This is a genomic window from Streptomyces sp. NPDC002851, from assembly GCF_053591935.1.
The window spans coordinates 56,731-114,401 of record NZ_JBSFUT010000008.1; the positions used below are offsets into that span (position 1 = coordinate 56,731).

Annotated in this window: 43 protein-coding genes and 1 pseudogene (2 of these 44 only partly in view); 21 read left to right on the top strand and 23 right to left on the bottom strand. The window is 70.6% G+C overall.

What is annotated here, in order from left to right; genetic code table 11:
* Positions 1 to 100, top strand: the final stretch of a protein-coding gene (locus tag ACWD10_RS11170) for a response regulator transcription factor (RefSeq protein ID WP_451089681.1). Its footprint begins 539 nt before the window's first position; the window shows 100 of its 639 coding nt (coding positions 540-639); its start codon lies beyond the left edge, outside the window; it ends in the stop codon at positions 98 to 100.
* 81 nt (positions 101 to 181) lie between these two features.
* Here the strand turns inward: ACWD10_RS11170 and ACWD10_RS11175 are convergent, their stop codons facing one another.
* From ACWD10_RS11175 to ACWD10_RS11200, 6 genes are all read right to left on the bottom strand, one after another.
* Positions 182 to 2,143 (bottom strand): ATP-binding cassette domain-containing protein, encoded by a 1,962-nt coding sequence (locus ACWD10_RS11175; RefSeq protein WP_451089369.1) that lies wholly within the window; start codon positions 2,141 to 2,143, stop codon positions 182 to 184.
* Positions 2,140 to 3,855, bottom strand: coding sequence for an ABC transporter ATP-binding protein (locus ACWD10_RS11180; RefSeq protein ID WP_451089371.1), 1,716 nt, complete (start codon positions 3,853 to 3,855; stop codon positions 2,140 to 2,142). Before ACWD10_RS11180 ends, ACWD10_RS11175 begins: the two co-directional genes overlap by 4 nt.
* A 69-nt stretch (positions 3,856 to 3,924) precedes the next feature.
* Complete coding sequence (locus ACWD10_RS11185) at positions 3,925 to 4,047, bottom strand: SapB/AmfS family lanthipeptide (protein WP_451089683.1); 123 nt, start codon at positions 4,045 to 4,047, stop codon at positions 3,925 to 3,927.
* On the bottom strand, positions 3,992 to 6,682 hold the full coding sequence (gene lanKC / locus ACWD10_RS11190; protein WP_451089373.1) for a class III lanthionine synthetase LanKC: 2,691 nt from the start codon (positions 6,680 to 6,682) through the stop codon (positions 3,992 to 3,994). The genes ACWD10_RS11185 and lanKC overlap by 56 nt, the downstream gene beginning before the upstream one ends.
* A 308-nt stretch (positions 6,683 to 6,990) precedes the next feature.
* On the bottom strand, positions 6,991 to 8,715 hold the full coding sequence (locus ACWD10_RS11195) for an acyl-CoA dehydrogenase family protein (protein ID WP_451089375.1): 1,725 nt from the start codon (positions 8,713 to 8,715) through the stop codon (positions 6,991 to 6,993).
* A 95-nt stretch (positions 8,716 to 8,810) separates the two neighbouring features.
* Entirely contained in the window at positions 8,811 to 9,368 is a 558-nt protein-coding gene (locus ACWD10_RS11200; RefSeq protein ID WP_451089377.1) for a PadR family transcriptional regulator, read from the bottom strand.
* A gap of 174 nt (positions 9,369 to 9,542) precedes the next feature.
* On the opposite strand from ACWD10_RS11200, the gene ACWD10_RS11205 reads away from it, so the two are divergent.
* Positions 9,543 to 10,355, top strand: a complete 813-nt coding sequence (locus ACWD10_RS11205) for a phytanoyl-CoA dioxygenase family protein (protein ID WP_451089379.1) — start codon at positions 9,543 to 9,545, stop codon at positions 10,353 to 10,355.
* 210 nt (positions 10,356 to 10,565) lie between these two features.
* Here the strand turns inward: ACWD10_RS11205 and ACWD10_RS11210 are convergent, their stop codons facing one another.
* Genes ACWD10_RS11210 through ACWD10_RS11220 form a run of 3 tightly spaced genes read right to left on the bottom strand, consistent with a single transcriptional unit; the run spans position 10,566 to position 14,115 of the window.
* Positions 10,566 to 12,860: an ABC transporter permease gene (locus tag ACWD10_RS11210; protein ID WP_451089381.1), complete on the bottom strand. Its 2,295-nt coding sequence runs from the start codon at positions 12,858 to 12,860 to the stop codon at positions 10,566 to 10,568.
* Between the two features lie 2 nt (positions 12,861 to 12,862).
* Positions 12,863 to 13,612 carry an ABC transporter ATP-binding protein gene (locus ACWD10_RS11215; protein ID WP_451089383.1) on the bottom strand — a complete coding sequence of 250 codons (750 nt, stop codon included), beginning with the start codon at positions 13,610 to 13,612 and terminating at the stop codon, positions 12,863 to 12,865.
* On the bottom strand, positions 13,609 to 14,115 hold the full coding sequence (locus ACWD10_RS11220) for a PadR family transcriptional regulator (protein ID WP_451089385.1): 507 nt from the start codon (positions 14,113 to 14,115) through the stop codon (positions 13,609 to 13,611). The genes ACWD10_RS11215 and ACWD10_RS11220 overlap by 4 nt, the downstream gene beginning before the upstream one ends.
* 180 nt (positions 14,116 to 14,295) lie before the next feature.
* Here ACWD10_RS11220 and ACWD10_RS11225 point away from each other — a divergent pair, with 180 nt between their 5' ends.
* The 5 genes from ACWD10_RS11225 (at position 14,296) to ACWD10_RS11245 (ending at position 21,076) form a co-directional block, all read left to right on the top strand.
* On the top strand, positions 14,296 to 15,570 hold the full coding sequence (locus ACWD10_RS11225) for an ABC transporter substrate-binding protein (protein WP_451089387.1): 1,275 nt from the start codon (positions 14,296 to 14,298) through the stop codon (positions 15,568 to 15,570).
* A gap of 242 nt (positions 15,571 to 15,812) precedes the next feature.
* Positions 15,813 to 17,441 (top strand): glycoside hydrolase family 13 protein, encoded by a 1,629-nt coding sequence (locus ACWD10_RS11230; RefSeq protein WP_451089685.1) that lies wholly within the window; start codon positions 15,813 to 15,815, stop codon positions 17,439 to 17,441.
* On the top strand, positions 17,438 to 18,763 hold the full coding sequence (locus ACWD10_RS11235) for an ABC transporter substrate-binding protein (RefSeq protein WP_451089389.1): 1,326 nt from the start codon (positions 17,438 to 17,440) through the stop codon (positions 18,761 to 18,763). Before ACWD10_RS11230 ends, ACWD10_RS11235 begins: the two co-directional genes overlap by 4 nt.
* Before the next feature lie 10 nt (positions 18,764 to 18,773).
* Entirely contained in the window at positions 18,774 to 20,159 is a 1,386-nt protein-coding gene (locus tag ACWD10_RS11240; RefSeq protein ID WP_451089391.1) for a carbohydrate ABC transporter permease, read from the top strand.
* Positions 20,156 to 21,076, top strand: a complete 921-nt coding sequence (locus tag ACWD10_RS11245) for a carbohydrate ABC transporter permease (protein WP_451089393.1) — start codon at positions 20,156 to 20,158, stop codon at positions 21,074 to 21,076. The genes ACWD10_RS11240 and ACWD10_RS11245 overlap by 4 nt, the downstream gene beginning before the upstream one ends.
* A 426-nt stretch (positions 21,077 to 21,502) precedes the next feature.
* On the opposite strand, the gene ACWD10_RS11250 is transcribed toward ACWD10_RS11245, so the two are convergent.
* Positions 21,503 to 21,991: a hypothetical protein gene (locus tag ACWD10_RS11250; protein ID WP_451089395.1), complete on the bottom strand. Its 489-nt coding sequence runs from the start codon at positions 21,989 to 21,991 to the stop codon at positions 21,503 to 21,505.
* 220 nt (positions 21,992 to 22,211) lie between these two features.
* Here ACWD10_RS11250 and ACWD10_RS11255 point away from each other — a divergent pair, with 220 nt between their 5' ends.
* Both ACWD10_RS11255 and ACWD10_RS11260 read left to right on the top strand, forming a co-directional pair.
* Positions 22,212 to 23,495: a PP2C family protein-serine/threonine phosphatase gene (locus ACWD10_RS11255; RefSeq protein WP_451089397.1), complete on the top strand. Its 1,284-nt coding sequence runs from the start codon at positions 22,212 to 22,214 to the stop codon at positions 23,493 to 23,495.
* A 167-nt stretch (positions 23,496 to 23,662) separates the two neighbouring features.
* Positions 23,663 to 26,065 carry a SpoIIE family protein phosphatase gene (locus ACWD10_RS11260; protein WP_451089399.1) on the top strand — a complete coding sequence of 801 codons (2,403 nt, stop codon included), beginning with the start codon at positions 23,663 to 23,665 and terminating at the stop codon, positions 26,063 to 26,065.
* Between the two features lie 43 nt (positions 26,066 to 26,108).
* Here ACWD10_RS11260 and ACWD10_RS11265 read toward each other — a convergent pair whose 3' ends face one another.
* Positions 26,109 to 26,309 carry a hypothetical protein gene (locus ACWD10_RS11265; protein ID WP_451089401.1) on the bottom strand — a complete coding sequence of 67 codons (201 nt, stop codon included), beginning with the start codon at positions 26,307 to 26,309 and terminating at the stop codon, positions 26,109 to 26,111.
* Between the two features lie 591 nt (positions 26,310 to 26,900).
* Entirely contained in the window at positions 26,901 to 29,030 is a 2,130-nt protein-coding gene (locus ACWD10_RS11270) for an endo-beta-N-acetylglucosaminidase (RefSeq protein ID WP_451089403.1), read from the bottom strand.
* A gap of 447 nt (positions 29,031 to 29,477) precedes the next feature.
* On the opposite strand from ACWD10_RS11270, the gene ACWD10_RS11275 reads away from it, so the two are divergent.
* Together ACWD10_RS11275 and ACWD10_RS11280 are read left to right on the top strand one after the other, a co-directional pair.
* Positions 29,478 to 30,323, top strand: a complete 846-nt coding sequence (locus ACWD10_RS11275; RefSeq protein WP_451089405.1) for an SAM-dependent methyltransferase — start codon at positions 29,478 to 29,480, stop codon at positions 30,321 to 30,323.
* Positions 30,324 to 30,690: 367 nt separating this feature from the next.
* The gene (locus tag ACWD10_RS11280) at positions 30,691 to 31,587 is read left to right on the top strand and encodes an arginase family protein (protein WP_451089407.1); all 897 of its coding nucleotides are present in this window, start codon (positions 30,691 to 30,693) and stop codon (positions 31,585 to 31,587) included.
* On the opposite strand, the gene ACWD10_RS11285 is transcribed toward ACWD10_RS11280, so the two are convergent.
* Both ACWD10_RS11285 and ACWD10_RS11290 read right to left on the bottom strand, forming a co-directional pair.
* Positions 31,561 to 31,896, bottom strand: coding sequence for a hypothetical protein (locus ACWD10_RS11285; RefSeq protein ID WP_451089409.1), 336 nt, complete (start codon positions 31,894 to 31,896; stop codon positions 31,561 to 31,563). The genes ACWD10_RS11280 and ACWD10_RS11285 overlap by 27 nt on opposite strands.
* A gap of 431 nt (positions 31,897 to 32,327) precedes the next feature.
* Positions 32,328 to 32,750, bottom strand: coding sequence for a VOC family protein (locus tag ACWD10_RS11290; protein ID WP_451089411.1), 423 nt, complete (start codon positions 32,748 to 32,750; stop codon positions 32,328 to 32,330).
* Between the two features lie 242 nt (positions 32,751 to 32,992).
* Between ACWD10_RS11290 and ACWD10_RS11295 the strand changes: the two genes are divergently transcribed.
* Entirely contained in the window at positions 32,993 to 33,760 is a 768-nt protein-coding gene (locus ACWD10_RS11295; RefSeq protein ID WP_451089413.1) for a cutinase family protein, read from the top strand.
* 131 nt (positions 33,761 to 33,891) lie between these two features.
* Here ACWD10_RS11295 and ACWD10_RS11300 read toward each other — a convergent pair whose 3' ends face one another.
* The 6 genes from ACWD10_RS11300 to ACWD10_RS11325 form a co-directional block, all read right to left on the bottom strand.
* Complete coding sequence (locus tag ACWD10_RS11300) at positions 33,892 to 36,858, bottom strand: AfsR/SARP family transcriptional regulator (protein ID WP_451089687.1); 2,967 nt, start codon at positions 36,856 to 36,858, stop codon at positions 33,892 to 33,894.
* A gap of 201 nt (positions 36,859 to 37,059) precedes the next feature.
* A complete protein-coding gene (locus ACWD10_RS11305; RefSeq protein WP_451089415.1) occupies positions 37,060 to 38,094 on the bottom strand; it encodes a 2-hydroxyacid dehydrogenase in 1,035 nt (344 codons plus the stop codon).
* Positions 38,095 to 38,131: 37 nt separating this feature from the next.
* Positions 38,132 to 38,758 (bottom strand): histidine phosphatase family protein, encoded by a 627-nt coding sequence (locus tag ACWD10_RS11310; RefSeq protein WP_451089416.1) that lies wholly within the window; start codon positions 38,756 to 38,758, stop codon positions 38,132 to 38,134.
* On the bottom strand, positions 38,755 to 40,278 hold the full coding sequence (locus ACWD10_RS11315) for an FGGY-family carbohydrate kinase (RefSeq protein ID WP_451089418.1): 1,524 nt from the start codon (positions 40,276 to 40,278) through the stop codon (positions 38,755 to 38,757). The genes ACWD10_RS11310 and ACWD10_RS11315 overlap by 4 nt, the downstream gene beginning before the upstream one ends.
* Positions 40,271 to 41,797 carry an FGGY family carbohydrate kinase gene (locus ACWD10_RS11320; RefSeq protein ID WP_451089420.1) on the bottom strand — a complete coding sequence of 509 codons (1,527 nt, stop codon included), beginning with the start codon at positions 41,795 to 41,797 and terminating at the stop codon, positions 40,271 to 40,273. Before ACWD10_RS11320 ends, ACWD10_RS11315 begins: the two co-directional genes overlap by 8 nt.
* Positions 41,798 to 42,101: 304 nt before the next feature.
* Complete coding sequence (locus tag ACWD10_RS11325) at positions 42,102 to 42,884, bottom strand: DeoR/GlpR family DNA-binding transcription regulator (RefSeq protein WP_451089422.1); 783 nt, start codon at positions 42,882 to 42,884, stop codon at positions 42,102 to 42,104.
* A 290-nt stretch (positions 42,885 to 43,174) separates the two neighbouring features.
* Here ACWD10_RS11325 and ACWD10_RS11330 point away from each other — a divergent pair, with 290 nt between their 5' ends.
* A complete protein-coding gene (locus tag ACWD10_RS11330) occupies positions 43,175 to 44,548 on the top strand; it encodes an MFS transporter (RefSeq protein ID WP_451089424.1) in 1,374 nt (457 codons plus the stop codon).
* Between the two features lie 118 nt (positions 44,549 to 44,666).
* Here ACWD10_RS11330 and ACWD10_RS11335 read toward each other — a convergent pair whose 3' ends face one another.
* Positions 44,667 to 45,347: an NAD(P)H oxidoreductase gene (locus tag ACWD10_RS11335; RefSeq protein ID WP_451089426.1), complete on the bottom strand. Its 681-nt coding sequence runs from the start codon at positions 45,345 to 45,347 to the stop codon at positions 44,667 to 44,669.
* Positions 45,348 to 45,463: 116 nt separating this feature from the next.
* Between ACWD10_RS11335 and ACWD10_RS11340 the strand changes: the two genes are divergently transcribed.
* A complete protein-coding gene (locus tag ACWD10_RS11340) occupies positions 45,464 to 46,393 on the top strand; it encodes an AraC family transcriptional regulator (protein WP_451089428.1) in 930 nt (309 codons plus the stop codon).
* 169 nt (positions 46,394 to 46,562) lie between these two features.
* Positions 46,563 to 47,993 (top strand): amidohydrolase family protein, encoded by a 1,431-nt coding sequence (locus tag ACWD10_RS11345; protein WP_451089430.1) that lies wholly within the window; start codon positions 46,563 to 46,565, stop codon positions 47,991 to 47,993.
* Between the two features lie 37 nt (positions 47,994 to 48,030).
* Here ACWD10_RS11345 and ACWD10_RS11350 read toward each other — a convergent pair whose 3' ends face one another.
* The gene (locus ACWD10_RS11350) at positions 48,031 to 49,014 is read right to left on the bottom strand and encodes an NAD(P)-dependent oxidoreductase (protein ID WP_451089432.1); all 984 of its coding nucleotides are present in this window, start codon (positions 49,012 to 49,014) and stop codon (positions 48,031 to 48,033) included.
* Between the two features lie 75 nt (positions 49,015 to 49,089).
* Between ACWD10_RS11350 and ACWD10_RS11355 the strand changes: the two genes are divergently transcribed.
* From ACWD10_RS11355 to ACWD10_RS11365, 3 genes are all read left to right on the top strand, one after another.
* The gene (locus ACWD10_RS11355; RefSeq protein WP_451089434.1) at positions 49,090 to 52,737 is read left to right on the top strand and encodes a BTAD domain-containing putative transcriptional regulator; all 3,648 of its coding nucleotides are present in this window, start codon (positions 49,090 to 49,092) and stop codon (positions 52,735 to 52,737) included.
* Positions 52,738 to 52,932: 195 nt separating this feature from the next.
* Positions 52,933 to 53,430: a cupin domain-containing protein gene (locus ACWD10_RS11360; protein WP_451089436.1), complete on the top strand. Its 498-nt coding sequence runs from the start codon at positions 52,933 to 52,935 to the stop codon at positions 53,428 to 53,430.
* 220 nt (positions 53,431 to 53,650) lie between these two features.
* The gene (locus tag ACWD10_RS11365) at positions 53,651 to 54,694 is read left to right on the top strand and encodes a nucleoside hydrolase (RefSeq protein WP_451089438.1); all 1,044 of its coding nucleotides are present in this window, start codon (positions 53,651 to 53,653) and stop codon (positions 54,692 to 54,694) included.
* Positions 54,695 to 54,823: 129 nt separating this feature from the next.
* On the opposite strand, the pseudogene ACWD10_RS11370 reads toward ACWD10_RS11365, so the two are convergent.
* Positions 54,824 to 55,014, bottom strand: a pseudogene (locus ACWD10_RS11370) (NAD(P)-binding domain-containing protein); the annotation flags it as partial.
* Between the two features lie 138 nt (positions 55,015 to 55,152).
* Here ACWD10_RS11370 and ACWD10_RS11375 point away from each other — a divergent pair.
* The 3 genes from ACWD10_RS11375 to ACWD10_RS11385 all read left to right on the top strand — a co-directional run.
* Positions 55,153 to 56,022 carry an LLM class flavin-dependent oxidoreductase gene (locus tag ACWD10_RS11375; protein WP_451089440.1) on the top strand — a complete coding sequence of 290 codons (870 nt, stop codon included), beginning with the start codon at positions 55,153 to 55,155 and terminating at the stop codon, positions 56,020 to 56,022.
* A 159-nt stretch (positions 56,023 to 56,181) separates the two neighbouring features.
* A complete protein-coding gene (locus ACWD10_RS11380) occupies positions 56,182 to 57,078 on the top strand; it encodes a universal stress protein (protein ID WP_451089442.1) in 897 nt (298 codons plus the stop codon).
* A gap of 25 nt (positions 57,079 to 57,103) precedes the next feature.
* On the top strand, positions 57,104 to 57,671 hold the 5' portion of the coding sequence (locus ACWD10_RS11385) for an HAD family hydrolase (RefSeq protein ID WP_451089443.1). Its footprint extends 239 nt past the window's final position; 568 of the gene's 807 nt are visible here — the first part of the coding sequence; it begins with the start codon at positions 57,104 to 57,106; the stop codon falls past the right edge of the window.

Consider the following 57,671-nt stretch of genomic DNA (forward strand, 5'->3'; position numbering starts at 1 on the left):
GGGAACGGTCCGCAATCACCTGAACGCGGTCTCCAAGAAGACCGAGGCACGGAACCGTATCGACGCGATCCGGATCGCCCGGGATTCGGGCTGGTTGTAGCGGGGCTGCCCTCGGCCGTCAGGCTCGGCCATCTCCCCGCGGCCGCTCCGCTTCGTCCACTCGTCGGACCGGCGCCGCCGATCAGTGCCGGATGTCGGCCGCCGAGCGGTCCCAGTGGCCGATCAGGTCACGGTAGAGGGTGCATTCGGCCACCAGCTGGTCGTGCGTGCCGAGGCGGCAGCGCGGGCCGTCCATGACGAGGACGAGATCGGCGCGCAGGGCGGAGCTGATCCGGTGGGCGCAGACGATGAAGGTGGCCGGGCGGCAGGCGAAGGCCCGTTCGGCGACCGACTCGGCGGACGGGTCGAGGTGGCACGTGGCCTCGTCAAGGAGGACCAGCCGTGCGGGCGGCAGCAGGGCGCGGACCAGCGCGATCAACTGGCGTTCACCGGCGGAGAGCAGGGCGGGGTTCACCGGCGCGTCGTAGCCGCCGAGGCGCTCGGCGAGCGGGTCCGCGCCGATGGCGTGGACTGCCGCGTCGAGGTCGGGTGTGGTGGCCGTGGGGTGGAGATAGACGAGGTTCTCGCGCAGGGTGCCGGCGAACACGTACGCCTCCTGCGGGATCAGCACACGGGACCGGGACAGCCGTTCGGGGTCCAGAGCCCCGACCGGGACGCCGCCCAGGAGGATGCGGCCGGCCTGCGGGGCGAGCACGCCGGCGATGAGCGCGGCGAGGGTGGACTTGCCCGCTCCGCTGGGACCGACGACAGCCAGGTGGGTGCCCGGCGCGAGAGCGAGGTCCAGATCCCGGACGACCGGTTCGGCGGAGCGCGCGTAGCCGAAGGTGACACCGCGCAACTCGACACCGCCGTCCGCGGGTTGCTCGCCCCCCGGCACACCCGCCACCGCCGTGCGCCACGGACCGCCGTCCCCAGGCTGCCGCGAACCGGCGGCGGTGATCGGGACATCGTCAGGCTCGACACCGCCGTCCGCGGGTTGCTCGCCCCCCGGCACACCCGCCACCGCCGTGCGCCACGGACCGGCGTCCCCAGGCTGCCGCGAACCGGCGGCGGTGATCGGGACATCGTCAGGCTCGACACCGGCGGCTCGGGACGGGGTCGCCCCCGATGCCCCTGCCACCGCCGAGGCCGTCGGCCCTGCCGCCTCCAGGATCCGGCCCAGCGTCACAAGGAGCCACAGCCCGCTCCCGCCCAGCCCCTGCACGAAGCCTTGCAGGGCCGGTTGCAGGCTCTGGGAGATATAGGTCAGCGCGCCCAGGATCGCGCCGGCCGTCACCCCGCCCCGGACCAGCCAGGGGGCCCCGGCCAGGATGAGGACGACCGGGAGCCAGCCGCCGATGCCCAGGGCTGCGGTGCGCAGGGCGGTGAGGCGGGCCAGGGCGCGGGCCGCGGCCGCGGCCTCGTCGATGCGGGCGCCGGTCCGGCCGCGTACGAGGTCCTCGGCACCGCAGGCCACCACGTCCCGCAGGCCGTCGACCACCTCGCTCACCTGCTCGGCGATGGCCTCGTCGGCGAGGACGACCGCCCGCTGGCGGGCGGCCATCGCGCGCAAGGCCAGCAGGAACAGGGTGAGCCCGGCCATGAGCGGCGGCAGTACGAACAGCAGCAGGGCGGGATGCAGGGCGGCCAGTCCAAGGAGCACGCTGACCGCCGTGACCGTGAAGGTCTGCACGAACATCACGACCGCCCCGTACGACTCGCGGGCGATCTCCACCTGTTCGGTCAGCCGTGCCACACCGGCCGAGTCGGCGCTCTGCCCGAGGCGGGCGGAGCGGTGCAGCGTGCCGGTGGTGGCGAGCGTGACCAAGTCGTCGCGGAACGGCTCGACGACGCCGGCCAGTTGGAGCGTGGCCTGCCGGGTGCCCCAGGCGCCGATCAGGAAGGCGCAGGCCATCAGCCCGAGCCAGCCGAATCCCGCGGCGTTGCGGCCGGCGAGGAAGCCGTCGTCGACGGCCCGGGCGACCAGCCAGCCGGACAGCAGCGCGGGCACGGCCTCGACCAGCGACCAGCCGGTGAGCCGGACGAACTCCGCGCGCCGCGTGCGCAGCGTGGAAAGCAGCAGGCGCCGCGCCCCCGGTTTCACCCCGCACCCCCGTCACCGAAGACGGCCCGGTACTCCGGATTCGCCCAGAGGCCGCGGTGCGTGCCTCGCCCCCGGACGTGGCCCGCGTCGAGCCAGACGACCAGGTCCGCGCGGGCGGCCGTAGAGACCCGGTGGGTCACGACGAGTCGCGTACGGCCCGCGAACTCCCCGGCCCCGGTGAGCACCTGGCTGATGTGGTGCTCGGTGACGGTGTCGAGACTGGCCGCCACATCGTCGAGCACGAGCAGCCGGCCGTACGGCAGAGACTGGACGAACGCGCGTGCCAGGCCGACCCGTTGGGTCTCCCCGCCGGACAGCGGGGCCGCGGAGAGCGGGGTGCCGTAGCCCTCGGGCATGGTCCGGATGAAGGCGTCGGCCCGCGCGGCGGCGGCCCCCGCCGGTACCTCCGCGTCCGAGGGCGTCCTCGGCCCGAGGCCGATCGCGTCGGCGAAGGTCTCGCCAAGGAGCACCGGGCGTTCGAAGCCATACGCGACGGCCTGCCGCAGTTCCGCACGGTCCACCTCGTGCAGCGGCACCCCGTCGAGGCGCACCTCGCCCTCGTCGGGGTCGGACAACCGCCCGGCCAGCGCGGCCAGCAGGGACTTGCCGGATCCGGAGCGCCCTACGACGGCGGTCAGCGCGCCCGCGGGCAAGTCCAGGTCGACGCGGTCCAGTGCGGTGCCGGCCTCGGCGGTGCGCACGGTCACCCGGCGGAACTCAAGCCGCCCGCCGCCCCCGGCGGGCAGCCGCGCGCCGCCGTACGCCACGACGGGTTCGTCCAGTACCTCGGCGACCCGCCCCGCGGTGGCGCGGACGAAGGCGAGCCGGTTCACCGAGGCCACCAGCGAACTCACGCCGGTGGCAAGCAAGACGTACTCGCTCGCGGCGAGCATCTGTCCCGGTGTGACACGGCCCCGGGCGAGCTCCAGTCCGGCCACGGCCAGCACGGCGACCTGCAGCAAGGGGACGATCGACGCGTCCCGTGCGGAGACCCGTGCGAAGGCGCGCCACATGCCCAGGCCGTTGCGGTGCAGTTCGGGCAGGGGCTCAAGGATCCGGCGGGCTTCCCGGGCGGTCGTCCCCGCGGCGGTGATGGTGCGGATGCCGGTGAGGGCGTCGACGAGCCGGGCGGCGATCCGGCCCTGCGTGGCGAAGTATCTGTCGTTGAGGTCGGAGACGTCGCGGACAAAGGCGCGGACCACGAGGACGATCAGTGGCAGTCCGGCCAGGAAGGTGACGCACAGCCAGGGGTCGATGAGGGCCAGGGCGACCACGGCCCCGACGGGAGGGACCAGTTCGGTCACCCCCCACACCAGGCCCGACGGCGCGTCGCCGGCCCGGGCGGTGTTGCCCACCAGACGGGTCACCAGGTCTCCGGGGGTGTAGCGGCGGGTGGCGCGGGCGCCCATGCCGAGGACATGCCCGAGCAGGGTGTGCCGCAGCCATGCCGTGGAGCGGGTGTCGGCCACGGCGCCCGCGTAGTCGTCCGCCGCGTCGCACACCACGAGCAGCCCGACGGCGCCCGCGGTCAGGGCCAGCCACAGTGTGGCGTCGCCGTGCCCGAGCACGGCGTCGACGGCGCGGCCCATGAGGGCCGGTAGGACGACGTAGACCCCGGCGAGCAGGAGCGATATGGCGGCCAGGGCGCCGCCCCACGCACCACCCCGCCGGACCGTCGCAAGCAGCAGACGGTCCGCCGCACGTCGGTTCACCGGCCGCTCCCGTCGTCGTACGGTTCGGCGAAGAGGGCGGGGGCACCCGAAGTGCCCCCGCCGTGTCGGTCAGTGCCGAAGCCCACCACACAGCAGGCTCAGGAAGCTGCCCCTGATGCAGCCCTTGCTGGCCCTGCTACCAGGCGGCGGACGGTGGCTGGTCTCCGGCCCGGGGATGGTCAGACCCTGCAGTTCGAGGAGCGACATGTGTTTTCACCTTCTCTCTTGCACTCGCGTGGGGACGGGGAAGGTCGTGAGCGGTCGGGCCCGGTGTCAGGAACGGCAGTCCGGCCGGCCTGGAGTGGAAGGCGGCGCCCAGGGCGAGCAGGACGCCCGCGCCGCCGGTGGCAAGGTCCATGGACAGCCGCATCAACTGCTCGCCGGGAAAGGCAAGCCGGCCGTCGAGCAGGCAGGCGTGGCGGGCCAGACGGCGTACGTGGTCCGCGATCACGGGGTTCCGTACGGCGGCCGTGCCGGTCGGGTGCGCCCGGCTGAGGTGGAGGATCATCCCGGCGACGCCTTCGAACAGCCCGGGTTCGAGGTAGAAGGACGCCCCGGCCGCCTTGCGGATCGCCTCCGCGGCGGTCGCGAACCCCTCGTCCGTGCGGTGGGTCAGGTAGTCGTCCAGGACCATCCCGATGCCCACACTGCCGTCGGCGAGATAGGGCATGGTGCGGAAGCCCTCGTTCAGCTCCATCGACCCGTCCTCGCGCACGAGGCAGCGGCGCAGGTCCTGGCGCAGCGCGGTGGCGGCCAGGTCGAGGAGCGCCGGGTCGCCGCCGTCCTCGTACAGGCGCAGGAACAGCAGCGCGGGCCCGGACGATCCGTGCATCAGCCCTGCTCTCGGGTGGGCGCCGCCGCTGGTCTTCGGCACGCCGTCGGCCGGTCCAAGGCGGTCGGCGACGTTTTCCGCCACGCGGTGGGCGGCGTCCCGGAGGGCGGTGTCCTGGGTGGTGGCCGCGAAGTGCAGCAGGTTGAGCCCGATGCCGGACAGGCCGCCCTTGAGGTCGAGGGCCAGTGACTCCCATCGTTCGCCCAGGCACATGTCGAGGATCTTGACGGCCTCCGCGTGGTGCCCGAGGTGGTCGAGGACGTAGGCGATGCCGTGCATGCCGTTGTAGAAGCCGAGGCGGGTGCCGGATTCCGGGTGGAGTGCGTGCCGGATCAGCCAGTCCTCGTGGTCGGGGTGGCGTCCGGCACCCGTCACATCCAGCGCGTACAGCACGCCCGCCGCGCCGTGGGCCACGTCGAGGCCGCCGCCCGGGACGGTGAACTGCTCGATGTCGCCCGGGAAGAGCCGGTCGTGGCGCTCGGGTGTGGCGGCCGCCAGGATGGCGTCCGTGATGGACTCCCGGGCGCGCAGCCAGCCGGGCCGGTCGGGCTCAAGGCGGGGTCCGTCATCCGTGCCGCTGGCGGTCCCGCCGTCGCCCGTGAGCGTGCGTACGGCCGCGTCGAGGAACGCGCGGGGCACCGGGAACAGCCGTGCGGCTTCCCCGGCGAGCTGCCGCGCCTTGCCGCCGTCGAGGTCGATCAGGCCGGTCAGGGGCATGAACAGGAAGAGCCTCAGCGAGGCAAGGGCATACCGGTCGATGTCGAAGCCGGTGGCGTCGCGCGGCGCGAGGAAGCCCGGGGCGGCGAGGACCTGGTGGCGCGCGTCCGCCACGTCCGACGCGCCCTCGAAGTCGATCAGCACCACGCTGCCGTCCGGGCGGACCAGGACGTTGTACGGGTGTATGTCACCGATCACGATGTCCCGGCTGTGGACCGCCTCGACCGCTTCCTCCACCTGCCGCAGCATGTCGAGGGCCCACGCGGTGTAGTCGGCGAACGATGCCGGGTCCGGGTCGAGCACGGTGAGGGGGTAGCGCTCGACGAACAGCGCGTGCAGGGGGCTTCCCTCGACGAACTTCTCCACGAGGAAGTGGTGTCCGCCCAGTTCGAAGTGGTCGTGGAGCGCCGGGATGCAGGGCAGACCGCGCAGCCGTTCCAGGGCTTCCCGTTCACGCTCCATTCGTTCGACCGCGTCCGCGCCGTCCGGGGTGAGTCCCGCGTGGGGCCGCGCCTCCTTGAGAACGACGCGTTCCTGTGTGCGCGTGTCCACGGCGGCGTACAGTCCGCCGGCGTTGGAGAAGTGCAGCGCCTCCTCGATCCGGTAGGGCAGGTCGGCGACGGTGGTCCGCCGGCTCTCGGCGAGGTGGGGTTCGAGGAATCCTGGCAGCCGCACCCACTGAGGCACCTGGAAGGTGGGACCACGCACATCGGGCACCAGACGCCCGGAGGGATCCTCCACCGCCTGCTCAAGGACGCCATCGGCCGACACGCAGTACCGGTCGGCGAAGGCCCCGTACCTGACGTAGAGCGGACCGGCGCCCCAGCGCAGGTCGCTGAGGATGTACGGCCCTGGCCGACCGTCGAGGACGGTGCCCAGCTCGTTGAGTACGAGCTCGCACTGGGCATCGTCCACGGGGTAGACGGTCACGAACTTCCCGCTGGACCCGCGGTGCGCGTACTTCGCGTTGGCGAGGAACAGGGTGTCCAAGCCGGGCAGGAACTTGAAGGCGATGCGACGCGCGACGCAGTAGTCCCACACCGCATCAAGGATCGTCTGCGCGTTGTCCGGACAGGCCGAGACGTGGATCTTCCAGCCCTGCGAGGGAAGCACCGCGTCGGCGGGCCGACAGACCACCCACTCGCCGAGTTCCTCGCGGGTCCACGACGCCGGGGGCCGGCACCTGGTTTGCCGGAAGCCGCCACGCGTCCGGCCATGGTGCGGAGCGTCGTAGAAATGCGGGTGTGTGAGGCAGTACACCTCATACTGCTTGTCCACGGAAGCCTCCAGCCGACCGTGGTCCACTCCCCGAGTGGGCGGCCTGTAACGGCCGGCCGGCCGGCGGGGCGGGCAACCAACGACGCGGGTTTCAGGGCGCCTTCCGGTGCCTCTAAACCCACGATGACAGAGCGCGAGGGCACGAACATCGTCGGTCTGTCACCTGACGAACGTGAGATTCACACGGCCCGCCTGTGCGCATCTCACGGGCCCCGGATGAAGGGGAACTCGGCGTCCGTCGCGTCGAGCCAGCCCGCCCGCCCCGGCCTCCCGCGGTCCGGGACGGGCGGGCACTGCGCTCCTGTGGGTTACGGGGCCATCTCGTACGTCCCGGCCAGGGCCTCGACACGTTCCCAGACACGCGCCGAGCGGGCGTCGTCGACGACCGGGCGCCGGACCGCGCCCAGGGCCCAGCGCTGCTGTTCCACGGTGGCGGAGTCCTTGCCGTGCAGCTCGACGGCGTGCGCGGAGAAGTCCCGTACGAGGACGGCGAAGAGTTCGTCGAGTACGTCCTCGTCCAGGCCGGTCAGGCGCGCCTGTTCCAGAATCAGCTGTCCGTGCACGACCAGCGCGAACAGCTGGCCGATGGCGAGGAGCAGGTCGAGGTCGCGGCTCTGTTCCTCATCGGGTGCGGCGGTGGTGACGAACTCGCAGAGGGCATCGGCCTGTTCGCGGAAGCGGGCGACGTTGGGCACATCGGCGTACGCGTCGTAGGCGGTGCGCCAGTCGTGGAAGCGGATGGAGCCCAGGCCGCGGGCGGGCCCCTGCCGGAAGAGGAAGTCGTCGTCGGCCGCGTCCAGGCGGGTCGGCACGGGCTCGTACTCGGCCGGGTTCAGGAGGTGGTTGCCCATGAACTTCAGGATCAGGGCGAGGTTGACGTGAACCGTGCCCTCCAGCTTCGGCAGCCCGCGGATCTCAACGGCCGCCTGCGCGAAGTAGTTGTCCTTCTCGAATCCCTTGGCGGCGATGACGTCCCACATCAGGTCGATGACCTTCTCGCCCTCCGTGGTCACCTTCATCTTCGTCATGGGGTTGAAGAGCAGGTAGCGGCGGTCGTCGGGTCCCGCGGAGCGGAAGTAGTCGACGGCGCGGTCGCTGAACAGCTTCATCCCGACGAGGCGGACATACGCGTCGGTCAACTCGCGGCGCACATGCGGGAAGGCGGTGACAGGGCGGCCGTAGAGGATGCGGTGGTGGGCGTGGGTGACGGCCTCGTACATCGCGTGCTCGCAGATACCGATCGAGGCGGTGCAGAGGTTGAACTTGCCGACGTTGACGGTGTTGAGGGCGGCGTCGAAGGCGGCGCGGCCGGTGTGCAGGACGTCCTCGGGAGCGACCGGGTAGTTCTCGAGCCTGAACTCACTGACGTACTTCGACGAATCGACGACGTTCTTCACCAGCTGGTACGCCTCGTGGCGGCTGTCGGCGGCGAAGAAGACGTAGCCGTCGGGGCCCTTGACATCGGTGCGGCGGCCGAAGACGGAGACGAGTCCGGCGGCGTTGCCGTTGCCGATGTAGTACTTGGAGCCGCTGGCCCGGAAGCCGCCGTTCCCGTCGGGTTCGAGGAGCATGTCGGTGGAGTAGATGTCGGCGCCGTGGCTCTTCTCGGACAGGCCGAAGGCGAACACCTCGCCCTGGGAGAGGAGTTCGGCCGCGCGCGTGCGGGCTGCGGCGTTGTCGCTCTGCCAGACCGGGCCGAGCCCCAGGATCGTGACCTGCCACGCGTACCAGTAGTCGAGCCCGTAGAAACCGAAGATCTCGTTGAGGGCGGCGATCCGGGCCGTGTCCCACCGCTTGTCCCCCTGCGCCTGCCCGGCGGCGGAGGCGGGGGTCAGGAAGGTCGCGAACAGCCCTTCCTTGGCGGCGAACGCGAGAAAGTCCGCCAGCCAGGCACGGGAGCGATAGTCCTCGATCAGCCGGCGCTTGCCGCGGTTCTCGAACCAGTCGACGGTGGCGCGCAGCAGCCTGCGAGTCTCGGGGTCGAAGTGCGTCGGGTCGTAGGTGCGCGGGTTGAACAGCAACGGGTCAGCCATGGATGTTCGCCTTTCCGGCTCGGTATTGAAAGGGGGGTTGAAAGCTGGGACTTGCGAGTTGAGGGAGGGCGCTCCGGGCGGCGCGTGGAACCGGTTCAGCTCTCGGGAGCGAGCCGGTGAAGCGTGGCGATCACGTCGTCCAGCCAGGCGAGCGTCATGCGTTCGTACGCGATGCCGCCGCGCAACACGACGTGCTGGAGCTCCTGACCTGCGTCGAGAGTCGGGGGCGCCTCGGGGCCGGTGAAGTCACGCCGCTCCCCCGCGAGATAGTGCGCGAGCCGGTCGGCGTGCGCCTGGCGGTGCCGCTCGACCTCGCGTATCAGGGCGGCCGGGTCGTCGAAGGCCGCGCCGCGGATCTTCACGGCGAGCTCGTGCCGGACGCTCTCCGGTTCGATCGGCTCGTGCAGCCACTGGGAGAGGGCGGCCCGGCCAAGGGCGGTGACGGAGTACTCCTTCTTGTCCGGCCGGGCTTGTTGCGCCACTGCGCGAGCGTCGATCAAGGCGTCGCTCTCCATGCGCTTGAGGACACGGTAGATCTGTTGATGCGTGGCTGCCCAGAAGTAGCCGATAGAGCGGTCGAACCGCCGGGCCAGCTCGTAGCCGGAGCCCGGCTTCTCCAACAGCGAGACAAGAATCGCGTGCTCAAGCGCCATACCCGAATCCTGTTATGCAACTCGTTGCATAGACAAGGGGTGCCGCCAAGCTGAGACACGGCTCACCCGGGCCAGAGGCTTTCTGCGGGACAAGAAGGAGCTCGGTGAGCACCCGACAAAGGCGGTGCGGAGAATGTCGGGTGATCGGGACCGGTGCCGCCGCACGATGGGGGCATGGATGACACGACCTTGGTATCCCGCTTCCTCCGCGACGGCTTCGTGAAGCTGGAGGGCGCCGTCGCACCGCGCGTGGCCGCGGACTGCGCGCGGCTGCTGTGGCGGGAGACGGGCTGCGACCCGGACGATCCAGCGACATGGACGCAGCCCGTACATTGGGTGGCCGGCATGGCGCAGGGGCCGTTCGCCGCCGCGCCCAACTCCCCTGGCCTGCACCGCGCGTACGACCTGCTCGTCGGTGCGGGACGCTGGGAGCCGCGCTACTCGCTGGGCACGTTCCCGCTGCGCTTCCCGCATGAGGAGGAGCCGGACGACGCAGGCTGGCACATCGAGGGGAGCTATCTGCCGGAGGGTGAGAGCTGGTACTTCACCAATCTGCGCTCCCGGGGCCGGGCGCTGCTGATGCTTTTCCTGTTCAGCGAGGTCGGTGAACAGGACGCCCCGACCCGGATCCGGGTCGGCTCACACCTCGACGTGCCGAAGGTACTGGAGAAGTACGGGAAGGACGGGGCGAGCGGGCTCGCCCTTGCGCCCGACCTGGTGACGGCGTCCGACCACCGGCCACTCGCCCTCGCCACCGGCTCCCCGGGCGACGTCTTCCTGTGCCATCCGTTCCTGGTGCACGCGGCGCAACCGCACCACGGGGTGCGGCCGCGCTTCATGGCCCAGCCACCGCTGATGCCGGCCGCGCCGTACGAACTGGAGCGAGCCGACGGCGCGTACTCACCCGTAGAGATCGCGATCCGTCGGGGCCTGGGACAGGACACCCCCGGCCCGGACGGGGACGGCACCGACCACAGCGCCGGGTAGACGTGCTTCATCAGTTCCTGGACCGGGCGGAGAAACCAGTGCCCGGACATCAGAACAACAGCGATCACACATCACCGGGTCGCGAACAACGCCCACATGACGTCACGTCAGCTCGCTACACGCGTGACCACCACCACGAGCATCAGGGCCGCTGCCGCTCCAACTCGCCGGGCGCGCCAGCCTCATCGACTGCCGCGCGGCCGCCCCGCCTCAGGCGATCGCGCTCAGTGTGTCCGCGAGGCGGCGGTGGGCGGCGCGGGCGGCCGGCAGGGCGGTGAGCGCGGCGGCGCCCAGTACCGCCGCGGCGCCCAGCAGGAGCAGCAGCCACGGTGAAGGCGTCCGGGCGATTCCCGCGCCGATGCCGCTCGACCGGCCCTGGGCATCGATCAGCAGGCGGGCGAGCGGCACTCCCAGCGCGGTGCCGACGATGGCGACAACAAGGGCGGTGCCGGCGACGGCCGTTACCGTGACCGCGGTGATCTGGCGTGGGGACAGCCCCACGGCTTTCAGCGCCAGCAGATCCCGCTCGCCCTCCCGTACGCTGCCGCCGATCACCGTCGACAGTTCGGTCAGTCCGATCAGGCCGAGGACGGCGATCAGTCCGAGTACGACGCCGCGCAACGGGGAGAGCCCGGCGGCAGGGTCGGTCGCTTCGCGGATGTACAGGCGACCGTCCGATGCCCTGGTCAGTGCCGCGCCGACTGCGCGCGGGTCCGCGTCGGGGCGCAACTGGAGCCGGTGGAGCGTCGGGCGGAGCCCGGGGTCGTTCTCGCGCAGCGTGTCGAGCGAGGTGGAGATGACCCGGCCGGCGTTCTCCGGCTCGATGCTGCGGCCGACGATGTGCAGGACCTGCGGGCGTCCGCCGACCGTCATCCGTACCCAGTCACCGATCTGCACGTCAAGGAGGTCCAGCAACCCCTGCCCGGCCACCGCCTCGTCGGGCCCCTGCGCCGGGCGCCCTGCCGCCACTGTGAACGGATACGGATTCTCGCGGGTGCCGAGACCGCGCAGCGCGATCGTGCCGGTCTGACCCGGTACGAGCGCCGCCACCTCCACGCCCGGGTGGGCGGCCTCGACCCGGTCGTCGGCTTCGAGCAGGGCGCGCGCCTCTCCGTCGTCGAGTCCCTTGTCGGCACGGGCCGTGAGCGCGGCCGCGGCACCGACCTGTTCGGGCGTGCTCTCGAAGCGTTCGATGGTCGTCCACGCGCTGAGCGCGACCGTGATCAGCAGCAGCGGCAGGGCCAGTCGCGCGATCGTGACCATCGAGCGGGGGCTGCGGGCGAACGCCCGGTGCCAGCCGAGGACGAGGGCCGGCGGCAGCCGCAGCCCCAGCGCCCTGCGGGCCGGACCGGAGAGTCGGCCGCCCGCCGGTGCCGCGGACCGCAGCACCGGTACGGGCGGAACCCGCCCGGCCCGCCAGGCGGCGAGACAGGTGGCGGCGCCGATGAACAGCACCGCGCCGACCGGGACCGCGAGCAGCGCCGGCGCATGGCCGGGCAGTCCCTGCCACATCCGGACCGCGTCGCCAAGCCTGCCCGGGATGCCGCTGCCGAGCGTCTCGATGAGTACGGTCGCCAACACGGTCCCAAGCAGCGCGAACGCCACATGCTGAGCGAGGAAGACACGGACCACCTGGCCCGGCGTGAAGCCGATCGCCTTCAGTACGGAAATGTCCCGCAGATGCCCGCGGATCCGGGTGCTGATCGCGCCGAACACGGCCAGTGCCGCGGCGAGCAGGGCGCCGAGCCCGAAGAGCCCGAGCACCTGGCCGAGCAGCCGGGTGTCGCCCTGCGCCTCGGCGCGCGCCTGCTGCCAGCTGGAGACCTGGGTGACGGCTCGGGCACCGAGCTCGGTGACGGATCGCTGTACGGCGTAGCCCGTGTCGTCGGGGTCGGTCAGCCGCAGCCCCACGACCTGTCCGGTGCGCTCGCCCGCCCGCTCCACGACGGACGGCAGCGCCCAGACGGTGCCGGACCGTTCCCCCGGGCGGTACCGGGGCTCGGCATGGTCCGCGACGCCGAGGACCGTCAGCGGGCGCGGGGCTCCCGGCAGGGTCAGGGTGTCGCCGACTTCGACCCACAGGGCGCGGGCGACACCCTTCTCGAGTACGACGCCGTCCGGTGTGTCGGGGTTGAGCCACCGCCCGGAGTCAAGGAGCGGGCGGCCCGTGGTCGGGGGGCTCTCGTGGGCACCGCGGAGTTCGACGGTGACCCGGGCCCCGCGCGACTCCACCATGGCGGACGCGGTGCGGTACGGGCCCGACACCGATTCGACACCGTCCAGTGCGGCCAGTCGTGCCGCGTCGGCGGAGGGGCCGGTGTGGATCCACACATGGGCACCGTGGGCCCGGGTGAAGACGCGCTGCCAGGGGTTGGTGGCGTAACCGAAGAGCGCGGAAGCGAGCAGCAGCGAAGCGACGATTCCGGCAGTGGCGAGGACGAGGAAAAGGGCCTCACCGCGATGCGTGCGCAGATCGGCGAGCGCCCAGCGCAAGGTGGCTCGCACGCTCAGTCCTTCAGTTCGAGCACGGAGGATATGCCCGTCCCCGGCGAGCCCGTGCCGTCGAGCTCCGCGTCGTCGGCTATCCGGCCGTCGTAGAAGCTGATCACCCGGTCCGCGGCGCTGGCGAGGCGCGCGTCATGGGTGACGAGGACGATCGTCTGGCCGCGCTGGTGGAAGCGGGTCAGCAGCCGCATCACCTCGCGGGTGCCCTTGCTGTCGAGACTGCCCGCGGGTTCGTCGGCGAGCAGCAGCCCGGGGTGATTGACCAGCGCCCGTGCCAGGGCAACGCGCTGCTGCTCACCGCCGGACAGCTCGCCCGGCATGCTGCGCGCCTTGCTCTCCAGGCCCAGTTCCGCAAGCAGGCTCTCGCGCTCGGCGCGGGCCCGCTTCGCAGACGTACCGGCGAGCAGCGCGGGCAGCTCGACATTGTCGGCGACGGTCAGGTTCGACACCAGGTTGAAGAACTGGAAGACGATGCCGATGCGCCGACGGCGCTCCACCGCCCAGCGCGCCTCGCTGTAGGAGTCGGTGCACGCGCCGTCCAGCCGGATGCTGCCGCTGTCCGGCCGCTGGAGCCCGCCGAGCAGATGCAGCAGGGTGGACTTCCCGGCGCCGGAGGGTCCCGTGACGGCGACGAACTCTCCCTGCCGTACGGAGAGGTCCACGCCGCGCACGGCATGGACCGGGGCGCCCTCGCCGTGGTGGGTCTTGACGAGGCCCTCGGCGCGCAGAACGGGAGCGGGGGTGTCGCTCATTCCAGCTCCTCCTGACAGCGTTCCAGCCAGTCGAGGTCGGCCTGCAGATGCAGAATGGCGCCCTCGACCAGCAGGTTGGCGATGGGATTGTCCCGGTTTTCGGCCGCGGCCAGCTTCGACAGATTACGCATCGTGTTCAGATACTGACGGCGCTGCTTGTTGATCAGGGTGATCTGGTCGGCGAGCCCGGTCCGGGGAGCGAGGGCCAGCTTCATGAAGAAGTCGTCCCGCACGCGCGATTCGACCGAGGTCTCCTCGAACCAGACCTGCAGCGCTTCCCGTCCCGCATCCGTGAGCCGGTAGACCTTCTTGTTGGGCCGGCTCGACTGAGCGACGTCTTCGCCCTCGATCAGCCCCGACTTCTCCAGGCGGCCCAGAGTCACATAGATCTGGCCGACGTTCGGCTGAGGGTACTCAGGCCCAAGGAGTTGCTCAAGGTCCTGTTTCAGTTCGTAACCGTGGGCGGGGCCGCCCGCGAGAAGAGCCAGGAGGGGCAGCCGCACTCGTGCTCTCCTCCTTTGCGTTGTCTGCGTGCTTGTTACACAGTGATTCCGGCCGCTGGTGGCAGTGTGGTCCGGATCGCCTCTTCGTTATGTCGCGGACCCTAGTATCGCCCATGCCTAACGGGTATACATGGCCCGTCACGCCGAGGGTGCTCGGCGCCGGTGCACAAGGAGGAACCTATGCGGTGGATACGTGCCGCCGGTAGGGGCCTTCTGGTCGCCGCGGTCGTCGTCTCGGGTTACGTGGCAACGGACGCGCCCAGGGGTGGAGCGCGCGACGACGGGCGCGGTCCGATGACCCTGGCCACGGCCGGGGACCTCACGGACTATCTCGGTCCGCTCCTTGCCGACTGGAACCGTACGCATCCCGACGAGAAGGTCACGCTCGTCGAACTGCCCGACTCCGCCGACGAGACCCACGCGCAGATGGTCACCGAACTGCGCTCGGACCGCGGCCGGTTCGACATCCTCAATATCGATGTCGCCTGGACGCCAGAGTTCGCCGCCGCGGGGTGGATCTCCCCTCTCGACCGGGATCGCTTCCCGCTACGGGGCTTCCTGCCGCCGGTCGTGGGCACGGCGACGTACGACGACAAGCTGTACGCCGTCCCGTACGTCACGAACGCCGGGATGCTCTTCTACCGCAAGGACATCCTGGACCGGGAGGGCGAACAGCCCCCGCGCACCTGGCGGGAGTTGGAACGCCAGGCACGCACCATCGCCCCGAAGCACGGGCTCGGCGGGTACGCCGGCCAGTTCCTGCCGTACGAAGGGCTGACCGTCAACGCGGCCGAGGCCGTCTATTCGGCGGGCGGCAGCATCCTCGGCGACGAGGGGCAGCGCGTCACCGTGGACTCCGCCGCCGCCCGCGCCGGGCTCGGCTTCCTGGCGCGTGGCGTGCGCGACGGATGGATCCCGCGCGAGGCGCTGACGTACAAGGAGGAGGAGTCCCGGGAGGCGTTCCAGAACGGCCGTCTGCTCTTCCTGCGCAACTGGCCGTACGCCTACGCGGGGATCTCCGGCAAGGACTCCGAGGTCGCGGGCAAATTCGGCGCCGTACCGCTGCCTGGTGCCGACGGGCCGGGCACGAGTGTGCTCGGTGGCTCGAATCTCGCGGTCAACGCGGATTCCCGGCACCCGGATTCGGCGGCCGACCTGATCGCGTATCTGACCAGCGAACCGGTCCAGCGCAGGGTGCTCACCGAAGGCGCGCAGCCGCCTGTGCTGGCCGCCTTGTACCGAGATGCGGATCTGGTACGGGAGTATCCCTATCTGCCCGCGCTGCGCACGAGTGTGCTCGCGGCCGCGCCGCGCCCCAAGAGCCCGCGCTACGACCAGGTGAGCCTTGCGGTGCAGGCCGTCGCGCACGACGCGATGACGCAGCATCAGTCGCCGGCGGCGGCCGTGCGCAGGCTGGCCGGGGAACTGGCCGCGATTGCGCGTCGCCAGGGCTGAGCCGACCCGCCTAGTTACTTGTTAGGTAGGTGGTGGGCCCATCAAGGGCACCTGAGCCCAGGTCAAATGCGGACATAATCACCCAGCTTTGCGCAGCTTTCCGTTCAATCGTTGACACTCTCTCGTCATGCCTACTTAACATGCATGCATAACGGCGCGGCATCTACTTCTGGCCGCGCGCACCCCTCTTCACGTAGAAAACAGGTCAACGGGTGAAGCACATATGGTGGCGCGACGCGGTGATGTACCAGGTGTACGTCCGTAGCTTTCTGGACAGCACCGGGGACGGCATCGGCGACCTCGCCGGCGTCCGCGCGGGACTGCCGTATCTCAAGAAACTCGGGGTCGACGGCATCTGGCTGAGCCCCTTCTACCCGTCGCCCCAGCACGACCACGGCTACGACGTCGCCGACTACTGCGACGTCGACCCGGTCTTCGGCGACCTCGCCGAATTCGACCGGCTGGTCACCGGCGCACGGCGGCTCGGCATCAAGGTCCTGCTCGACATCGTCCCCAACCACTGCTCCAGCGAACACCCCTGGTTCCGCGAGGCACTTGCCGCGGGGCCCGGCAGCGCGGCCCGCGCCCGCTTCCACTTCACCGAGGGGCGCGGCCCGCACGGCGAGGAGCCACCCAACAACTGGCACGCGATGTTCGGCGGTCCTGCCTGGACCCGGGTCACCGAGCCGGACGGCAGCCCCGGCCAGTGGTACCTGCACATGTTCACGCCCGAACAGCCGGACCTGAACTGGCGCAATCCCGAGGTCGGAGCCCACTTCGACCACGTGCTGCGCTTCTGGCTCGACCGCGGCGTCGACGGCTTCCGCATCGACGTGGCCGCCGGACTCTTCAAGCACCCCGAACTGCCCGACTCGCCGGACCCCGAGGCCGACGCACGCACCCGCGACTCGGTCAACCCGCTGGCCTGGAACCGGCCCGAGGTACACGACGTGTGGCGCCACTGGCGGTCGGTGTGCGAGGAGTACACCGCGCGCGACGGCCGGGAGCGCCTCCTTGTCGGCGAGGTGTCCGTACCGACGGCCCGCGAACACGCCCTGTACGTACGCCCCGACGAACTGCACCAGGCGTTCTTCTTCGACCTGCTCGGCGCCCCCTGGGACGCCGACCAATTCCGCAAGGTCATCTCCGAGGCCATGCAGGACATCGCGGGCACCGGCTCCACCGTCACCTGGGTGCTCAACAACCACGACCAGGTACGTACCGTCACCCGTTACGGCGACCACGGCACCGAGGGCAGCGGCCTCGGCACCGCCCGCGCCCGCGCCGCCGCACTGCTGATGCTGGCGCTGCCCGGCGCCGCGTACCTCTACCAGGGCGAGGAACTGGGCCTGGCCGAGGTGCTCGACCTGCCCGATGAGGTGCTCACCGACCCGATCTTCCGCCGCACCGGAAGCCGGGCGCGGATACGCGACGGCTGCCGGGTGCCGCTGCCGTGGTCGGGCCACGCCTCCCCCTTCGGCTTCAGCACCGACGCCGAGGACGTCAAGCCGTGGCTGCCGCAGCCCGACTGGTTCGCCGAGCACGCCACCGACCGCGCACTCGCCGACACCAGTTCCTTCTGGCACCTCTACCGCGACGGGCTGCACCTGCGCCACAGCCTGCCGCAGCTCGGCGAGGGCACGCTGCGCTGGCTGGAGAGCGCTCCCGGCGTGCTGTCCTTCGTCCGCGGCGACGGCCTGGTCTGCGCCGTCAACTTCGGGACCGCCCCGGTGCCCGCACCGGTCCCCGGAGCCCCCTTGCTGGCCAGCGGCCCCTGCCCGGCCGACCTTCTGCCCGGATCCACCGCCGCCTGGTGGATCAGCGACCACTCCTCCCACAACACCGACGACACGATGGGACTTTCACGATGACGCAAAGAGGCACCACCACCACGCTCGCGTGCTGCACGGCTCTCGTCCTCGCACTCGGCGCGACCGCCTGCGGCGGCCCCGTCACCACCGCAGGCGGCGACAAGCCACTCAACGGCCAGACGATCACAGTCGCCGGTGTCTGGTCGGGCACCGAACAGAAGAACTTCCAGAAGGTGCTCGACGCCTTCACCGAAAAGACCGGCGCCAAGACCCAGTTCGTGCCCACCGGGGACAACGTCTCCACGGTCGTCGGCAGCAAGATCGAGGGCGGCAACGCTCCCGACGTGGTGATGGTGCCGCAGGTCGGCGTACTGCAGCAGTTCGCGAAGAAGGGCTGGCTCGAGCCGCTCTCCCGGACGACCGAGGAGTCGGTCGACACCAACTACGCGAGTGTGTGGAAGGAGTACGGCAGTGTCGGCGGCGACTTCTACGGCCTCTACTTCAAGGCCGCCCACAAGTCGACCGTCTGGTACAGCCCCGACGCCCTCGGCCAGGCCGGCGTCAAGCCCCCGAAGACGTACGCGCAGATGCTGAAGTCCGGGCAGACCGTCGCGGATTCGGGCCTGTCCGCCTTCGCCGTCGCCGGTGAGGACGGCTGGACGCTCACCGACTGGTTCGAGAACATCTACCTCTCCCAGGCGGGCCCCGAGAAGTACGACCAGCTCGCCGCCCACAAGATCAAGTGGACCGACCCCACCGTGGTGAAGGCGCTGACCACCCTCGGCAAGCTCTTCGCCGACAAGCAACTGATCGCCGGAGGCCAGAAGGGCGCCCTGAGCACCGACTTCCCCGGCTCGGTCGAGAAGGTCTTCGGCCCCGAGCCCGAGTCCGCGATGGTGTACGAAGGCGACTTCGTCGCCGGCATAGCCAAGGACCAGTTCGGCAAGAAGGCCGGTGCAGACCTCTCCTTCTTCCCCTTCCCCGCGGTCGAGGGCGGCGAGGCACCCGTGGTCAGCGGCGGTGACGCGGCCGTCGTCCTGAAGGACGGCAAGAACCAGAAGGCCGCCATGAAGTTCCTCGAATACCTGGCGAGCCCCGAATCGGCCGCAGTCTGGGCCGAGGCGGGCGGCTTCCTCTCACCGAACAAGAAGGTCGACCCCGCCGCCTACGGCGACGACACCAGCCGGAAGATCGCCAAGTCGCTGACGGACGCGGGTGATTCGGTCCGGTTCGACATGTCCGACCAGGCCCCGGCCTCCTTCGGCGGCACCAAGGGCACCGGCGAGTGGAAGATCCTCCAGGACTTCCTCCGCGACCCGTCCGACCCGCGCGCCACCGCAGTCCGCCTTGAAGACGCGGCAGCCAAGTCGTACGAAGGCTGAGGCGACCGTCATGACCACGGTCACCGCACCCGGCACCACAGCGGGGCCCGCCACCGCCAAGGGCTCCCCGCCCGACGACAGCAACACGGACCACCGGCGGCGAGCCCGACGCCGACTGCGCATCATCGCCGTGGCGTTCGTGCTGCCCGCGCTCCTCCTGCTCGGCGCCCTCGTCGTCTACCCCGTCATCTTCTCGGTCGGCCGGAGCTTCTTCGACGCCTCGGGCACCCGCTTCGTCGGCGGCGAGAACTACTCCGAGATGTTCCGTGACCCGGCCACACTCACGGCCATCCGCAACAGCACCATCTGGGTGGTCGTCGCTCCGACGCTGCTCACCGGACTCGGACTGATCCTCGCCGTGCTCGTGGAGAAGGTCCGCTGGGCCACCGCGTTCAAGCTGCTCCTTTTCATGCCGATGGCCGTGTCCTTCCTCGCCGCGGGCATCATTTTCCGGCTGGCGTACGAGGAGGACCCCGACAAGGGCGTACTCAACGCGACCGTGGTCGGCGTGCACGACGCCTTCCAGGACGCCTCCTCCTACCCGACCGCCCGCGCCCGTGAAGGGCAGGGCCTGACCAAGGCCGCCAACGGCTCGTACCGCACCGACGAAACGGCCTCCCCGGGCAGTACGGTCAACCTCGGGCTCGTCGGCGTACAGCCCAAGGACCTTCCCGCCGGGGCGAAGAACGCGCTCCCCGGCGCCACCCGGCAGGCGGACCGCGACGAACTGCGCGGAGTCGTCTACCTCGACTTCGCGCCCGGCGGCGGCGGAAAGCAGGGCGCGGTCGACAAGGCCGAGAGCGGACTGCCGCAGATGCGGGTCGAGGCCGTACGGGACGGAAAGACGGTCGCCACCGCCACCACCGCGGCCGACGGCTCCTTCCGTTTCCAGGATCTGGCCCCGGGTTCATACGCCGTGCGGCTGCCGGCGGCGAACTTCGCCGAACCCTACGAGGGCATCTCGTGGCTCGGGCCCGCCCTCGTCACCCCGGCCATCATCGGTGCGTACCTGTGGATCTGGACCGGCTTCGCCATGGTGCTCATCGGCGCCGGGCTCTCCACCCTGCCGCGCGACACGCTGGAAGCGGCCCGGATGGACGGCGCCACCGAGTGGCAGGTCTTCCGCAAGATCACCGTGCCGCTGCTCGCGCCGGTGCTGACCGTGGTGTTCGTGACCCTGGTGATCAACGTGATGAAGGTCTTCGACCTCGTCTACATCATCGCGCCAGGACCGGTGCAGGAGGACGCCACCGTACTGGCCACCCAGATGTGGCTGGTCTCCTTCGGCGGCGGCAACAACCAGGGCCTCGGCAGCGCGCTCGGCGTACTGCTCCTGCTCCTGGTCATCCCCGCCATGGTCTTCAACGTCCGCCGCTTCCGCAGGAGCCAGTCATGAGCGCCACCGCCACCGTCCCCGCGAAGGAGCAAAGGCCCGCCACGGCGGCGCCACCGTCGCCGGTGCGCAAGCAGTCGGCCGGGCGGCTGAGGCGCTGGTTCGGCAACGGCCTGGTCCAGGCGTTCCTCGTCGTCGTCAGCCTCATCTGGGTCACCCCGCTCGCCGGGCTGTTCCTCTCCTCGATGCGTACGACGCAGGACAACTCGGCGAGCGGCTGGTGGACGGCCCTGACCAGCCCGGGACAGCTGTCCTTCGACAACTACTCCACGCTGCTCGGCAACGCGGGCATCACCCAGGCGTTCTGGAACACCGTTCTGATCTCGGTGCCCACCACCACCCTCGTCGTAGTGATCGCCGCACTCGCCGGATACGCCTTCGCCTGGCTGGAGTTCCCGGGCCGGGACTGGCTGTTCCTGCTCGTGGTCGCCCTGCTGGTGGTACCGGTCCAGGTCGGGCTGCTGCCGGTGGCCCAACTCTTCGGCCAACTGGGCCTGTTCGGCACCATCCCGGGAGTGGTGCTCTTCCACGTCGCGTACGGGCTGCCCTTCGCCATCTTCCTGCTGCGCAACTACTTCGCCGAGATACCGCGCGAAATGCTGGAAGCGGCCCGGATGGACGGCGCCACCGAGTGGCGGATCTTCACCCGGCTCATCCTGCCGGTGGGCCGCCCCGCCATCGCCAGCCTGGCGATCTTCCAGTTCCTGTGGGTGTGGAACGACATGCTGGTGGCACTGCTCTTCGCCGACAGCTCCGCGCAGCCGCTCACAGTGGAACTGCAGTCACAGATACGCCAGTTCGGCAGCAACATGGACGTGCTTGCACCCGGGGCGTTCCTCTCGCTGATCGTGCCCGTGGCGGTCTTCTTCGCCTTCCAGCGGCACTTCGTGCAAGGGGTGATGGCAGGCTCGGTCAAGTGACGGGGGTGCGCCCCGGCCCCTGCCCCCGTTCCGGCCCCGGCCCCCGGCGCGGGACCGGGGCCGGGGCCGGGGCGCATCCGTTCCGGGGGCTCAGTCCTTGGCGAGGATCGCCTCGATACGCAGGAGTTCGGCGTCGCTGAACTCCGGCCGGGCGATGGTCTCGACACCGTGGCGCGGCTGCCGGGCGCTGCTCGCTCCGACGACGGCGGACGCCCGCGATCTCCACGGTCAGTGCGCCTTTCCGGATGGCTTCCCAGGAGGTGCGCTGGAGGTCGATCAGATCAGCAGGAAGGTCAGTTGCCACGAGTTCGAATAGCACGACGCGACGCGTTGCTTCTGTTCGACGTGCACCATTCGGCGAGCCGACGAGGAACGGGTGGCTGCGCGCCCTGCGGCAGGGATCAGCAGCAACGTCGCCAGCGCGGCTCAGCTGTGGTGGCAGAAGACGCAGCCGTCCCACATCGGCAGGGCACTGAGGAGCCGATGGCGCACGCAGCACGCGATCGCCGCCTCGCCCGGGCCGGGGAACTCGCCGTCCAGACGCGGTGCGGAGCCGGGTTCGTACGCCTCGACCATGGCGTGGAACTGCCACAGATACTGTTCGGCGTACGGCGGTTCGTAGCCGAGTTCCTCCCACCGGTGCCGCCGCAGGGCGAGCGAAGTAGCCCGCAGCACGAAGTCCTTGGCCCGTGCCTGCTGCTCGATGGTGGATCCCCAGTCGATGTCCTCGAGGCGGAAGCCGACCACGCCGCGGCCCATGACGTTCTGGTCCTGGCGGGTGAGCAGCGCCGCAAACCGGTAGTGCCACGGCTCCTCGGCGAGGTCGGAGACGGCCAGGGTGAGGGTCTCGACGAACACCTCGGTGCCGCCATTTGTCAGATCCAGCTCCATCCCCACGCCGCTGAAGAGGTTCATGCGGCCCACCGTACGAGGGCACGTGGGCAGGATGCTGCGGCACCTGGTGCTGGTGCTGGTGACCGAGCGCTTTAGCTGTCCAGCGGGCGTTGTAGTTGGCCTGCAGTGGCAGCGCAGCCGTTTCCTGATGCACGTAGTGACCAAGCAGAGCGGAGGCGCCGCTGCGAGGAGGGTCGTATGCGCAGGTGCCGAGGGTCTCGTCGCGCGGTAGAACGAAGGTGTGAGGGACGAGGACCCCGCTGATCGGGCGGCACGACTGCAAGGTACGGCGAGACCGCGGATCGACTACCGAGAGCTGTTCGCGGCCACTCCCAGTCCCTACCTGGTCCTGGGCCCGGACCTGGTGATTGTCGATGCCAACGGAGCGTACCGTCGGGCAACCGGCCGCACTCATGAGGACCTGGTCGGGCAGTACATCTTCGACGCCTTTCCCGACAATCCGGAGGACCCCGCCGCCGACGGGGTGCGGAACCTGCACGCCTCCCTGCACCGGGTCCTGCTCTCGAAGGAGCCGGACACGATGGCGGTGCAGAAGTACGACATTCCCGTGGCCGGAAAGCCCGGTGTGTTCGAGGAGCGGTGGTGGTCCCCGATCAACACCCCCGTGCTCGGGCGCGACGGGCAGGTGGCGTGGATCATCCACCGGGTGGAGGACGTGACCCACTTCGTTCTCTCCCGCCCCCGACCGCGAGAAGGCGAGCCGGTCAGCGACATGGAAGCGATGGAGGCCGAGCTGTATGCGCGGGCGCGTGAGCTCCAGCTGCTGAACGAAGAACTGCGCCAAGCTCACGCCCGCGAACGCCAGGTCGCCGTCACCCTGCAGGAGGCCATGCTCAAGACGCCCTACCTGGCCCGGCATCCAGACACCGCGGTGCGCTACCTGCCCGCCACCGGTTCACTGAACGTGTGCGGTGACTGGTACGACATGGTCGATCTGCCCGGAAACGGCTTCGCCGTCGCGGTCGGCGACGTGGTCGGCCACGGCCTGGAGGCCGCCGCGGTCATGGGCATGCTCCACAGCGCACTGTCCGCCGCCGTCCGAGCCGTCGAAGGTCCCGCGAGGGCCCTGGAAGTCCTGGACCTGTGCGCACAGGACGTGGAAGGCGCGCAGACCACTACCGTCGTCCAGGCCATCGTCGACCCCGACACGCACCACATCACCTACAGCAGCGCCGGCCACCTACCCCCCGTCCTGCTCCACCAGGACGGCACCTGCGACCTGCTCGACCAGGCCACCGACCCTCCGCTGGGAACCCGCCTCGGAGACGCCCCCCGCCCCCGGGCCACCGTGGCCTACAGCCCGGGCGACACCTTTGTCCTCTACACCGACGGCCTCGTCGAACGCCGTGGCGAGGACATCGACGCCGGCCTGCAACGCCTCACCGACGCGCTCGCCCGCTACGCCCACCACAGCCCCGAACGCCTCGCCGACACCCTCCTCGCGCACCTCGGCCTCAGCAGCGGCGCCCGCGACGACATCGCCCTGATCGTCCTCCGCCTGTAACCCGACGATCGGTGCCAGATATATCGCTCAGCCGCACGAAAGCGTGACCGAGCGGGCGCGTGCTTGCTGGAGGCGCCGCCAGGCTTCCGCTGAGTGGGCATACCGCGGTTGTGCCTGCCCCGGGAACGGCTGATTCTGTAGGGGATGAACGGGGCTGATGTGGCGCCATGACGGCATGGAACGCGGAGCAAAGCGCTGACTTTCGTGGTCCCCTCGACGTCACCAGGGCGGCCACGGCGGTCGTCGACGCTCAGGACACGGTCATCGGATGGAGCCCCGCGGCGGAGCGACTCCTCGCTTACCAACCGCAGGAAATCGTCGGCCGCCCCCTGGCCACGTTCCTGTCACCCGGCCCGACGCCCCCCGTTCTCCCCCTCCCTCTCCCCTTCCAGGGAAACGAGATCCGCGTCGCCCGGCACCGGGACGGGAGTGAGCTGATCGTGGCCACCGCGGTGTGTCCCCTGCCGGGCGCCGGCACGGCGGCGCGCGTCCTCGTCGTGACGGAGCTGAAGGATCTCCGGCTGTGGGAATCCCGGCTTGCCCTGTTGCACGGACTGGCCACCCAGTCACCCCTCGGCCTGGCCATCTACGACACCGACCTGCGCCTGACCTGGTGCAACGCGGCGTACGAACAGGAGATCGGACAACCGTTCGTCGAGTTCCGTGGCTACCGGGCCGATCAGCTGTACTCCGAGGGAAAATTCGTGACCAAGGGGCATCCGCCCACTCTCGACGCGGTCATGCATCACGTACTGGATACCGGAGAACCATTTCTGGACCTGCACTTCCAGGGCCGGCCGCCCAGCGACCCGGAAACGGACCACGTCTGGTCCTGCGCCTACTACCGGCTCCAGGACGCCGACGGACACGTACTTGGAGTGTGCGAGGACGCATTCGACATCTCCGATCGCTACAAGGCGCAGCGGCGCCTTGCCCTGCTCGTCGAGGCAGGCCGCGGAATCGGAACCGCCCTCGATGTGGTGGTCACCGCCGAGAAGATCGCCGAGGTGGCGGTACCGGAGTTCGCCGCCACGGTCACGGTCGACCTTGCGAGGGCAGTACTGGAAGGCGAGGTGCCGGCCACCAGCGGCTCTGCGGCGATTTCTCTGGTACGGGTCGCCCGCTGCTCGGCCGAGGAAGCCGACCAGGAGAAGCCGGGACAACAGCCTCCTCCCCCTGCCCTCGTGAACCACTCTGCCGTGGAGTACCCGTCTGGTTCGCCGCAGGATCGCAGCCTCTCCTCGGGCGGGCTCGTGCTCGACGACACGACCCTGGTCGTGCCGCTGCGGGCCGGGAACAGCGTGCTGGGACTCGTCACCTTCCTTCGCGGCACCGGTTCGGCCACCTTCGACAGCGGCGAAGTGGCACTGGCCGACGAGTTGGTCGCCCGTACAGCTGTGTCCATCGACAACGCCCGCCGCTTCACCCGTGAGCGCACCGCCTCCCTGGCCCTCCAGCGCCAGTTGCTGCCGCAACACGTGCCGGAGCAGTCAGCGGTCGACCTGGCCTACCGCTACCTGCCCACGGACGACGTGACCGGGGTCGGCGGTGACTGGTTCGACGTCATCCCGCTGTCCGGAACCCGGGTCGGACTCGTCGTCGGGGACGTGGTCGGCCACGGTCTGCAGGCAGCCGCCACCATGGGACGGCTGCGTACGACCGTACGGGCGTTGGCCCAGATGGACTTGGATCCCGTCGAGCTGTTGTCGCGGCTCGACGATCTGGTGGCGCAGTCGGTGGAGGAGCAGTGGGGCGAGCCAGGAATGCCCGACGGCACCTACGCCGATGTGACCACCGGGGCGACCTGTCTCTACGCGGTCTACGACCCGGTCTCGCGGCACTGCGTCATGGCCAGGGCCGGCCACCTGCCGCCGGCCGTCGTCGGCCCGGACGACCGGCCGTCCTTCCCGGACCTGCCGGCTGGTCCGCCCTTGGGCCTCGGCGGCCTGCCGTTCGAGTCGATGGAGATCGAGCTGCCGGTGGGCAGCCTGCTGGCTCTCTTCACCGACGGCCTGGTCGAGGCCCGCGACCGCGACATCGATCACGGGCTCGAGACCCTGGGGCGTGTACTCAGCGACCGGAACGTGTCGCTCGAAGAACTGTGCGACCGGGCCGTGGCGGAACTCCTGCCGGACGGCCCGACGGCGGACGACACCGCCCTGCTACTCGTCCGAACCCGCGAACTCGACACTTCGCAGGTCACTGAATGGGAGCTGCCCGCAGAACCGGTCGCCGCGGGCCATGCCCGGGACCTGGCCACCCAACAGCTGCACCACTGGGGCCTTGAGGAGCTGTCGTTCGCGACCGAGCTCGTCGTCAGCGAGCTGGTAACCAACTCGGTCAGGTACGCCGAAGGACCGATCCAAGTACGCCTCATCCGTGACCGCACCCTCCTGTGCGAGGTCGCGGACAGGGGCCACACCTCACCGCACCTGCGCCACAGCGGCGAGGACGACGAAGGCGGGCGCGGCCTGTTCATCGTCGCGCAACTCGTCCAGAGGTGGGGAACGCGCTACACCCGCTCCGGCAAAACCATTTGGACCGAACAGGCCTTTCCTACGACGGGATGAGACGGTCCGCCCGCACTCGGGTCACCGCCCATCGGGGCCGTGCTCAAAGCGCGACGTACTGGTGTGGCGACCCAACCTCACGTCCGGCGTTCGCGTGGCTGGACCAGCCAGGCAACGTGCCCCAGAAATCCTCGCCCCAGTCCTCGCCGTCAACCCAGTAGAAGTGGGCGAACGACAGGGCGAGGTTGTCCCCGAGATAGGCGAGGTGCCCCTCGGCGGTGACGAACGTGTCCTCCAACGGCACGTCGTCGCCAACTTCGCACCAGCCCAGGCGCCGCATCGCCGATCGGAGACCGCCCAGTCGCCCAACGGCAGTTCCGCCAGGCCGACGATCTGCTCCACCAGACGCGGGGTGATGGAGCATGCGGCGACGTGATCGGCAGGGTCTTCGTCTGTCATGGCAGGACGATATCCGGGCCGTACGCGTGTTTCAGTGCCGGCTCGGCACGGGCGGCGGTGCCGAGTGATGGGCCTTGCTGGGGGCATCGGCGGTTGGTGTGTTCAGATCCGTTTGCCGGGGGCGGCGTGCCGGGACATTCCCCAGGTCGTTTCCGCTGCGGCTGCCCCATTCCTCGCGTGCGCTGCCGTAGTCGGCGGAAGGCAAGGACACCAGGGTCACGCCATTGACGCCCCCGAGGTGGAGAACACCCTCCTCTTCGTCCGGCTCGGGTGCGGGCATCGGTACACCCCACCGACATCTCCGACTCGTTGGGTCATCGGGCAAGGGCGGTGAGAAGGACGCGTTTGCACAGCAGTGGGAGTTTGGCCCGGGACCACCCCGCGTGCGCGACCGCCGTCTCCCGGCGGTGCCGGGAGGTGGCGGGGACCGGGGCCGTCAGGTCCAGCGGACCTGTGTGAGGGCCGGTGCGCTGCGGGAGCCGTCGGGGGCGACCGCGACCAGCTGGAGTGTCGTGGTGTCCTCGTTCCCGGCGCGCTCGAGGGCCTTCACGTAGTACACCTCGTCGTATATCCGGCCGACGGCCTCGTGTCGGCCGTTGGGCAGTTCGCGGTACACGTCGTAGTACCAGACGCCCCGGTCCTGGAACTGCCAGGAGAGGAATACTTCGGCGGTGGTGTCCTGGAGGTGGGCGGCGTCCACGGTGAAGCCCGAGGGGGTCTGCGGGCGGGCGGGGGGCTCGCTGCCGAGGAGGGCGAGTTCGCCGAGGTTCAGCGCGTAGGCGCCCTGGTGGCGGGAGGAGACGCGTATACCGATCGCGGCGATGGTCCGGCCTGCGAAGGCGTCGAGGCTGCGGACGGCCGTGTTCCAGGAACGGCTGGTGGTGTGTCCGACCGGCAGCCAGACAAAGTGTCCCGGGGCGTCGGTGAAGATCAGCCCCACTTGAAGGCCGCTGTCCGCGCCTGCTTGTCCGGTCGTGAAGGTGACGGACAGCCGCTCGGCGCCGGTCACCTTCAGTGCGGTCTTGAACAGCCGCACGGTGGTGGTGTTGTCGGGGCCGAGGTCGCCGGCGATGCGCAGGGAGGACCCGCCGTCGTGGGCGAGGGTGTAGTCGTAGTCGACGGTGAGCGGTCGGCCCTTGCCCTCGCTGCGGGTCCAGAACTGCCAGGTCGGCAGGATGTCCTGGATGCTCGCGTTGTTCCAGTCCCTCTCGCCCGCGCGGCTGCCGTCGAGGAAGAAGGCGCGGCCGTGGCCGGTGTTGAAGCGGGTGACGAACGGGAACGAGCCGATGACCGACCGTTCGGTGATGTACCGGGCGACGCCGTCCCACTTGTTGTGGTTGTCCGCGTCACGCGGCTTGCCGTCGTCCTCGTAGGGCCACGGCACGTACTCGGTGCGGCCGGTGCGGGTCGGGTCCTCGCGGGGGCCGGACCAGTAGCGGCGCTCGCGCTGGAAGACGGCGTCCTGCGCGTCGGGGTCGTCGCGGTCCGGGTAGCGGTCCCAGGCGAAGTGTGAGCCGAACAGCGCCCAGCTGGTACGGGCCGGCTTGCCCTCGGGGAAGATCAGCCGGGTGTCGTAGGGCGGGTTGTAGCCGTACTTCTCGTTCTCCGTGCCGTGGAAGACGGTCTCGTACGGGTCCAGGCCCAGCTTCTCGGCGGTGGTGCGGGAGGTCTGGACCTGCTCGGCGTCCGGTATCCAGTAGTTGGCGAACAGGCTGTTGTTGACCGGGGTGTCGCCGTTCTGGATCCATGGGGCGTTGTGGTCGTTGAGCTGGTTCTGGTAGTCCAGCTTCCCGTTGACCATGATCGTGTCGTACCACTGGATGTGGAAGCCCTCCGGTGCCTGGGCGCGTAGGTACGTGAGCATCTCCATCAGCTTGGCCGCGTCCGCCGGTGCGGTCTCGGCCTCCTGGTTGATGAAGTAGCCGTCGAAGCCGAAGTACTCGGCCATCTCGATCAGCTTGTCCGCCACCGGGAAGCTGCCGTCGGCGCGCTGCTCCAGGTAGTCGGAGAAGGTGCCGGACCGCGGCCAGAACCAACAGCCCAGGCTTTTGGCGCCGTTGCGGTGGGCGGCGTCGGTGTAGGCGGGGTTGGGCAGGTTGATCAGCCCGTGCTCGGGGTTGTCGGTCGGCGAGCCGTCGACGGGCATGCCGTGCCAGGAGCCGTACAGGTCGGTGTACTGCCAGAAGCGGAGCAGGCGGCGGGCGAAGACATCGTTGTACTTGTACGCGGTGAAGAAGGAGTTGTCGTAGTCGTAGCTCAGGTTCATCAGCTGCGGGCCGGTCGCAAGGGCCGGGTTCACCTGGGTCGCGGCGAACGGGGCGATGCGGGTGGCCAGGGGGACGCGCGAGCGGAAGTACGGGGCGTAACGGTCCGTCTGCGGGCTCCAGTTCTTGAGGGAGGCCGCGTTGTAGCCGTGCATGAACGGCTGATGCGGGGCCCGGCCCGGGGCCGGTTCGGCTGCCGCGAATGCCGGCGACGCGGTCAGCCCGGTCAGCCCGGCCGGATTGACGAGTTGGACCGTCACCCCTGCCGCGCCGAGCAGGCCGATGAACGTTCTGCGATCCATGCGTGCATCACTCCTTCACCTGGGCGGGCGGCGTGAGCGCCGCGCGCTGCGGGCCGGGCACGGTCACCGTGGCTGGGCTGTTGCTGTGGCTGATGCTGTCGCCGTGGCTGTGGCTGTGGCTGTGGCACCGGATTCCCCGCCCGCGTCAACACTGGTGCTTCACTTGTCGATTGAGTGCGGCGAACTCGCAGGGCCACAGCCCTCACAACGGGGGTATTCCTCGCAAACTAATGCGCTTTAGTCAAGGCGGTGCCCCGGGGCGTGTTCGGTGTTCCGCCACGGCACCATGGCACCGTGGCGCCACGGTGATCTGCGGTGGTCCGTCCGAGCAGGAAGGCGGGTGTGACGGTTCTTCAACTCCGGTCGCCCCGGGACGACTTCGGGCCCCGGAGCAGTCTAGGTTGGTTTCCGGCCGATCTTGATCACCGCCAGCTACCAGGAGCTCTTGTGTCCGACCGTGACCCCTACCGCGATGCCGGGGACGTACAAGCCCGGATCGACACCAGCAAGCCGCACTCCGCCCGGTTCTGGAACTACTTCGTGGGCGGCAAGGACCACTACGAGGCGGACCGGGAGATCGGCGATCACATCAAGGAAATCTTCCCCGGTCTCGTCGACGTGGCCCGCACCAGCCGCCGGTTCCTCGGCCGCGCGGTGCGGCATCTGGCCGCCGAACGCGGCGTACGGCAGTTCCTGGACATCGGCACCGGTCTGCCCACCGCCGAGAACACGCACGAGGTCGCCCAGCGCACCGCCCCCGACGCCCGGATCGTCTACGTCGACAACGACCCGCTCGTCCTCACGCACGCCCGCGCCCTGCTCACCAGCACGCCCGAGGGGCGCACCGCGTACCTCGACGCCGACTTCTACGACCCTGAGACGGTGCTCGCCCACACCGCCGAGACCCTGGACCTCACCCGGCCCGTCGCCCTGATGATCCTCAACACGCTCGGCCACGTCGACGGTTACGACAGGGCCCGCGACGTGGTGAACCGTCTCATGGCGGGCCTGCCGTCAGGGAGTTACCTGGTCATCAGCGACTCGACGGCCACGAGCCCCGGCATGATCGCGGCTTCGGAGGCGTACAACGCGAGCGGCGCGGTCCCGTACTACGTCCGCAGCGTCGCCGACATCGCCGGCTTCTTCGACGGTCTCGAACTGCTCGAGCCCGGCGTCACGGAGGTGACCCGCTGGCGCCCGCAGGACACCGACACCGCCGACACCACCGACACCACCGACACTGCCGAGGCAACCGCGGTCGACGCGTACGCGGGCGTGGCCCGCAAACCCTGAGACCCCGGCCCGGCGACCCGCAAGCCCTGAGACCTCGGCCCGGGCGGACCACGGACCACCATCCTCGGCGCCGTCCCCGCGGGGGTCCATGCCGCGGTCACCTCGGTTGCCGGACAGCGGAGTTGGGCTCTGGCGGCCCGTCGTCGGGCGCCGTCGTGTGGTGACCCCGTCCTCTGCCTCGACAGGTGTCCGGGCGCCGCATGCGTTCCCGGGGGCGGCCGACGTTCCGGGGGGGGCGGCGCGGTGACCGACGCACCGCCCCCCCATGCCCGTTATGCGGCAGTATGGCCTGTGGTGGTGGAACTCGACCCGGTGGCGCCAGAGATGCATGCCGGGCAGGCGCCGCCCGGCAGGGAAGGGTTGAGGCGTGCAGGAACTGGCGATCATCGAGGCACCGTCCGTGCTGGGGCTGCGGCCTTCCGGCGTCCAGGACTCGCCGAGGGCCCTGCTCGATGCCGGTCTGCTGCTCCACCCCGGGGCGATGCGGGCCGGCCGGGTCGAAGCACCGGCGTACGACCCGAGGCGGGATGCCGATACCGGGATCCTGAACCCCACCGGTATCGCGGAATACTCGGTCCGACTGGCCGACGCGGTCGGCAGCGCCCTGGACGCCGACCGCTTCCCCGTAGTCCTCGGCGGCGACTGCAGCGTCCTGCTCGGCAACCTCCTCGCCCTGCGACGCCGCGGACGCTACTGCCTGCTGTTCCTCGACGGCCACACCGACTTCTACCAGCCGTCCGCGGAGCCGACCGGCGAAGCAGCCTCCATGGAACTCGCCCTGGCTACGGGCCGTGGCCCGCGGCTGCTCGCTGACCTCGAAGGGCGCGGCCCCCTGGTCCGGGACGAAGATGTTGTCGCTTTCGGGTTCCGCGACTCGGTCGAGTCCGCCGAAGCCGGAATGCAGCCTCTGCCGCCGCAGATGCACGCCGTCGACCTCGACGCCGTGCATGCGGCCGGAGCCGCCACGGCAGCGCGCCACGCGGTCGACCGGCTCACCGGCTGCGACAGCGCCGGGTACTGGGTCCACCTCGACGTCGATGTCCTGGACGACGCGATCATGCCTGCCGTCGACTACCGCCTCCCCAGAGGGCTGTCCTGGTCAGAACTGGAAAGCGTCCTGCGGACAGCACTGGTCAACTCACAAGCGGTCGGCCTCGATGTCACGATCTTCAACCCCCGACTCGACCCGGACGGAAGGATCGCAGCCCGCCTCGCCCAGTGCCTAGGCCGAGGGCTGTCAGCACGGACCGGCCATGGAACCTGAGCCAGAGCACACACCGGGCGCAGGGGCAGGCACGGCCGCGGTCGCCCATCTCCGAGTTCGCAGATGGGTGGCCGCCCGTTCCATGTCGTTCTCGGCCGCAGTCTGTTGGGCGCGCGCTGCGGCGAACAGGCCCGGTCCGGCGAGGGCCTCGATGGCGATGTGGACCACGACGAACCAGTCCTCGTCCAGGCCGCCGAGGAAGCTCTGCAGCCGGGCGACGTTGCCGAGTTCGACGGGGCGCGCGGGGTCGAGGCGGCGCCAGTTGACCAGGACATGGGACGCGTAGGAGAGCACCGGCGGACGCCCCACCGCGCGGGCGGAAGGAAGCCTGTGGCTGGGTCGACCTGGTGCTCCCGTAACAGCCGGTCGGCGGCTCCTCGTTCTGTCGCTGCTTCCGCGTCCGTTGCCATGCGGGCTCCCTGGGGCGGCTCGGCGATTGCGTCGTGTCGGTGTGTGCCGTACCAGGACACAGTGCAGCACCACGGCATCACGTCGGAAGAGGGCCTGGATTTCCAGCAGCAACGCAGACCATGAGGCGGCATCGGGGGAATCCGCGCCATGAGCCAGGGTGATGTCGTCCCGTTTGCGCCGCGGTCGGCAGCCGACAGGACAGGTCCTTCAGCTCAGCGGTTCAACTCGGCCTGGGGCGGGAGTTCACCATCGCGATGCTCGGCCACGAGATGTCGCCAAGTACTGGTGGCCGCGGCTGCTGGAGCGTGTGTGGAGAGTCGGGAATGCCGTTAGCCAGTGGTTGGTGGTGGCGCTGAGGTGCGGGGACGATGGGCTCGAACGTCCACAGGGCGGCCATCGGGATCGCGAGCTGTCATCGTCCACTGGGTGGGCAATGTTTCGATCTGTCCCACCGGCCACCCGGCGCCCAGGATTTGTTCGCGAACCTCACACAGCTGCGCGTATGTTCGCACGCGCAGTCCCCATCCCGCCCGGCTCAGAGGGTCGAGATCAGTGGTGGGGGCGGCAGCGGTTTCGACGATCACGAGGTGGTCGTTCCCGCCGACATCGATGACTGCGATCCGGGGATCAGAAAGGGTTGCAGCGCGCTCGAACGCGAGCGCTGCGCCGAGCAACTCCGTGTAGTACGTCACGAGCCGGTCGAGGTCGGTCGTGGAGAGAGTCAGATGGTTGATTCCGAGGAGATCGGGCATGGTCAGCCAACTGTAGTGCAGCCGCTGGTCGGCACCTGGGTCTTGAGACCGCCACGTGCCGCGACTCCCCTCCCCCGGTGCGGCGCTGCCCCCACCAGCGGATTCATCAACATTTCATCGCCATGGCAACAGCCGTCCCTAGCGTCTGGGTTCGTGCCTTGCAGGGCACGTCCACACTCCAAGGGGGAGATCAAGCAATGTCGATGGCTAGCAGGACGGCACGGGCTCTTGGGACCGTGGCCATGACGGCAGCGCTGGCGGTCGGTACCGCCGTCGCGTTCCCCGGCGCCGCACAGGCGGCCGACGAGGATCGCTACTACATCGAGATCGGCGGCACGGGGGCCACGCCGCCCGCACCTCACTGCACCTACTCCTACGACGCGGCGAACGAGGCGCACCAACTCGGCGATCGCGCCATCACGGTGTGCTACCCGGCCTCGGTCGGCCCGTTCATCGGCCCCACCGGACCACTGGTCGACGACAAGGGGCTGCACCCCGAGGCCCTCACCGCGCCGACCTACGATGCCAGCGTGCAGCAGGGCATCCAGGAGGCGTTGCGGGTGGCGGAGGAAACCCACCGCGCCCACCCGGAGGCGCAGCTCACCATCGCCGGCTTCTCGCAGGGGGCGCAGGTCGCGGACGAGGTTCTGCAGAAGATCGCTCGCGGCGAGACCGGCATTCCGGCTGCGCAGGTCACCGGCAAGCTGTACGCCGACCCGATGCAGCCCGGCACCGGCCTCGGGGCCCAGGTGCCGAGGGGCCTTGGCATTCCCGGGTTCTTCACCTCTCCCGGCGCCGGTCCGGATGACTTCAACGGCATCCCGGTCACGCGGTACTGCATCAACGGCGACCCCGTCTGTGACGCGGCCGTCCAGAACGCGCCCGGCTATTTCAGCCTGCACGGGAATTACGCGCATGACGGCAACGTCATCGAGCAGACCCTGACCGAGGACAGCGGCAACGGGATCCAGTGGAGGGACGCTGCCGGGAACCCGGCACGGCGTCCCTGACCGGTGAGCGACAACCCCTGACCCCCTGACCGGTGGGAGTTCAGCGGCCCGGCCGATCGCGTTGCGGCGGCCGGGCCCACTCCTGCCGGGCCGTCGGCCATAGCTCTGCACGGCGGCGGCAGCGGCAGCGGCTACGCGTCCTCCGCGCCGGGGCGTCCTCGGCGGCCCAGGTCGTCCAGTACGCGGGAGATGCGCGCCCGCTTGGCCTCCGTGTCGGGCAGGGCGGTGGAGCGTTCGAAGAAGTCGCGTGCCCCGGCCAGGTCCTCCGCCGCGGCGCCGTACCAGACCAGCTGATGGCGGATCGCGATCTCCGACTCGGTGCCGGTCTGCTCGTCGAGGATCGCTCGCGATCGGCGGCGGAGGTCGGCGGCCGCCGTCGCGTTGCCGAGGCTCGCTTCCGCGGTGGCGAGGCGGGCGAGGACGGCGGCGCGCAGGGGGACGTCGCCGAGACGTCGGGCCAGGTCCTCGGCCTTGCCAAGGGCCCCGACGGCGTCGGCGTACCGGCCCAGGTCGAGTTGGAGCCCGCCGAGGCGGAGCAGTGTCTTGCCGAGGAGCCGGGGGCTGCCGCCCTTCTCGGCGAGGGCGATCGCGTCGGTGTAGCGCTCGTACGCCTTGTCGTGCTCTCCGAGCTGGTGGTGGATGTCGCCGACGCGGGTCATGACCGAGCCCATGAGCCAGTTGTCGTGCTCCAACTCCATGACAAGGCGGGCGACTTCGGCGAAATGGGTCATCGACTCGGCGGTATGTCCCGCCAGGTTGGCGAACGTCCCGAGACCTGCGGCGGCCCTGGCCTGCTCGTGCGGGTCGCCGGCCCGGCGGCTGATGTCCAGCGCTTCCGTGAACCAGGTACGGGCCTGCTGGTAGCGGCCCTGCAGGCCGTACATGATGCCCAGGCCGGTGCGCAGCCCGGAGACGAGGCGCCGTTCGGGGACCCGGTCGGCGACGGGCAGGACCGTTTCCAGGGCCGTGCGGCACTCGTGGAACCGGCCTTGCCGGGTGAGGTAGTCGACCAGGCCCTCGGCGATCCGGCAGGCGTCGTCCGGATGGCCCGTGGCGACCGCCCGGCCGATCACGTCGACGAGTTCGCCGCCTGCCGCGTCCAGCCAGGCCGTGGCGTCTTCCCAGTCCGTGAACGGGCCGGTGTCCTGCCCGCCGGTCAGCGGGAGCGAGGTGCCCCAGTCGCTGGCGCAGCGGGCGGCGGTCACGTACAGCCGGAACACGCCGCTCCGGGCGGCCGCGACCTCGTCGGGGGACCCGGCGGCGAGGCGGCGGGCGTAGACCGCCATCAGGTCGTGCAACCGGTAGCGGTCGGCGGTCACTTGCTGCACCAGACTCGCGTCGGCCAGGCCCGCCAGGGCCTGCTCGGCCTGGGGCGGCGTGCGGCCGAGCATCGCGGCAAGCGCGAGGCGGTCGACGTGCACGGTGGGCGCCAGGCCCAGGGCGCGGAACGCTCGCTGCTGTTCGGGCGGGAGCTGGTGGTAGGAGATCTGGAACGCGACTTCGACGCTGCGGTCCTCCACGGCGAGCTCGTCGAGTCGGCGCTCGTCGTCGGCAAGGCGCGCCGCCAGCGCTTCCACCGCCCACAACGGGCGGTCCTGTATCCGCGCCCCGACGATCCGCAGCGCCAGCGGAAGACGATCGCACAGCGTGGCCAGTTCGCGTACGGCCGCCTGCTCGCGGGCGGATCCCTCGCCGCCGACGATACGGGTGAGCAGTCCCGCCGCCGCGTCGATGCCGAGCGGGGTCAGCGAGATCCTGCGGTCCGCGTCCAGGCCCGTCAGGCGCCCGCGGCTCGTCACCAGGACCAGGCTGCCGGAACCCGCGGGCAGCAGGGGCCGCACCTGCTCGGCGCCGGAGGCGTCGTCGAGCACGAGGAGCAGCCGGAGGGAGGCAGTCGCCGCCCGCCAGGACGCGGCCAACTCGTCCAGGTCCTCGAAGTCTTCGCCCTCGGGTGCGCCCACCGCCCGCAGCAACCGGCGCAGTACGCGTTGCTGCCCCATCGCCTCGGCGGCCTCCCGGTGCCCGTGCAGCTGCGCGAACAGGCACCCGTCGGGGTACTCGTCCGCGAGCGCCCGCCCCGCGCGCACCACCAGGGCGGTCTTCCCGACGCCGGCCATTCCGTCCACCGCCCGCACCGCGACCGCCCGCGGGTCGGTGGGCGCGACGAGCAGTTCGAGCTCTCGGTCCCGGCCCGTGAAGTTGCCGATGTCGACGGGGAGTTCCTGGCGCCTGCGGCGCTCGCGGGGCGGTGTCTCGGGCGGTGGGTCCGTGCGTTGCGGCGGCGTACGGTCCTGTCGTACGGCGATGCCGAGGAACGCGTCGTCGCCGCGGAGCACCGCCTCGTGCACACGCCGCAGTTCCGCACCGGGCTCCACTCCTTGCCCGCCCACCAGGCGGCGACGGACCGTGGTGTAGACGTCCAGGGCGTCGGCCTGCCGGTTGCCGGCGTAGAGGGCACGCATGAGCAGGGCGGCCAGCGCCTCGTTGAAAGGGTGGGTCGCCGTCAGGGAGAACAGTTCACCCACGGCTTCGGCGTGCCGTCCCAACCGGAGCTGGCAATCGGCCTTTCCCTGCACCAGTACGAGGCGGTGCTCCGTCAGCCGCAGCCGTTCCCCCTCCGCGAAGGGCCCGGGGAGCCCGGCCAGGGGCTCACCGCGGAACAGTGCGAGGGCCTCGGACCACGCGTCCACCGCGGCGTCCAGGTCCCCGGAGTCCCTCGCCGACCGTCCCTGCGCGACGAGTTCCTCGCAGCGCAGCACGTCCACGCGCGCGTTCCGCGGGTCGAAGCGGTACCCGCCGCGGACGGTGACGATCACCGAGTCCGCGGTGCTCTGCCGGAGCGCGTCCAGGCGTCTGCGTAACCGGTGCACATAGACCGGGATCACCTTGGCGCCCGTGCCGGGGAGCTCCGGACCCCAGACGCCGTCGAGCAGTTCCTGTCGGCTGACCGTTCTGCCCGGCCGGAGCAACAACGCGGTCAGCAGGGCCTGTTCACGTACCGGCCCCAGCTCCACGGGCGCGTCGCCGCGCCAGGCCTGGAGTGGACCGAGCAGAGCGAATCGAAGGTGCTGCTTTGCATCTGTGGATAACTCGCGCATGATCGGCACGCGGGGAGTCTATTAAGGCTCCGGTCCCCCGCGACGGCCATCACAAGATCCGCCCCTCCCGTGAACGACGGCGCCACACCGCCGCGAGGAACGCGCCCTCCCCACACTCCTTCACGCGCCCCGCCTCTTCACGGCGGTCTTCATCGACTCCGCCTCCCCCTCCCCCTCCGGCCCCGCCGCCGGGCCCAAGCGTCACGCCGCGGGCCGGGCTTGGTGCTTCAGGGGTTCTCCGCGCAGGTAGCGGCCGACTTCCGCGGCGACGATGCGCGCGGCCTTGTGTGCGACTTGCTGGCTTCCTCCGGCGATGTGGGGGGTGTGGACGATGCCGGGCGTGGTCAGAAGGCGGGAGCCCGGCGGGACCGGCTCTTCGGGGTAGACGTCGAAGGCCGCGCCGCGCAGGTGTCCGGCTTCCAGTGCGTCGCAGACCGCGTCGTAGTCGAGGAGCGCGCCACGTGCGCAGTTGACGAGCACCGACCCGGTCGGCATCGACGCGATCTCGTCGCGCCCGATCATGCCGGTGGTCTCCTCGGTGACGCGGGCGTGCAGGGAGACGATGCGGGAGCGGGTCAACAGCTCCTTCAGCGTGACGTGTTCGGCGATGTCCCCCAGAGTCTGCGGGGTTACGTAGGGGTCGTACACCAGGACGTGGGCGCCCATGGCTTTCAGGACGGTGGCGACGCGGCTGCCGATGGCTCCGTAGCCGACCAGGCCGACGGTGCTGCCTTCGATTTCGATGCCGCACTTGTCGTAGTCGTAGTAGTCGCCGCGCCAGTGCCCGTTGTGGAGTTCTGTGTGGGTGTCGGCGACGCCGCGGGCCGCGGCGAGGAGCAGGGTGAGGGTGTGTTCGGCGGTGGCGGTGGCGTTGCGGCCCGGTGCGTAGCACACCGCGACGCCGTGCCGGGCGGCGGCGTCGAGGTTGGCGTTGACGGGCCCGCCGCGGCTGACGCAGAACAGTTCCAGGTCGGGGCAGTTGTTCAGGATGCGTTCGGTGAGCGGGGCGAGCTGGGTGACGCAGATCTTCACGCCTTGGAGCGCTTCGATCATCTGGTCTTCGGTGCCGGACGCTTCGACGACCTCGGCCACGCGGCCGAACGGAGTGTGCGGCCAAGGGAGTTGAATTTCGCGGATGTCGAGGTCGAGGGCGTGCGGTGCGGCATCGGTGACCGCCTGGGTCAACAGGCCGGGGAGGACGAAGTGGTCGCCGGCGGCCAGGACGGAGGTGCTCATCAAGGGTTCCTTGGTTGGTCAGTTGGTTGGGGCGTGGTCAGCGCAGTGCCGGTGACGCCGCGGGGACGGGGGCGTTGAGGCGCAGGAGGGCGGCGTGCCCTTCGGCGAGGCGGACTTCGGTGAGTGCGCCGTTGTGCAGCTCAGGGAAGACCTGCCGGTAGTTGGCCAGGGGGATGCCAAGGAGGTGGCAGATCGTCAGGCGCAGCAGGGTGGAGTGGGCGACGACCAGGACGGTGCCCAGCTGGTGGTCGTGTGCGATGTCGTGCAGGCAGGCCGAGGCGCGTTCGGCGGCCTGGCGGGGGTCCTCTCCGCCGGGGAGGTGGTTGCGGACGGGGTCGGTGAGGAACGCTTCGAGCTGGTCGGGGAACTGCTCGCGCATCTCGGACCGGGTGAGCCCTTCGCCCGCGCCGAAGTCGACCTCCGTAAGCCGCGGGTCGGTGCGCAGGTCCAGGTTGCAGGCCTGCGCGGCGGGTGCCGCGGTGAGGCGGGCGCGGGAGAGCGGTGAGCTCCATACGGCGCTGAGGTCGGCGTCGGCGGCCCACGCGGCGAGGGCGGCGGACTGTTGGTGGCCGCGGTGGGTCAGGGCGACATCGGTCTGACCGGCGTAGCGGTTCTCCGCGTGCCAGATGGTTTCGCCGTGGCGTACGAGGATGAAGTCGGTCATGTGGTGGCCTTTCCGTGCGCGTGGTCGGCGACCGCGGGGTCGAGCCAACCGCGTTGCGTCAACTCCTTGACGAAGCCGAGGTAGAGGGGCGTGTACCGGGCGCTGCGTTCCGCGTCGGGGGTGAGCTGCCGGTCGATGCGGACCATGGCGGCCGCCGCCTGGTGGAGCGGGGCGCCGCTGGAGGTGGCGGCGAGCACGGCCATGCCGAGGGCGCTTTCGGCTTCCTTGGGCAGCAGGACGGGGCGGCCCATGACGTCGGCCCGCAGTTGGGACCAGTAGGGGTTGCGGGAGCCGCCGCCGGTGAGGGTGAGCGGTCCGTCGACGGGTGCGCCGAGATGGTCGAGGTAGTCGAAGCACAGCCGTTCCAGACATGCCACGCCCAGGAGGCAGGCGTGGAACTGCTCGGCCTGGCCGACTGGGTCGCCCAGGATGAAGGGGCGGGCCTCAGGGGCGCGGAAGGGGAAGCGCTCGCCGCGGGAGACGAGCGGATAGGCGATGGCGTCGCTGCCGCGGGAGGCGGCGCGCGAGGCGGCGTGGGCGGCGGCCCGGGCCGTGAGGTCGTTCAGATCGGCGCCCGGGAAGCGTTGGGTGAGGATGCCCGCTCCACTGCTGGAGGCGCCGCCGGGCAGCCACATGTCGTCGGGGCCGCGGTGGCAGTAGACGACGCCTTGGGGGTCCTGCACCAGGTGGGGGCTGACGCCCTTGAGGACCAGGGTGGTCCCGAGCACCGAGTTCCACGCACCCGGTGTCAGGGCACCGGCGCTGATCTGCGCGGCGCAGCCGTCGGTCATGCCCGCGATGATCGGGGTGCCTTCGGGGATGCCGGTGTCCTGTGTGGCGGCCGCGCAGACCGCGCCCAGGGTGGTGCCGGGCCGGACGACCGGTGGCAGCAGGCCAGTTGGTACGTCGAGGGAGGTGAGGATCTCGTCGGGCCAGCGTTCCTCGATGAGGTGGTAGCCGCTCTTGAGGGCGTGGCTCGCATCGGCGGCCACCTGCTCTCCGGCAAGGCGCCAGGTGATCAGGTCGGCCTGGTGCAGGAGGCGGACCCCGGATGCGGCGCCGGACGTAGCACCGGCGGCGGAGTGCTCAAGGAGCCACAGGAGCTTCGGCAGCGCCCATGTGGGTTGCATGCTGCGGTAGCCGAGCTGCTGCCACAGGGCGGAGCCCGCCGCGTTGACGCGCTGCGCCTGGGTAGTGGCGCGGCTGTCGTCGTACATGATCGCGGGGGTGAGCGGCGTCCCCGCGGCATCGGCGAGAAGGATCGTGCCGGAGGTGGCGTCCACGGCCAGGCCGCGTACGTCCTTGGGGTCGACGGCGGTCATCACCTCGCGGCATGCCTCGGCGAGTGCGGACCACCACTGCCGCGGGTCCTGTTCGTGCCGGTCGCCGTCCCGGCTGCTGCTCAGCGGCCGGGTCGCCGCGGCGAGGACCTGCCCCTCACTGTCGACAGCGACGCACCGTGTGCTTTGGGTGCCCAGGTCGAGCCCGAGCCAGATGTCCTCACGTACCAGCTCAGACATGGGACACCTCCTGCTTGGCGGTGGGCGCGGTGGCGGTGGGCGTGCTGGTGGTCGGCTGCCAGCCGGCGCGCCGGGCCATGGAACGCCAGGTGAGGAAGTCCTCGTACCGGGCGGCGTAGAGGGCGGCGCGCGCCGGGTCGGGCTCCCAGGCCGACCTCATCCGCACGTAGTTGGCTGCCGCGCTGTGCATGCTGGATTCGGCTCCGGTCAGCACAAGGCCGGTGACGAAGGCGCCCTTGGCGCCGACCTCGGTGTCGGTGGACCGGGCCGTCGGCACGCCGGTGACATCCGCGATCAGCTGGCACCACGCGTCGCTGTTGGCGCCGCCGCCGCAGAGTCTGAGTTCGGTGATGTCGCTGCGGGAGGCGGCCAGGGAATCGCGCACCGCCAGGGACAGTCCTTCGAAAACGGCCCGTGCCACATCGCCCCGGTCGTGCTCCAGGGTCAGCCCCCACAGCGTGCCCCGGGCACGAGGGTCGAGGAAGGGGGCCCGCTCACCGGCCGGGGACAGATACGGCAGGAAGGCCAAGCCATGTGCGCCGGGCTCGGCGGTGAACGCAAGCGCGGCCAGTTCCGGCGGGCCGTCAAGGCCGAGCGTGGCGGCCGCCCAGCTGAGTACCTCGGTGCCGGAGAGGGTGGGGAAGGCTCGCAGGACACGCTCCCGGCCCCGGTAGGCGATGTTGATGCCGCACGGTTCGCCCGTGGCGTCCACGCTCTTGCGGACGATTTCGGTACACAGCGTCGTGCCCAGAATGCTGCAGGCCTGGCCCGGATTGACCGCCCCGACCCCCCGAGCGGTCGCGGCGATGTCGTACGGCGCCATGACCACCGAAAGTCCCGGCTCAAGCCCCAACTGCCCGGCCGCCTCCGGCGTGATCTCGGCGACCCGCTCCTGTTCACTCAGCACCTTGGGCAGCAGCCGCTCGGCCCACGACAGGCCGAACATCTCCACGATCTTCGGGTCGTAGGTGCCGGTGGAGTGATCGAGGAACGGCGCCGACGCGTCCGATTCGTCGACGGCCAGCTGCCCGGTCATGCGCGAGAACACCCAGCCGGCGGCCGTCAGCGACGCCGCGGAGCGCTCAAGCCGCTCAGGGTCGTGCTCGGCGAGCCAGGACCAGATCGCATTGGGCATCCCGGTACACGTCAGGGACCCGTTGCGGCGAAAGGCCGCCTCGAGAACACCATCCTTGGCCCAGCGCTCCACGATGGCGGCGGCGCGTCCGTCGGACCACAGCACGGCGGGGCCGGTCGGACGCCCTTGCCCGTCGACCAGCCAGCACCCGTCGCCCTGAGCGGTGAAGGAGACCAGGCGCACCGGATCGCGCAGCTCCGAGAGCACGCTGCGGACGGTGAAGACAATGGCGTTCCACACCGTGTCCATGTCCTGCTCGGCCCAGCCGGGCTGCGGACGGTCGACCACCGTGGCCAGACGGGACACCGCGATCTCGGTGCCCTGATCGTCGAAGACCACCGCCTTGATCATCGACGTGCCGACGTCAACGGTCAGAATCGACATGACTTCCATCCTTCGCCCAGGTTCCACCGCGCACATGTCGCGGTGGAACGCCCATCCGGCAGCCTCCGCGGAGGCGAGATACGGGGCCGTGGCCAGGTGATGGCGCGTTGCCGATGTCGGCCCCACTCACGAGCCAACGCCTTCGGCAAAGCGGGGGTCAACACCTGCCGCGGCGTTCTCACGACGTGCCGTGCACGCCACGTGAAGACACCGCCCGGCCCCCGAGCGAGCGGGGCCCGTATCCACCTCACGCCGAGTGAAAACCGTGTGATGTTCACGCGGGACATTGGCTGGACCGGCGCCGTCAGTGGTGGCGGCCCACCACTTTGAGCGTCACGCCCAGGTCCCGGATACGGCGCTGTTCCTGCGGCGGCAGGCCACTGTCCACGAGGACGACGTCGAAGTCCGTCAGCGGCGCAAGGGCGTGCAGTCCCTCTCGGGTGAACTTCGTGTGATCGGCGAGGAGTACGCGCTGGGACGCGGACTCGAGCAGCGCCCGCTTGACGTGGACGGTCTCCTGCGACTGGTGGTAACAGCGCCCCTTGGTGATCGCCGTGGTCGACATGAACAGCACATCGGCCCGATAGGAGGCCGCGGCCTCAGCCGTACGGAGACCGAGAAAGGCGTCGTAGGCGGGAAAGTAGGTGCCGCCGAGCACCACCAGGCTGATACCCGGCTCGCCCGCCAACAGTTTGACGGCGGGCAGGAAATTGGTGATCACCGTGAGAGGGGTGCGCTGGCCGAGCCGCTCCGCCAAGTGCAGGCACGTCGTGCTGTCGTCCAGCATGAGCGTCTGGCCCGGTGCGATGAGGTTCACCGCCGCATCGGCCAATTGCCTCTTGGTCTCGGCCATGGCCGCGATGCGCTCGTGCACGTCGCCGTGGAACACCGTGGAAGACAGCGCGGTGGCACCGCCGCGGACCTTGCGCAGCCACCCCTGAGACTGCAACGCATCGAGATCGCGGTGGATGGTCATCACACTGACCCCGAACTGGCCTGCCAGGTCCGCGGCCCGCACGAACCCCTCAGCAGCGATCCGGTCCCGGATCAGCTGCCTGCGCTCACCCTGCGCGTCGGTCCGGTCCACCCGACCCGACCCCCGGGACTGAGCTTCTTCCATGAGCACTGCCTCACTTCACACCCGTGTGATATTTAACGCAGATTAAACATGCGTTGCCCGGCGACCTACGCACCGGCCCGGCTCCTTCGTCCCGCATTCACCGCCGTTTAACTCGATCTTGGACGACGTTGACGTGGTGTTCCCCGGATGCGTTGCCCGTACGTGAGCTGCGGGTCTTTGCTCATCACACCCCGCCCAGCCGACCAGCGACGTCGGCGAGGGAACCGGAAATCCCACACAGGCAAGGGTGTGTCCCCATGACAAGCTCCCCCGCACCGTCCGCGAGAGCCGCCACGCAGCAGTCTCCCCGGCTCCTTGAGCGGCTCGGCATCCCCAGGCCGCTCACCTGGGGCTTCCTCGGTGTGCTCATCTTCATGATCGGTGACGGTGTCGAAGCCGGCTACCTGTCCCCGTACCTCCTCGACGAGGGCGTCCCCAAGGAATGGGTCGCCATGATCTTCACCGCCTACGGCATCGCCGCCAGTATCGCCGCATGGCTCTCGGGCGCCCTGTCCGAACTGTGGGGCCCACGCCGCGTGATGTGGACGGGCCTGGGCATCTGGGCCGCCCTCCACGCGCTGTTCCTGACCGTAGCCGTCCCCAGCGGCGACCCGCTCATCCTCCTGCTCAGCTACGGCCTGCGCGGCTTCGGCTATCCGCTGTTCGCCTTCGGGTTCCTGGTGTGGATCGCCGCCTCCACCCCCAAGGCGCGCCTGAGCAGCGCGGCCGGCTGGTTCTGGTTCGCCTTCACCGGCGGCCTGCCCACCCTCGGCTCGCTGCTCGCCAGTGGCCTGATTCCCCACATGGGCGCCTACAACACCCTGTGGGTGGCCCTCGGACTGGTCGCCACCGGCGGACTCATCACCTTGCTGTGCGTACGCGACACCACGGGCTCCCGCCGCCTGGCCCCACCCGGGGAACGCCCCGTGGCGACCCTCCTCGGCAGCATCACCATCCTGTGGCGCAAACCGCGCGTGGCCGTCGGAGCCGCCGTCCGCGTCATCAACACCGCACCGCAGTTCGGCTACTTGGTCTTCCTGCCCATCTTCTTCACGGAGACCATCGGCTTCACTCTCGAGCAGTGGCTGCGGCTGCTGACCGTGATGTTCACCGTCAACATCGGCTTCAATCTGCTCTTCGGCCTCCTTGGCGACAAGTTCGGCTGGCGCCGCACCGTCGCCTGGTTCGGCGGCATGGGCTGCACCGTCACCACGCTGCTGCTCTACTACGTCCCCACCATGGCAGGAGACAACTACGTCCTCGCGCTCCTGGTCGCCGGTCTCTACGGAGCAACGCTGGCGGGCTACGTGCCGCTCTCGGCACTCATGCCGTCCATGGCGCCCGAACACAAGGGCCAGGCCATGTCCGCCCTCAACCTCGGCGCCGGAGCCAGCGTCTTCACCGGCCCCGCGATCGTGGCGGTCTTCCTCGGGCCCCTCGGTGTCCAGGGCGTCATGTGGATCTTCGCCGCCCTGTACGCCGCCAGCGCCCTGATGACGCTCTTCCTGCGCCTGCCCGAGGAAGAGAGCCCCACCGCGTCACCGGCCCGACCGGCTCCACCGGCACAAGCCCACACCGACGCCGACACCGACACCGACGCCTCGGCGCACTCTCCCGCACCCACCACCTGACGGAGACGTTCGAACCCCTGCTGTTCTCGCTGAAACGCACGAGACGGGGCAACAGCCGCAGCACGGGCGGCTGTTGCCCCGTCCTCAGATCGTGGCCCTGGTGTGGCTGCCGGGCCCCTCAGGCCGCCACCAGTTCCGCCGCGAGGAACCCTTCCACGGCCTTCCTCGCACGACGGTCGAACTCGGCGTACTGCGCCTCTCGTTCGGCTCCCGCGACCGCGTCGCCGACCAGCAGATTGCCCTCGGCATCGATACGCTGCGGGCGCTCCTCGGCGTCGGGGAGCAGGGCGACGGAAGAGTAGGAGAATCCGCAGTAGTAGGCGATTCCCTCGCTCAAGTTGGTCTCAAGGACGGCCCGCATTCCCTCCGTCATGGGATCGTCGGAGGTGGCACCGGCCAGGCCCAGCCACAGCATGCGCTTGCCCGACAAGCGGGGCTTGCTGCGGCCGTAGGCGAATCCGTAGTTCCACACGCGATCGATCCAGCCCTTGAGGAGGGCGGGCACGCTCTGCCAGTACACGGGGAACACGGCGACGACGACATCGGCATCGAGAACGCGCTGCATATGGGCCTGGACTTCGTCCGAGTACGGCTTCTCCCGGTTGCCCCAGTCAGGTTGGTCGGCCACGTTCATCCGCGGGTCGAACCCTTCGGCGTGCAGGTCGAGCAGGTCGACGCGGTATCCGGCGGCCTCGAGTTGCGCGGTGGTACGGCGGGCGGTGTGCGCGGTGAGGGAATCGGTCCGGTGGTGTGCGGTGACCACAAGGGCGGTCCTGGCTGCGCTGCTGGGGTGCGACATGGATTCTTCTCCTGGCTGGTCCCGGTCAGTTGGACCAGTCCAGTACAGCCGTGATCAAGTAGATGATCCATGGGAGAAACGCTCCGCTGCATAGGAGTTCGTCTACGATGGCGCCCGTGGATCCCTTGAGTTCTCTGCTCAGCGGCATCCGGGCCGAAGGCTCGGTCGTCAGCTACGCCGTCCTTGAAGCGCCCTGGACCATCCGCTTCGCCGACGGCGCACCGCTCACCATGGTCAGCGTGCTGCGGGGCGGTGGCACCCTGCTGCTGCCCGACGGCGCCGAGCAGGCGGTCGGCGTCGGCGATACGGCCATCGTGCGCGGCCCCGAGCCGTTCCACCTCGCGGACCGGCCGGCCACCCTCAACCGCCCCCATGTCGAGTACGAAATCGCGTGCTTCACAGAGGATGTCGAGTGCACCGGCCAGGAGCTCGGCGGCATCCGCTGGGGCAGCGGTCCGGACGGAGCTACCGCACTGATCGTGGGCGCCTACCGCGCCTCGGGCCACCGCCATGAACGGCTGCTCCGCGCCTTGCCACCCGTGCTGGTGGTCAACGAGGACACCGAGGTCTGCGCCTGGCTGGAGACGGCCGCCGCCGACGCCGCCCTGCGCTCGGCCGGTTCGCAGGCCCTGATGGACCGGCTCCTGGACTGGGGCCTGGTGTGCACGCTGCGCACCTGGTTCGACCAGGCGGGCTCGGACGCCCCCGGCTGGTATCGCGGCCTGGCCGACCCGATCCTCGCCCCCGCCCTCCATGCCTTCCACGCCCGGCCCGCCAAGGGGTGGACGGTAGCGGCGCTCGCCGCCGAATCCGGTGTCTCCCGGGCGCTCTTCGCCAAACGCTTCACCGAGGTGATGGGCCGCCCGCCGCTGACCTACCTCACCGAATGCCGCATGGACGAGGCCGAGGCACTCCTGTCCGACACCGACCTCGCCATCGCCCAGATCGCCAAGTCCGTCGGCTACGCAGATGCCTTCGGCTTCAGTGCCGCCTTCAAACGCCACCGGGGCCTGAGCCCCAGCGTCTTCCGCGCCGCGGCGGCCTGACGTCCCACACGCGCACCGCACGGGAAGTAGATCTTGAGCATGAGATCATCTTGATGCGTGGCGCGTGGATCTCACGAACGCACCGCGATAGGGACGAAGCGGGCAGTTGATCGATCATGGGCTGAATGTGGTCTGCCGACGGCGGGGCACCTGGCGGTACAACACGGCAATGACTCCGCAGAAATTCAGCTACCTCAGCCGTCGACGCGTCCTCGCCGGAGCCAGCGGCCTCTCCCTGGCCACACTTCCCGGAGCTGCCGCGGCCACAGGGGCGACAGCGGCCACGGGAGCGTCAGCGGCCTCGGTCGAAGGGCCGGGGCGGACCACCCTCCTCCGGGGCGCCGCGCTCGTCCTCACCATGGATCCACGGCTCGGCGACGGAGAGTTGGGCCTGGTCGAAGACGCCGACGTGCTGCTCCGGAACGGCACGATCGAAGGCGTCGGCAAGGACCTGCGGGCGCCGCAGGGCGCCCGGGTCCGGGACGTGTCCGGCCGGTTCGTGCTGCCGGGGTTCGTCGACATCCACAACCACCTGTGGCAGTCCAGCATCAGGGGCGGCTGCTCGGACCAGGACCTGGTCGGCTGGCTGAGGGCCTGCAACCAGGCGACGTTGCCGAAGATCGACGCCGAGGACATGTACGCCTTCGTCCACCTCTCCGCGCTCGACGCGCTCCAGGCGGGCGTGACCACCCTTGTCGACTGGGTGCACCCGATCCCGTACGCGACGAGCGAGCGCTATGTGCAGGCACTGGACGACGCGGGGCTGCGCTTCGTCTACGCCATGGCCACGTTCGAGGGCCAGGAGCAACAGGTCCGTACCGTCAAGGAGAAGCTCCTCGATCCGCTGCCGCTGGCCGCCGCCCAGGTGGCGGTGCATGCGCGGATGGCAGCCGTCGACGCGCTGCGCGCCTCCTGGAAACAGGCGCAGGATCTCGGCCTGATGCTCAACTCGCACGTTCTGGAGCACCGCACCGACCGCAACGACGAGCAGATCCGGGCCCTGCGCGAGATCGGCGCGTTCGGGCCCGGCCTGCTGATGAACCACTCGATCCACCTGAGCCGCGAGGAGATCGCGCTCGTCGGCGACCACGACGTGCGGGTCGCGCACTGTCCGCTGAGCAATATGCGTCTCGCCTCGGGTGTCATGCCCCTGCCGCAGCTGCACAAGGCCGGGGTCAAGTCGGGCCTGGGCCACGACGGCGGGACGAACGACACCTCCGACATGTTCGCCCTCATGAAGGCCGCCGTCGGCCTCCAGCGGGCCGTGCACGAGGACCCCGCGATCCACCCGACGCTCCCCGCCGTGCTGCGCATGGGCACGATGGGCGGCGCCGAGGCCATCGGCATGGCCGACCAGGTGGGCTCGCTGTCCCCCGGCAAGCGCGCCGACGTCCTCATCCTCGACCCGGGCACCCTCAACTTCGCGCCCCGCTTCGACTGGACAAGCCAGATCGTGCTCAACGGCCAGCCGCTCAACGTCACCGACGTGTACGTGGACGGCCGACTCCGCAAGACCGGCGGCGAGCTGGTCGGCGTGAACACCGAAGCCGTCGTCCACGCGGCGGAACGGGCCGCCGCACATCTGCGCACTGCTGCCTGACTCGCCCCGACTTTTCATTTTTGTCGTTTTTATCTTTTCAGGGCTTGTCCCGGAAAGTTTCGATGAGGCTGGCGTAACTGGTCCCCGCGTGGCCCATGTTGATGGTGCGTTCGGTCAGGGCCTGGATGCGGGCGGGCCAGTCGGTGTCGATGCCGGCGGCGGCGCTCTCGCGTACGAGATACTTCATGGTGGCCAGGTGGGTTTCCAGGGTGGCGTCGTCGGCGGGGTAGCTGCCGCGGTCGATCTGGGCGGCGTAGGCGTCGATGAAGCCGGTCACGCTGGTGAGCCACTGGGTGGCGAACGGGGCGAAGACGGTGGCGTCGACCTTGGCGGCGCCGAGCAGGGCGGCCGAGTGGAGGAAGGCGTTGAGGGTGCCCCACATGACGCCGAGCAGGGCCACGTCGTAGAGGGCGGCGAGGCCCGGGTCGGTGCCGAAGTAGGTGGCGGAGCCGAGGCGTTGGAGAGTGTCGCGGTGCCGTTCGAAGGGCTCCGTCGCGCCGCTGAACAGGAGGAACGCCTCGGGGCGGCCGATGACGTCGGGCGTTGCCATGATCGCGCCGTCGACGTAGGCGGTGTCCTCCCCTGCCCAGGTGGACAGGGCGCGGGCCTCCTCGGAGGTGCCTGAGGTGAGGTTGACGAGGGTGCGGCCGTTGAGGTCGGTGTGGTGGGGGGTGAGGGTGTCGCGTACGGCGGTGGCGTTGCTGAGGCAGACGACGATCAGCGGGCTTGCGCGCAGAGCTTCGGACAGCGTGTGGGCGCGGACGGCGCCGAGGTCGGCCAGGGCGTCGGCCTTGCCGGGGGTGCGGTTCCAGACGGTGGTGGGGTGGCCCGCTTCGAGGAAGGCGGTGGCCAGTGCTGTGCCCATCAGGCCCAGGCCCAGGACGGTGACGGGTTCCTTGGCCTTGGTGGTCCGGTTGTTATCCGCGGTGTTGGTTGCGGTATTGGCGGCAGTATTGGTCGCGGTGTTCTTCTGGGGATTGTTCGGGGTGCTGTTCGGGGTGCTGTTCTGTGGGGTTGTCATGGGGTGAGTGTGCTCGGGGTGGGTTCCGGTTGGGCTGCGGAAACGTTGTGGTCGGGCTATGGGTAACGTGGCCGGGTGCGTTTCAAAGTGCTGGGGCCCCTGGAGGTGTGGACGTCGGACGGGCGGGCCGTCCGGGTGCCCGAGGCGCGGATTCGTACGCTGCTGACCGTGCTGCTCGTGCACCGGGGCCGTGCCGTGCCGGTGGACCGGCTCATCGATGCACTGTGGGGCGACGCTCCTCCGGCCCATGACGTACGCACGCTGCGGTCCAAGGTGTCGCTGCTGCGGCGCGTACTTGAGGAGGCGGAGCCGGGCGGCCGCGAGCTGGTCGAGTCCCGGCGGCCGGGGTATCTGCTGCGGGTGGACGACGACGCGGTGGATGCCGGGAAGTTCGAGGCGCTGCTCGGCCGGGCGTCGGCGGCGGGCAGTGAACCGCGGGCCAGGGCCGGTCTGTTGGGCGAGGCCCTGGGGCTGTGGCGGGACGAGGTGGCGTTCGCGGACCACGCCGACGCGGAGTTCGTACGGGCCGAGGCGCAGCGGCTCGAGGAGCGGCGGCTTGTGGCGGTGGAGGAGCGGGCGGAGGCTCGGCTCGAGCTCGGTGAACATGCCGTCGTCGCGGGTGAGTTGGGGGCGTGGGTGGCCACACATCCGTTGCGGGAGCGACTGCGGGCCGCGCAGGTGCGGGCGCTGTATCTGGCCGGGCGGCAGGACGAGGCGCTGGCGAGTCTGGGCGAGGTGCGGACGCGGCTGCGCGACGAGCTCGGTGTGGATCCGGGGCGTGAGCTGGCCGCGCTGCACGAGGCGATTCTGCGGCAGGACGGCGCTCTGGTGCCCGCACCGCGGCGGCACCGCCGCAATCCGCCGACGTCCGGGCCTCATCGGCGCGGCAACCTGCCCGCGCAGCTGACCGAGCTGGTCGGGCGTGCGCGTCAGGCGCGGCAGATCGGCGCGCTGCTGGCGTCGGAGCGGTTGGTGACGTTGACGGGAACGGGCGGGGTCGGCAAGACGCGGCTCGCGCTGGAGGCGGCGGCGGGCCGTGCCGGGGACTTCGCGGACGGGGTCTGGTTGGTGGAGCTCGCTTCGGCCGGTACCGGTGCGGAGGTACGCGAGGCGGTCGCGGCGGTGCTCGGGCTGCGCGAAGAGCTGCGCGCACCGGAACGCTCGGTGCCCGGACGGCTCGCCGACGCACTGGCGGACCGAAACATGCTGCTCGTCCTGGACAACTGCGAGCATGTCGTCGAGCCGGTGGCGGAGCTTGCGGCGGGGCTGCTGCGGACCGCGCCCGGACTGCGGGTGCTCGCCACCAGCCAGGAGCCGCTCGCGGTCATCGGTGAACGCCTCTGGCCCGTGGCGCCGTTGGGGCTGCCGGGGCCGGACGCGGGCCGGTTCGGGGAGTCGGGCACCGACCGGTTCCGAGAGTCAGATCCCGACCGGTTCCAAGAGCCGGAAACCAACCGGGTCCGACAGTCAGATCCCGACCGATTCCAAGAGCCGGAAACCGACCGATTCCAAGAGCCGGAAGCCGACCGGTTCCGAGAGTCGGAGCTCGACCGGTTCGGGGAGTCGGACGCGGTGCGGCTCTTCGTGGCGCGGGCCACGGCCGCCGACCCCGCCTTCCGGTTCGGGCCGGACAACGCGGCGGCCGTCGCCACGATCTGCCGCCGCCTGGACGGCATTCCGCTCGCTCTGGAGATGGCCGCGGCTCGGGTGCGGGTCATGCCGGTGGCCGAGCTGGCCGAGCGGCTCGACGACCGGTTCCGGGTGCTGACCGCGACGCTGCGGGGCGCGCCGTCACGGCAGCGCACGCTGCGCGCGGCGCTCGACTGGAGCTGGGGGCTGCTCGGCGAGGCGGAGCAGGTGGTGCTGCGCCGCCTGGCCGTCTTCGCCGACGGCTGCACGCTGGCGGCCGCGGAGGCGGTGTGTGCCGGTGGGCGGGTGCGGCGCAAGGAGGTGCTCGAGATGCTCGGGCGCCTGGTCGACCGGTCCTTGGTGGGTCAACGGGAGGGCCGTTACCGGCTGTTGGAGACCGTGGCGGCCTACGGTGCGGAACGGCTCGCCGAGGCCGGGGACGCCGATGGGGTGGAGGAGCGGCTCACCCGGGAGCGTCATCTCGCCTATTACGTCGAGGTCGTGGAGCGGGCCGAGGAGCGACTGCGGGGGCCCGAGCAGCGGGTATGGCTGGGGCGCCTTGACGCCGAGGCAGCCAACGTACGGGGGGCGCTCGCGTATGCCGTACGGCGTGAGGACGCCGGGTCGGCGCTGCGGCTGGTGAACGGACTCGCCTGGTTCTGGTTTCTGCGCGGCCGGTTCGCCGAGGCGCGGCGCTCGCTCGACCTGGCGCTCGCGGTGGGCGGCGCGCCCGGGCGGGGCAGGGCTGCGGCGCGGTCCTGGCGGGCGGGCATGTCGCTGATGCTGTTCGATACGCGTGAGCCCGGCGGTGAGCTTGGCGGTGGGCCCGGCGGTTCCCCGGGTGGTGGGCCTGGCGGTTCCCCGGGTGGTGGGCACGGCCGTTCCCCAAGTGACGGGCCCGTCGGTTCCCCGGGTGGTGAGGCCAGTGATTCCCAGGACGGCGAGGCCGGTGGTGCCGGTGGTGCCGGTGGTGCCCGAGACGGCGAGGCCGTGTTGGCGGCATACGACGACGGTGTCAAGGATCCGGCGGGGCGGGCGCGGGCACGGTGGTTCGTCGCGTTGGGCAGGACCGGGTTCGGGGATGCCGCGGTGACGTACGGCCTGGCCGATCGGGCGTACGCCGACTTCGACGCGCTCGGGGATCGCTGGGGTGCCGCGGCGGCGCTCGCGGTCCGTGCCGAGGTGCTGCTGTACCAGGGCGAGCAGGTCCGGGCAGGCGCGGATGCCCGGCGCGCCCGGGAGCTGTTCGGCGAACTGGGCGACGGGTGGGGGCAGTTGCAGGCCGCCTGCACGCTCGGGGATCTGGCGGAGGCGGCCGGTGACTACCGTACGGCGCAGCGCCTGCGGCAGGAGGGGCACCGGCTCGCCACCGAGCTCGAGCTGTGGCACGACGCGGCCAAGATGCTGGCCCGCCTGGGCCGCACCGCGCTGATCATGGGGGATCTGGAGCGCGCCGAGGAGCTCCACGAACGGGCCAGGCAGCTTGCCGTGGCGCACGGCTATCGACGCGGCGAGGAGTTCGCCGAGGTGGGCCTGGGCCTGGTGGCCCGGCGCCGAGGCAGGTTCGAGGTGGCCGAGCGGCATCTGCTCGCCTGGCTCGACTGGTGCCGCCGGTGGGAGGGCGATCACGGGGTGGCGTTCATCCTCGCCGAGCTCGGCTTCATCGCCGAGCAGCGCGGGGACGGCGAGGCCGCCCGGGAACTGCACCGGGAGGGTCTTGTGCACGCCCGTCGTACCGGGGATCCGCGGGCGCTCGCGCTGGCCTTCGAGGGCCTGGCCGGGGCTGAGGCACTGGCGGGGGATCTCGAGAGGGCGGCCTACCTGCTCGGCGCGGCCGCGGCGGCGCGTGTCTCGGCCGGGGTGCCGCTGCCGGCGGGCGAGCGCGGGGACGTCGACCGGATCGAGGCTGTGGTACGGGCCGGGCTGACTCCACAGGCGTACGAACGGACCTTCAGGAGTGGGTCGGCGCAGGGGAATCTCCGGGCGATCACGGACGTGCTCCCCGACGTCCGGCAGGCCCACGCATTACTCGAAAAGAACCCGGCGTTCGAGCCAGATGTATGCGCGCCAGACGTAAGCGAGTCAGATGTATGAAACCGGCTTCGGCTTCGTCCACGTGAAGGTGTGATCGTGGTTGAGGTCGTCCGGCTCGGTGTGAAGGAGCCTTCCCTGTCGCCGAGCAGGTCCAGGCCGCGACGCTGAAGCTCCCCGTAGGCCCCGGCCTCAGGGAAACATCCCACACAGGGATGGACATGACACACAGGCCGGCCTCTGGGGCACAATGCCCCCATGACAGGTGATCAGGCCCAGACACCCGTGGGCGGCCATCCGCTGCTGCGCCGCCCCGAGGACGGCGAACTCATCGATGTCGCCGGTGTCGCGCACTTCTTCCGGCTCACCGGCGAACACACGGGCGGGCACTTCGCCTTCGAGGAGTTCAGCCTCGCCCCCGGCACCATCGGCGCCAGACCACACGTGCACGAGGCACACGACGAGTACTTCTACGTTCTCGAGGGCGAGTTGACGCTCCACACCGGAGACGGCGAGGTGACGGCCGGCCCCGGGCATCTGCTCGCCGCCACCCGCGGCACCCCACACGGCTTCCGCAACGCGGGTACGGTCCCCGCACGCGCCCTGTGCCTCTACACCCCCGCCGGTTACGAGAACTACTTCCGAGACGTCCACGCCGCCGTGAGCGCCGGAGCCGAGGCGACCGACGTGCTCCTCGCCGAATTCCGCAGCCGCTACCGGACCAGCTCGCACCCGGTTCCCTCGGGCCGACCCTAGGACCGTTGCGGACTGCCGACCGGGCTTCCCGGACTGTTCGGTCCACATGACCTCTCCACCCGGTCCCGGTGTACGGGCATAGGGTTCCGGCATGTCCGGACTCCGGAGATGCCACCCTCCAGGTGTTCAGGGTCCGACAGCCGCTGTCCAACCAGTACTTGACGATGACCTTGACCCGCATCGTCCTGCGGAAGGCACTGTCCGAACGGAAGGCATCGCCATGAACCACTCCGGCACACCCGGCCGGGACCACGGGCCACGGCCACGGACACGGACGCCGATCGTGCTCGACGGCGACTACGGCATCGACGACGCACTGGCCCTGCTGTACCTGGCGGGCACCGGCACCACGGAGATCCGCGCGGTGGGCACCGTGCACGGCAACACCGATGCCGAACAGGCCGCGTACAACGCCCTGCACCTCCTCGACCTGGCCGGACTGCCCGACACCCCGGTCGCCGTCGGCGCCCGGCGTCCGATGGCACAGCCGGTGGCGTACAGCGACGCGGTGCACGGCAAGGACGGGATCGGTGGACAGGCGGTCCCACCGGTGCCAGGGCGTCGCCCGGTACCCGAATCGGCGGCCGAGCAGATCGTACGGATCGCGCGTGAGCACCCCGGCGAGTGCTCGCTCCTCGCCACCGGCCCGCTCACCAACCTGGGCCTGGCCCTGCTGCTCGAACCCCGGCTGCCCCGCCTGCTGCGGGAGGTCGTGGTGATGGGCGGCGCGGTCGTCGAGCCGGGCAATGTCACGCCCCTGGGCGAGGCGAACATCCGGCACGACCCGGAGGCCGCCGAGCTGGTCCTCACCGCCGGGTGGCCGCTCACCCTGGTGACCGTGGACGCGACGATGGGCACCTGGCTGACACCGCCGGAACTGGAGCGCATCGAGGCCGCCACGTCCCCTGCGGGCGTCTTCGTACGGGAAGCGCTGCGGCAGTACATCGGCTTCTACGGCGAGCGGTACGGCCGCCGAAGCTTCCCGCTGCACGACCCCACGGCCGCCGTCGTGCTCACCCACCCGCCCGTGGCGACACAGGTGCTGACCGGTCCCGTCCACGTCGAGCTGCGCGGGGAGCACACCCGCGGCGTGACGGTGGTCGACCGGCGGGGCAACGGGCTCGCCGGTACGTCCGACGAACCCGAGGTACAAACGGTCGTCGGCGTCGACCGCGAGCGCGTGGTCGGCGAGGTCCTGGACACGGTCCTCGGCACCCACGGAGAAGGACGGAGGACGCAGGACGCAGACGCTCCAGGAACGTAGTCGGTGACTGTTGCCGTTCCGATGGTCATCCGGCCGCTGCTGCCGGTGCCGGCCTGGCTGGAGGGACGGGGCGGGGCGGGGCGGGCAGCCGGAGGGCTACTGCCGCCGCATGATGCTGGATGCGTGCGCTGCCGCAGCCCCGAAAGGCAGCGCAGCCAAGACCACTTGGCCGGACTCGGCCGCCGCGCGGAGGCTGGTCGGCTTCGCGCTGCCTCCGATGCGCGACGCGAGCCGCTCCGCCTTGTGTGCGTCCCGCCCCCCGATGGTCACCTCACCTCGTGCCCGGCCCGTACCCAGTGGGTGGCGAGCGCGTCGGCCATGTTGCCCGTCCCGGCCTGCCGGACCAAGACCGGCGGGCATCCGGAGGAATGGGCGCGGTAGCGCGAGCAGCCCTGCCGTGCAGCCGCCGGGGTCCGAATGCGATTGCCCCTGTGCGGACAGCTGCGCATCCTGCTGGAATGCGCTTCTCCATCAACATCCCCAATTTCGGTGACTTCGCCGACCCTCGTAACGTCGCGACCGTGGCGGCTGCCGCCGAACAGGCCGGCTGGGACGGGCTCTTCGTCTGGGATCACGTACTGCACCGGCAGCACCAGGGGCGTCCCTTCGCAGACCCCTGGATGCTGCTGACCGCGGCCGCGCTGGCGACCTCCCGGATCCGGCTGGGCACCCTGCTCACGCCCGTGCCCCGTTACCGTCCGCAGCAACTCGCCCGCCAGGTAGCCACCCTGGACCACCTCAGCAACGGCCGGGCCATCTTCGCCGCCGGCCTGGGCGGTCCGATCGAGGACGAATACCGCAGCTTCGGCGACACCGCCGAACCACGCCTCCTCGCCGAGCGCCTTGACGAGGGACTGGACCTGCTGAGGCGCTTCTGGTCCGGCGAGCCGGTGAACCACCACGGTCGGCACTACGAGGTACGGGACGTGACACTGCTGCCTGCCACCGTGCAGCGGCCCGGCCCGCCGGTGTGGATCGGCGGGTTCTGGCCGAGTCGTCCGCCCATGCGGCGGGCAGCGCGGTGGGACGGCGCGGTGCCGCTGTTCGAATCGGCCCGGCATGGGCAGGTGCCCGATGTGGCGGAGGTCCGGGATCTTGTCGGCTACGTACGCGAACACCGTACGGCTGGGACCGAGGCCGAGCGCCCCTTCGAGTTCGTGCTCGGCGGTGCCACGCCTCCGGACGCTGCCAAGGCCAGGGACGCCATCGGTCCGCTGCGCGACGCGGGCGCCACCTGGTGGGACGAGCGACAGGTCCAGACCGGTCCCGACCTGTACCGCCTGCCCCCAGTCCTGCGCCGCATCGAGGCGGGGCCACCGGTGATCTGACCATCCCTTCCGGGGTCGGCCGCCCGAGCACCGGCGCCGGCGCTCGGGCAGGTGGCCGACTGTCCCGGGCCCGCGGACGAGCACGCCCTGCGGCCTACCCCTCCGCGGTGTCACGCTGGGAGGAGAGGACGGTCCGTCCCGGGCGGCACGGCGGTGCACATGCGAGAGGCGGTGCTGATCGTGGCCCTCCCTCTGGTCGTGGGTGTCGACGGTTCGCAGTCCAGTCTCGAGGCCGTCGACTGGGCGGTGGACGAGGCGGCGCGGCATGGCCTGCCCCTACGGCTCGTCCAGGCCGCGCCGTGGGAGAAGCACCAGGGAGCGGTCCTCGCCGAGAGCCCGGGCCGCCCGTACGATCAGTCCTTGGCCGAGGACAGCGTCCATGCCGCGACGGAACGGGCCCGGCGCCGCCATCCCGACGTGGCCGTCTCCGGCGCCGTGCTGCCCGGTGAGGCGGTGGACGCCCTCCTGCGGGCGGCACACGACGCGGGCGCCCTGGTCACCGGCCAGCACGGCCGCGGCCGGGTGGCCGGTCTGCTCCTGGGCTCCGTCAGCCTGGCCCTGGCGGCGCGGGCCCCCTGCCCGCTGATCGTCGTACGGGGCGACGAGGAGAGCCGCGAGGGCACGCACCGGCGCGTCCTGCTCGGCGTCGGCGACGCCGGGACCGGCACTGCCGCGGTCGGGTTCGCTCTGCGTGCGGCGCAGGCCCGGGGGTGCGTGCTCGAGGCGGTACGCGCGTATCGCGGCCCGGCGCACGACATGGTCGATCATCCCCTGCTCGTCGGAGAGCCCGCCCACCTTCTCCAGCAGGAGGCCGCGCTGCTCCTCGACGAGGCGCTGGACACCGCGGTCCAGGAACACCCGCGGGTCGAGGTGGACCGCTCCACCGTCGAGGGCTCCGCGCGCAAGGTCCTCCTGCGCCGGTCGGCCGCGGCGGACCTGCTCGTCATCGGCGCGCATCACCGCCACGGTCCGGTCGGCCCGCATCTCGGCCGGGTCGCGCACGCCGTGCTCCACCACGCCTCGTGTCCCGTGGCCGTCGTGCCGCTCCCCGACTGAACCGCCCTGCGTGTGAGGGGACTTCATGACCGCGCACCTCATGACCACACTCGCCGCGCCGCTGAGGGGCCTGCGGGCCATCGTGCTCGACACCGACGGTGTGATCACCGACTCGGCCCGGGTCCACGCCGCGGCCTGGAAGGCCGCCTTCGACGCCTTCCTGCGCGAGCGTCCCCCGGACGACCCCGACGCGCGGCGGCCGTTCGACGCGGAGTCGGACTACCTGCGGTACGTGGACGGCATGTCCCGCCTGGACGGTGCCGCCTCGTTCCTCACCTCCCGCGGCCTGCGGCCGAGCCAGGAGGACGTGGAAACCGTGGCGGCGGCCAAGGAGCGGATCTACGTGGCGCGCCTGGGCGAGGGCGGCATCCGCGCCTATCCCGGCACGGTCCGGCTGCTGCACGTCCTGATCCGCGAGGGCGTGCCGGTCGCCGCGGCCTCCGCGTCGAAGCACGCCCAGGCACTGCTCGTCCAAGCCGGTGTCCGCGGCCTGTTCGACGTACTGGTCGACGGAGCCGAAGCCGCCCGTCTCCGGCTGCCGGGCAAGCCCGAGCCCGCACTGTTCCTGGAGGCGGCCCGTCGGCTCGCCGTAC

Excerpts from the sequence above, each read along its gene's own strand:
- ACWD10_RS11380 (WP_451089442.1), top strand. The coding sequence starts at position 56,182 with ATGCGAGAGGCGGTGCTGATCGTGGCCCTCCCTCTGGTCGTGGGTGTC.
- ACWD10_RS11365 (WP_451089438.1), top strand. The coding sequence starts at position 53,651 with ATGAACCACTCCGGCACACCCGGCCGGGACCACGGGCCACGGCCACGG.
- ACWD10_RS11310 (WP_451089416.1), bottom strand. The coding sequence starts at position 38,758 with ATGACCGACTTCATCCTCGTACGCCACGGCGAAACCATCTGGCACGCG.
- ACWD10_RS11350 (WP_451089432.1), bottom strand. The coding sequence starts at position 49,014 with ATGACAACCCCACAGAACAGCACCCCGAACAGCACCCCGAACAATCCC.
- ACWD10_RS11215 (WP_451089383.1), bottom strand. The coding sequence starts at position 13,612 with ATGAGCGACACCCCCGCTCCCGTTCTGCGCGCCGAGGGCCTCGTCAAG.
- ACWD10_RS11260 (WP_451089399.1), top strand. The coding sequence starts at position 23,663 with ATGACGGCATGGAACGCGGAGCAAAGCGCTGACTTTCGTGGTCCCCTC.
- ACWD10_RS11290 (WP_451089411.1), bottom strand. The coding sequence starts at position 32,750 with ATGCCCGATCTCCTCGGAATCAACCATCTGACTCTCTCCACGACCGAC.
- ACWD10_RS11320 (WP_451089420.1), bottom strand. The coding sequence starts at position 41,797 with ATGTCGATTCTGACCGTTGACGTCGGCACGTCGATGATCAAGGCGGTG.
- ACWD10_RS11230 (WP_451089685.1), top strand. The coding sequence starts at position 15,813 with ATGTACCAGGTGTACGTCCGTAGCTTTCTGGACAGCACCGGGGACGGC.
- ACWD10_RS11335 (WP_451089426.1), bottom strand. The coding sequence starts at position 45,347 with ATGTCGCACCCCAGCAGCGCAGCCAGGACCGCCCTTGTGGTCACCGCA.
- ACWD10_RS11250 (WP_451089395.1), bottom strand. The coding sequence starts at position 21,991 with ATGAACCTCTTCAGCGGCGTGGGGATGGAGCTGGATCTGACAAATGGC.
- ACWD10_RS11295 (WP_451089413.1), top strand. The coding sequence starts at position 32,993 with ATGACGGCAGCGCTGGCGGTCGGTACCGCCGTCGCGTTCCCCGGCGCC.
- ACWD10_RS11375 (WP_451089440.1), top strand. The coding sequence starts at position 55,153 with ATGCGCTTCTCCATCAACATCCCCAATTTCGGTGACTTCGCCGACCCT.
- ACWD10_RS11245 (WP_451089393.1), top strand. The coding sequence starts at position 20,156 with ATGAGCGCCACCGCCACCGTCCCCGCGAAGGAGCAAAGGCCCGCCACG.
- ACWD10_RS11315 (WP_451089418.1), bottom strand. The coding sequence starts at position 40,278 with ATGTCTGAGCTGGTACGTGAGGACATCTGGCTCGGGCTCGACCTGGGC.
- ACWD10_RS11300 (WP_451089687.1), bottom strand. The coding sequence starts at position 36,858 with ATGCGCGAGTTATCCACAGATGCAAAGCAGCACCTTCGATTCGCTCTG.
- ACWD10_RS11200 (WP_451089377.1), bottom strand. The coding sequence starts at position 9,368 with ATGGCGCTTGAGCACGCGATTCTTGTCTCGCTGTTGGAGAAGCCGGGC.
- ACWD10_RS11235 (WP_451089389.1), top strand. The coding sequence starts at position 17,438 with ATGACGCAAAGAGGCACCACCACCACGCTCGCGTGCTGCACGGCTCTC.
- ACWD10_RS11225 (WP_451089387.1), top strand. The coding sequence starts at position 14,296 with ATGCGGTGGATACGTGCCGCCGGTAGGGGCCTTCTGGTCGCCGCGGTC.
- ACWD10_RS11360 (WP_451089436.1), top strand. The coding sequence starts at position 52,933 with ATGACAGGTGATCAGGCCCAGACACCCGTGGGCGGCCATCCGCTGCTG.
- ACWD10_RS11305 (WP_451089415.1), bottom strand. The coding sequence starts at position 38,094 with ATGAGCACCTCCGTCCTGGCCGCCGGCGACCACTTCGTCCTCCCCGGC.
- ACWD10_RS11240 (WP_451089391.1), top strand. The coding sequence starts at position 18,774 with ATGACCACGGTCACCGCACCCGGCACCACAGCGGGGCCCGCCACCGCC.
- ACWD10_RS11195 (WP_451089375.1), bottom strand. The coding sequence starts at position 8,715 with ATGGCTGACCCGTTGCTGTTCAACCCGCGCACCTACGACCCGACGCAC.
- ACWD10_RS11330 (WP_451089424.1), top strand. The coding sequence starts at position 43,175 with ATGACAAGCTCCCCCGCACCGTCCGCGAGAGCCGCCACGCAGCAGTCT.
- ACWD10_RS11345 (WP_451089430.1), top strand. The coding sequence starts at position 46,563 with ATGACTCCGCAGAAATTCAGCTACCTCAGCCGTCGACGCGTCCTCGCC.
- ACWD10_RS11205 (WP_451089379.1), top strand. The coding sequence starts at position 9,543 with ATGGATGACACGACCTTGGTATCCCGCTTCCTCCGCGACGGCTTCGTG.
- ACWD10_RS11270 (WP_451089403.1), bottom strand. The coding sequence starts at position 29,030 with ATGGATCGCAGAACGTTCATCGGCCTGCTCGGCGCGGCAGGGGTGACG.